Below are 57,671 nucleotides of genomic sequence, written 5' to 3' on the forward strand. Positions count from 1 at the left end.
TCTACCTGCACGACCCTAACGCTGTGCCAGAAGAGTGGCGCACTTACTTCCAGAAGTTGCCAGCCGACGGCAGCACCGCTACCGATGTATCGCACTCTACAATCCGCGACCATTTCGTACTGCTGGCAAAGAACCAGCGCCGCGCCCAACCGGTATCCGCCGGGAGCGTGAGCAGTGAACACGAGAAGAAGCAGGTTGAAGTTCTGCGACTGATCCAGGCCTATCGTATGCGCGGTCATCAGGCTGCCAAGCTCGACCCGTTGGGGTTGTGGCAGCGCCCTGCGCCCGTAGACCTGTCGATCAATCACTACGGCTTGACCAATGCCGATCTTGATACGACCTTCCGTGCCGGCGACCTGTTCATCGGCAAAGAGGAAGCGAGCCTACGCGAGATCTTCGAGGCGCTCCAGAAGACATATTGTCGCACCATTGGCGCCGAGTTCACCCATATCGTCGATTCCGAGCAGCGCAGCTGGTTCCAGCAGCGTCTCGAAAGCGTGCGCGGCCGTCCGGAGTTTTCCGCTGACGTGCAGGCCCACCTGCTCGAGCGCGTGACCGCCGGTGAAGGGCTTGAGAAGTACCTGGGCACCAAGTATCCGGGCACCAAGCGTTTCGGCCTGGAGGGTGGCGAAAGCCTGATCCCGATGCTGGACGAGATGATCCAGCGCTCCGGCTCCTACGGTACCAAGGAAGTCGTGATCGGCATGGCCCACCGTGGCCGTCTGAACGTGCTGGTCAACACCTTCGGCAAGAACCCGCGCGAGCTGTTCGACGAGTTCGAAGGCAAGAAGATGAACGAGCTGGGCTCCGGTGACGTCAAGTATCACCAGGGCTTCTCTTCGAACGTGATGACCACCGGTGGCGAAGTTCACCTGGCCATGGCGTTCAACCCGTCCCACCTGGAAATCGTCTCGCCAGTGGTCGAGGGTTCGGTGCGCGCCCGTCAGGACCGTCGCAACGACACCGTTGGCGACAAGGTACTGCCGATCTCGATTCACGGTGATGCGGCATTCGCCGGCCAGGGCGTGGTCCTGGAAACCTTCCAGATGTCGCAGACCCGCGGTTTCAAGACCGGCGGTACCGTGCACATCGTGATCAACAACCAGGTCGGCTTCACCATCAGCAACCCGCTGGATGCGCGCTCCACCGAGTACGCCACCGACGTTGCCAAGATGATTCAGGCGCCGATCCTGCACGTCAACGGGGATGACCCGGAAGCCGTGCTGTTCGTGACCCAGCTGGCCATCGATTACCGCATGCAGTTCAAGCGTGACGTGGTCGTCGACCTGGTCTGCTACCGCCGTCGCGGCCACAACGAGGCCGACGAGCCGAACGGTACCCAGCCGCTGATGTATCAGCAGATCAGCAAACAGCGCACCACCCGTGAGCTGTATGCCGAGGCACTGATCCAGGCCGGTCGCATCGACGCCGAGCGTGCTCAGGCCAAGATCGACGAGTACCGCAACGCCCTGGACAACGGCCTGCACGTGGTCAAGAGCCTGGTCAAGGAGCCGAACCGCGAGCTGTTCGTCGACTGGCGTCCGTACCTGGGCCACGCCTGGACCGCGCGTCACGACACCCGTTTCGACCTCAAGACCCTGCAGGACCTGTCGGCCAAGCTGCTCGAGCTGCCGGAAGGCTTCGTCGTCCAGCGTCAGGTGTCGAAGATCTACGAAGATCGCCAGAAGATGCAGGCCGGTGGCTTGCCGATCAACTGGGGTTACGCAGAGACCATGGCGTACGCCACCCTGCAATTCGAAGGTCACCCGATCCGCATGACCGGCCAGGACATCGGCCGTGGCACCTTCTCGCACCGCCACGCGGTGTTGCACAACCAGAAGGACGCCAGCACCTACGTACCGCTGCAGAACCTGTTCCCGGGCCAGCCGCGCTTCGACCTGTACGACTCCTTCCTTTCGGAAGAAGCGGTACTGGCCTTCGAATACGGCTACTCGACCACCACGCCGAACGCGCTGGTGATCTGGGAAGCCCAGTTCGGCGACTTCGCCAACGGTGCGCAAGTGGTGATCGACCAGTTCATCACCAGCGGTGAGCACAAGTGGGGCCGCCTGTGCGGTCTGACCATGCTGCTGCCACACGGCTACGAAGGGCAGGGGCCGGAGCACTCCTCCGCGCGTCTGGAGCGTTACCTGCAGCTGTGCGCCGAGCACAACATCCAGGTGTGCGTACCGACTACCCCGGCACAGATCTACCACCTGCTGCGTCGCCAGGTCATCCGTCCGCTGCGCAAGCCGCTGATCGTCCTGACGCCGAAGTCGCTGCTGCGCCACAAGCTGGCCATCTCGACCCTGGAAGACCTGGCAGAAGGTTCGTTCCAGACCGTGATCCCGGAAATCGACAACCTCGATCCGGCCAAGGTCGAACGCCTGGTCCTGTGCAGCGGCAAGGTCTACTACGACCTGCTGGAAAAACGCCGTGCCGAAGGCCGTGAAGACATCGCGATCGTGCGTATCGAGCAGCTGTATCCGTTCCCGGAAGACGACCTGGTCGAAATCCTGGCGCCATACACCAACCTCAAGCATGCCGTCTGGTGTCAGGAAGAACCGATGAACCAGGGCGCCTGGTACAGCAGCCAGCACCACATGCGCCGTATCCTGGGCCGCCACAACAAGGCACTGGTCCTGGAATACGCCGGCCGCGACGCTTCTGCCGCGCCAGCCTGTGGTTACGCTTCGAAGCACGCCGAACAGCAGGAAAAACTGCTGCAAGACGCCTTCACTGTCTAACGCCTTCGCGCACCTGAAACCGAATTTAAGGAAACACAGATAATGGCTATCGAGATCAAAGCCCCAACCTTCCCGGAATCGGTTGCCGATGGCACCGTTGCCACCTGGCACAAGAAGCCGGGCGAAGCCGTCAAACGTGACGAGCTGATCGTCGACATCGAGACCGACAAAGTCGTCCTGGAAGTCCTGGCCACCGCCGATGGCGTGATGGGTGACATCGTCAAGGGCGAGGGCGACACCGTCCTGTCCGACGAAGTGCTGGGTTCGATCGTTGAAGGTGGCGCTGCTGCCGCGCCTGCCGCTGCCCCAGCCGCTGCTGCCCCGGCTGCCGCTGCCGCCGATGCTGGCGAAGACGACCCGGTTGCCGCGCCTGCCGCGCGCAAGCTGGCCGAAGAAAACGGTATCGACCTGGCTACCGTTGCCGGCACCGGCAAAGGCGGTCGCGTTACCAAGGAAGACGTGGTTGCTGCAGTCGCCAACAAGAAGTCGGCCCCTGCCGCAGCACCGGCTGCCAAGCCTGCCGCTGCTGCCCCGGTTGTGACCGCCGCTGGTGATCGCACCGAGAAGCGCGTGCCGATGACCCGTCTGCGTGCCAAGATTGCCGAGCGTCTGGTCGAAGCCCAGTCCAACATGGCGATGCTGACCACCTTCAACGAAGTCGACATGACCGAAGTCATGGCCCTGCGTTCGAAGTACAAGGACCTGTTCGAGAAGACCCACAACGGCGTACGCCTGGGCTTCATGTCGTTCTTCGTCAAGGCCGCCACCGAAGCCCTGAAGCGCTTCCCGGCTGTCAACGCCTCGATCGACGGCAACGACATCGTCTACCACGGCTTCGCCGACGTCGGCGTTGCCGTCTCCAGCGACCGTGGCCTGGTGGTTCCAGTACTGCGTAACGCCGAGTCGATGAGCCTGGCTGAAATCGAGAACGGCATCGCCACCTTTGGCAAGAAGGCCCGTGACGGCAAGCTGTCGATCGAAGAGATGACCGGCGGCACCTTCACCATCACCAACGGTGGCACCTTCGGTTCGATGATGTCGACCCCGATCGTCAACCCGCCGCAGGCTGCTATTCTCGGCATGCACAACATCATCCAGCGCCCGATGGCCATCAACGGCCAAGTGGTCATCCGCCCAATGATGTACCTGGCGCTGTCGTACGATCACCGCCTGATCGACGGCAAGGAAGCGGTAACCTTCCTGGTCACCATCAAGAACCTGCTGGAAGATCCGTCTCGCCTGCTGCTGGACATCTAATCGCGCAGCTGTAAGCTGCAAGCCGCAAGCTTCAAGCCGAAGCCTGCTGGTCTTGCGGCTTGCAGCTTGCCGCTTGAAGCTAAAAAGGAATCTTTTATGACCCAGAAATTCGACGTAGTGGTGATTGGTGCAGGTCCTGGCGGCTATGTGGCTGCCATCAAGGCTGCCCAACTTGGTCTGAAGACTGCCTGTATCGAGAAATACACCGACGCCGAGGGCAAACTGGCCCTGGGCGGCACCTGCCTGAACGTAGGTTGCATTCCGTCCAAGGCGCTGCTGGACAGCTCCTGGAAGTACAAGGAAGCCAAAGAGAGCTTCAACGTCCACGGTATCTCCACTGGCGAAGTGAAGATGGACGTTGCCGCGATGGTCGGCCGCAAAGCGGGTATCGTCAAGAACCTGACCGGCGGCGTTGCCACCCTGTTCAAGGCCAATGGCGTTACTTCGATCCAGGGCCACGGCAAACTGCTGGCTGGCAAGAAAGTCGAAGTCACCAAGGCTGACGGCACCACCGAAATCATCGAAGCCGAGAACGTGATCCTGGCCTCCGGTTCGCGTCCGATCGACATTCCGCCGGCTCCGGTCGACCAGAACGTCATCGTCGACTCCACCGGCGCCCTGGAATTCCAGACCGTGCCACAGCGTCTGGGCGTGATCGGCGCCGGCGTCATCGGCCTGGAGCTGGGTTCGGTGTGGTCGCGCCTGGGTGCCCAGGTCACCGTCCTGGAAGCCCTGGACACCTTCCTGATGGCTGCCGACACCGCAGTGTCGAAAGAAGCCCAGAAGACCCTGACCAAGCAAGGCCTGGACATCAAGCTGGGCGCGCGCGTCACTGGCTCGAAAGTCAATGGCAACGAAGTCGAAGTCACCTACACCGATGCCAACGGCGAGCAGAAGATCACCTTCGACAAGCTGATCGTCGCGGTCGGCCGCCGTCCAGTGACCACTGATCTGCTGGCTTCGGACAGCGGCGTGACCATCGACGAGCGTGGCTACATCTTCGTTGACGATCACTGCGCTACCAGCGTTCCGGGCGTGTTCGCCATCGGTGACGTGGTTCGCGGCATGATGCTGGCGCACAAGGCCTCGGAAGAGGGCATCATGGTTGTCGAGCGCATCAAAGGCCACAAGGCCCAGATGAACTACGACCTGATCCCATCGGTTATCTACACCCATCCGGAAATCGCGTGGGTCGGCAAGACCGAACAGTCCTTGAAGGCCGAGGGTGTTGAGGTTAACGTAGGCACCTTCCCGTTCGCGGCCAGCGGCCGTGCGATGGCGGCCAACGACACCGGTGGTTTCGTCAAGGTCATCGCCGATGCCAAGACCGACCGCGTACTGGGTGTGCACGTGATTGGCCCATCCGCTGCCGAGCTGGTACAGCAGGGCGCAATCGCAATGGAATTCGGCACCAGTGCCGAGGATCTGGGCATGATGGTCTTCAGCCATCCAACCCTGTCCGAAGCGTTGCATGAAGCAGCGCTGGCAGTGAATGGCGGCGCCATTCACGTAGCCAACCGTAAGAAGCGTTAATTATAAGAAACCACGGCGGGCTGCCCGTCGTGAGTCTTGCGTGCATGACTCACCGCGGAAAGTTCGCCGGATCGGACTACACGGGATAACCCGGGGTCAACGGTCACAGGTGGTGCGGCGCCAGTAATGGCGCAGCGCCGAAGCGCAGTACCTAACGAAGACGGTAAAAAGCATGAATCTTCACGAGTATCAGGGTAAGCAGCTGTTCGCTGAATACGGCCTGCCAGTATCCAAGGGTTTCGCTGTCGATACCCCTGAAGCTGCAGCAGAAGCTTGCGACAAGATCGGCGGTTCCGAGTGGGTTGTAAAAGCCCAGGTTCACGCAGGTGGTCGCGGTAAAGCGGGCGGCGTCAAGCTGGTTCGCAGCAAGGAAGACGCCAAGGCGTTCGCTGCGCAATGGTTGGGCAAGCGCCTGGTAACCTACCAGACCGACGCCAACGGTCAGCCAGTGACCAAGATCCTGGTCGAGTCCTGCACTGACATCGCCAAAGAGCTGTACCTGGGCGCTGTAGTCGATCGCTCGAGCCGCCGCATCGTGTTCATGGCCTCCACCGAAGGTGGCGTGGACATCGAGAAAGTTGCTCACGAAACTCCTGAGAAGATCATCAAGGCTACTATCGATCCACTGGTCGGCGCACAGCCGTTCCAGGGTCGTGAACTGGCATTCCAGCTGGGTCTGGAAGGCAAGCAAGTTGCACAGTTCGCCAAGATTTTCGTAGGCCTGGCCAAGCTGTTCAAAGAACACGACCTGGCCCTGCTGGAAGTCAACCCGCTGGTCATCAAGGCCGACGGCGACCTGCACTGCCTGGATGCGAAGATCAACATCGACGCAAACGCCATGTACCGCCAGCCTAAGCTGAAAACCTTCCACGACCCGTCGCAGGACGATCCTCGTGAAGCCCACGCTGCCAGCTTCGAGCTGAACTACGTGGCCCTGGAAGGCAACATCGGCTGCATGGTCAACGGTGCTGGCCTGGCCATGGGTACCATGGACATCGTCAACCTGCATGGTGGCAAGCCAGCCAACTTCCTCGACGTTGGCGGCGGTGCTACCAAAGAGCGCGTTACCGAAGCGTTCAAGATCATTCTGTCCGACAGCAATGTCGCGGCCGTTCTGGTCAACATCTTCGGCGGCATCGTTCGCTGCGACATGATTGCCGAAGGCATCATCGGTGCAGTGAAAGAAGTCGGCGTTAAAGTTCCGGTTGTCGTTCGCCTCGAAGGCAACAACGCCGAACTGGGCGCTAAAGTACTGGCAGAAAGCGGTTTGAACATCATTGCGGCAACCAGCCTGACCGACGCTGCTCAACAAGTTGTCAAAGCTGCGGAGGGCAAGTAATGAGCGTCCTGATCAATAAAGACACCAAAGTCATCTGCCAGGGCTTCACCGGCTCGCAGGGTACTTTCCACTCCGAACAAGCCATCGCCTACGGCACCAAGATGGTCGGCGGCGTTACCCCAGGTAAGGGTGGCACCACCCACCTGGGCCTGCCGGTGTTCAACACCGTCAAGGAAGCCGTGGAAGCGACCGGCGCTGATGCTTCGGTCATCTACGTTCCGGCTCCGTTCTGCAAAGACTCGATCCTGGAAGCTGCCTTCGGCGGCATCAAGCTGATCGTCTGCATCACCGAAGGCATTCCTACCCTGGACATGCTGGATGCCAAGGTCAAGTGCGACGAGCTGGGCGTTACCCTGATCGGCCCTAACTGCCCAGGTGTCATCACCCCGGGCGAGTGCAAGATCGGCATCATGCCAGGCCACATCCACCTGCCAGGCAAAGTCGGTATCGTTTCGCGTTCCGGCACCCTGACCTATGAAGCGGTCAAGCAGACCACCGACGCCGGCTTCGGCCAGTCGACCTGCGTCGGCATCGGCGGTGACCCGATCCCAGGCTCCAACTTCATCGACATCCTGAAGCTGTTCCAGGAAGACCCGAAGACCGAAGCGATCGTCATGATCGGCGAGATCGGCGGTTCGGCTGAAGAAGAAGCCGCGGCCTACATCAAGGCCCACGTCACCAAGCCTGTCGTTTCCTACATCGCCGGTGTTACCGCACCTGCGGGCAAGCGCATGGGCCATGCTGGCGCCATCATCTCTGGCGGCAAAGGCACTGCGGACGAGAAGTTCGCTGCGCTGCAGGACGCAGGTGTTAAAACCGTGCGTTCGCTGGCCGACATCGGCAAGGCCCTGGCCGAGCTGACTGGCTGGGAAGCCAAGAAGTAATACGCTTTACCCCCCACGCGCACAAAGGCCACCTTCGGGTGGCCTTTGTCGTTATCAGCATTGTGTTTTTTGCCCCGCGAAGAGGCCTGAACAGACAACCAGGAATTTTCGATGGGTATGATAGGAATTTTCACAAAGACGTTTTTCCGATCCCTGAGATAATTGCACCGTCCCCGGTCGCACAGACGACAAACACATACGCACATCGGACAAGCAGCACTGTGCCAGTGCGTTTGACTGTCAAAACAGTTAATCTACGCGTTCACTCTGTGCCCGTCCCCCAAAAGGGAACGACACGCTAAACGGGTCTGGCTCATCAAGCCGGGCAGCATTTCCCTCATCCATGGGGAAATCCCTTCTCGAATCCCGATTTCAGCAGTGTGGTACTACCTCAAATGAAAGTTTTAAAAGGCCAGGATATCCTGGCGCTTGGCTTTATGACGTTTGCGCTTTTCGTAGGCGCCGGCAATATCATCTTCCCGCCTATCGTCGGTCTGCAGTCTGGCCCGCACGTATGGATGGCTGCCTTGGGCTTCCTGGTGACCGCCGTGGGCCTACCGGTCATCACCGTGGTCGCGCTGGCCAAGGTCGGTGGCGGCATGGATGCCCTGAGCAGCCCGATCGGCAAGTTCTTCGGTGGCCTGTTGGCGGCCGTGTGCTACTTGTCGGTCGGCCCGCTGTTCGCGACGCCGCGTACCGCGACCGTGTCGTTCGAGGTCGGTGTGGCACCGTTGACCGGCGAAAGCCCGTTGGCGCTGTTCCTCTACAGCCTGGTGTACTTCATCGTGGTGCTGGCGGTGTCCATGTATCCGGGCAAGCTGCTCGATACCGTGGGGCGCTTCCTCGCGCCGCTGAAGATCATCGCCTTGGCGGTGCTGGGTATCGCGGCGTTCGCGCTGCCGGCCGGCACCATCGGTGAAGCGCAACCTGCCTATGCGGCTGCGGCGTTCTCCAAGGGCTTCTCCGATGGCTACCTGACCATGGATACCCTGGGCGCGCTGGTGTTCGGTATTGTCATCGTCAATGCCATCCGCTCGCGCGGCGTCGAATCGCCGAAGCTGATTACCCGCTATGCCATCATCGCCGGCTTGATCGCCGGTGTCGGCCTGGCCCTGGTGTACATCAGCCTGTTCCGCCTGGGGGCGGGCAGCCACGATATCGCGGCTGACGCCACCAACGGTGCGGCCGTATTGCATGCCTATGTGCAGCATACCTTTGGCTCGCTCGGCAGTGGCTTCCTGGCCGTGCTGATCGCGTTGGCGTGCCTGGTGACCGCGGTCGGCCTGACCTGCGCCTGTGCCGAGTACTTCAGCCAGATGCTGCCGTTGTCGTATCGCGCACTGGTGGTGATCTTGGCGGGCTTCTCGTTGCTGATCTCCAACCTGGGCCTGACCAAGCTGATCATGTTCTCGATCCCGGTACTGACGGCGATCTACCCGCCGTGCATCGTGGTGGTGGGCCTGAGCTTCGTCAAAGACCTGTGGAACTCGCCAACGCGCATTCTCGCACCGGTCATGCTGGTGTCGCTGGTGTTCGGCGTCGTCGATGCGATCAAAGGCAGCAGCCTGGCGCATGTACTGCCGGACGCCGTCGCTCACCTGCCGCTGGGTGATCAGGGCCTGGCCTGGCTGGTGCCGTCGGTGGTGACCCTGGCCGCGGCCGTGATCTACGACCGCATGCTGGGCAAGCCGCGCGAGGCGCTGGCCTGATAGGTTGAAGCCTGAGGGCTGCACCGGCCACAAGCCACAGGGTGCCAGCCAGCGGTTTACACCTGAAACCCCGTCTCCGAATGGATGCGGGGTTTTTTGTTGTTTGCCTGGGGCGTTTTTGCAGACGGTTGCGCGAAGCGGCATTATTCGTTGCGGTGGTGTGCCTTTTGCTGCTTGCGGGCGTCGAAACCCGGTCTCTATTCTTTGTGCACCTGGCTTTCGGGAAACCTGCATGAACTTCATTCAAAGCAACTTCAACAACCTGCTGGCAATCTGCTGGTTCGCAGCCTGCTGGGGCGGCTACACCCGTTATGCCATCTGGAAGGGCCGCGACACCGCTTGCCTGGCCAGCGTGCTGCACCTGTACCGCGAAGACTGGATGCGGCGCATGTTGATGCGCGACAACCGCATCGCCGATGCCAGCGTGATCGGCAACCTGGAGCGCAACGCTTCGTTTTTCGCCTCAAGTACCTTGATCATTCTTGCGGGTATTCTCACTGTACTTGGTGCCTCGGACAGGGCGCTGTCGCTGCTGGCCGACCTGCCCTTGGTGCAGCAGACGTCCCAAGGTATGTCGGAAATCAAGTTGCTGTGCCTGGCGACGGTCTTCGTTTATGCCTTCTTCACCTTCAGCTGGTGCATGCGTCAGTACAACTTCGCGGCGGTGCTGGTAGGGTCGGCGCCGATGATTGGCGAGCGCCTGGTCAATGAGCTGGAGCGCAAGGCATTTGCCTCGCGCGCCGCGCGGGTGTTGTCGCTGGCGGCCAACCAGTTCAACTTGGGGTTGCGCGCGTATTACTTTGGCATGGCCCTGTTGAGCTGGTTTATCAGCCCCTGGTTGTTCATGGTGATGAGTGTCGGGGTTGTATTGATTCTCTATCGCCGTGAGTTCCATTCCGATGTGCTGGATGTGATGGTGTTCACACCCACGGAAAGTGCGCCGCTGGATGTCGCTAAGGAGGGCTCGGCTTCCGGCAACTGAAACGTTTAATCGTTAAACTTCAGGCATAAAAAAACCCGACAGTGTCGGGTTTTTTTGTACAAGCCGATTACTGCTTGGCAGGTTCGGCTGGAGTAGCAGGCGCGGTTTCTGGCGCTGGAGTGGCCGGGGCGGCTTCCGGAGCCGGAGTTGCCGGAGCGGCTTCTTCGGCGGCCTTCTGCTGCGCTTCGGCCTGATCTTTGGCAGCTTCAGCGTTTTCCTTGGCGGCTTCGTTCATCTTATCCTGAGCTTCGCCCATTTTTTCCTGGGCTTGCTCGGCGTGTTGCTGTGCGTCTTGGGCTTTGTCTTCGCTCGCTTTATCGCAAGCGGCCAGGCCCATGGCAGCAGCCAGCATCAGAGCAAAAGCAAAAGGTTTACGCATGGGGGTGTATCTCCTTGGTGGAATAAGTGACTTGTTCCTTCGAGTACAACTACGCGGAATAAGTTCCGCGCAGGTTACAGATATATAACGCCCCGTTCTACATAGATTTTTTAACGGTTTTATGCCGTTGCGTCCGCAGCCCTGGAACTTGCCGATGAGCGATTCAACCTTGATGGCCATGGCCGAGCGTTTTCTGTCGGCCTTGAAGCATTGTCAGTTGTTGCAGATGCGCGTGGCGCATGCCGATACGCAGGGCATGACGTTGATCTTGCCGTGGTCGCCGGCAATCGTTGGCAACCCGCAAACCGGCGCGGTGCATGGTGGGGCGCTGACCACGCTGATGGACACTACCTGCGGCATGGCCACCCTGTGTGCGCTGCCACAGTTCGAAGTGTGCCCGACCTTGGACCTGCGCATCGACTACATGCACACAGCCGAGGCTGGCAAGGACATCTATGGCCATGCCCAATGCTACCGGGTGACGCGCGATGTGATCTTCACCCGCGGCAGCGCCTACCAGGACGACCCCAGCCAGCCCATCTGCCAGGTGGTGGGAACGTTCATGCGCCTGGGGCCGCAGATCAAGGGCGGCATTCGCTTCGGCAACAGCCTCAAGGAGGGTGGCGCATGATCCCGCCAGACGTACGCCAGCAACTCAATGCCGCCCACGCGGTGGGCGACTACCGGCCGTTGCTGGCATTGATCCCCTATGCCGGTCTGATCGGCATCGAATGCGAGCGCCAGGGCGAGGACCTGCTTTTTCGCCTGCCAGCCAACCCGGACAACATTGGTAACCCTTTGCTGCCAGCGATTCATGGTGGCGTGATCGCAGGGTTCATGGAGTTGTCTGCGGCGTTGTACCTGCTGATCTACAGCGAGAGTGCGAGCATTCCCAAGGTCATCGACTTCTCCATCGACTACCTGCGCGCCGGGCACTTTCGCGACACCTACGCCCAGTGCCAGTTGTGGCGCCAAGGGCGACGGGTGACCAACGTCGCCATCACCGCCTGGCAAGGTGATCGGCAGTCGCCCATCGCCACCGCCCGGGCACATTTCAAGATCGAACCGGAAAAGCCCTTGAAATCGCCTGGGCAGCCCCCATCTGCATGACATCCGCCATTAACGCAGGCCGAATCGGCTGCAGGCGCCCACTGCCATCAGATCGGAGTTTTGAAGACCATGAGTGTGGAAACACAAAAGGAAACCCTGGGCTTCCAGACCGAGGTAAAGCAGCTGCTGCACCTCATGATTCATTCGCTGTACTCGAACAAGGAAATTTTCCTGCGTGAGCTGGTTTCCAACGCCTCTGACGCGGCTGACAAGCTGCGTTTCGAAGCCCTGGCCAAGCCAGAGCTGCTCGAAGGCGACGCGGATCTGCGCATTCGTCTGAGCTTCGACAAGGACGCCGGCACCATCACGCTCGACGACAACGGCATTGGCATGAGCCGCGAAGACGTCATAACCCACCTGGGTACCATCGCCAAGTCCGGTACTGCCGACTTCATGAAGAACCTCACCGGTGACCAGAAGAAGGACTCGCACCTGATCGGTCAGTTCGGCGTGGGCTTCTATTCGGCCTTCATCGTTGCCGACAAGGTCGACGTCTACAGTCGTCGCGCAGGCCAGCCGGCTGCCGAGGGCGTGCACTGGTCGTCCAAAGGCGAGGGCGAGTTCGAAGTTGCTACCGTAGACAAGCCAGAGCGCGGCACCCGCATCGTGCTGCACCTGAAGAAGGATGAGCAGGAGTTCGCCGATGGCTGGCGCCTGCGCAACCTGGTCAAGAAGTACTCCGATCACATTGCCCTGCCGATCCAACTGCCTAAAGAGCAGGAAGCTGCAGAAGGCGAGGAGCAGCCAGCCGTTGAGTGGGAAACCGTCAACCGTGCCAGTGCCCTGTGGACCCGTCCGCGTACCGAGATCAAGGACGAGGAATACCAGGAGTTCTACAAGCACATCGGCCATGACTTCGAGAACCCGCTGGCCTGGAGCCACAACAAGGTCGAAGGCAAGCTTGAATACAACTCGCTGCTGTACGTCCCGGCCCGCGCGCCGTTCGACCTGTACCAGCGTGAAGCACCGCGTGGCCTGAAGCTGTATGTGCAGCGCGTGTTCATCATGGACCAGGCCGAGTCGTTCCTGCCGCTGTACCTGCGCTTCATCAAGGGCGTGGTCGATTCCAACGACCTGTCGCTGAACGTTTCTCGCGAAATCCTGCAAAAAGACCCGATCATCGACTCGATGAAGACCGCGCTGACCAAGCGCGTGCTGGACATGCTGGAGAAGCTGGCGAAAAACGAGCCAGAGCAGTACAAGGGCTTCTGGAAAAACTTCGGCCAAGTGCTGAAGGAAGGCCCGGCCGAGGACTTCGCCAACAAAGAGAAGATCGCAGGCCTGCTGCGCTTCGCTTCCACCCATGACGACAGCGGTGAGCAGAGTGTCGCCCTGGCCGATTACCTGGCCCGCGCCAAGGAAGGCCAGGACAAGATCTACTACCTCACCGGCGAAACCTATGCGCAGGTCAAGAACAGCCCGCACCTGGAAGTCTTCCGCAAGAAGGGCATCGAGGTCCTGCTGCTGACCGACCGTATCGATGAGTGGCTGATGAGCTACCTCAACGAGTTCGACGGCAAGAGCTTCGTCGACGTCGCCCGTGGCGACCTGGACCTGGGCAAGCTGGATTCCGAGGAAGACAAGAAGGCCCAGGAAGAAGTCGCCAAAGACAAAGAAGGCCTGGTCGAGCGCCTGAAAGGCGCGCTGGGTGACAGCGTTGCCGAGGTGCGTGTTTCCCACCGCCTGACCGACTCGCCGGCAATTCTCGCCATTGGCGAACAGGACCTGGGCCTGCAGATGCGCCAGATCCTCGAAGCCAGCGGGCAGAAGGTGCCGGATTCCAAGCCGATCTTCGAATTCAACCCGAGCCACCCGTTGATCGAGAAGCTGGACCACGAGCAGAGCGAAGACCGCTTCGCCGAGCTCTCGCACATCCTCTTCGATCAGGCGGCCCTGGCGGCCGGCGACAGCCTCAAGGACCCGGCGGCCTACGTTCGTCGCCTGAACAAGCTGTTGGTCGAGCTGTCTGCTTGAGTTGATGCATCGATAAGCCCGCTTCGGCGGGCTTTTTCATGGTGAATGCTAAGGAGTGCTTGATGAGCAAGGTAATCGTCGAATCATTGGTCTATCACCTGTCTGGCAAGGCCTATGAAAGCCGCCTGGTCTACGAGCCTGGTGCGTTGGGGCGGCCGGGGCTGGTGATGGCGCCGAACTGGATGGGTATTGGCGAAGGTGCCGAGCGCATTGCCAGGGAAGTGGCCGAGAAGGGCTATGTGGTGCTGATTGCCGACCTCTATGGGCAGTCGGTGCGGCCGTCCAATGCCGATGAGGCCGGGGCGGCGATGATGCCATTGAAGAACGACCGCGCAGAGCTGCGCAAGCGCATGCAGGAAGCACTCTCGCAACTGCTGGCGCAGTCCAAGGCGTTGTTGGAGCCTGGCAAGGTGGCCACCTTCGGCTTCTGTTTCGGCGGCTGCTGTGCGCTGGAACTGGCGCGTGCGGGTGCCGACCTGAGGGCTGCGGTCTCCTTCCACGGTACCCTGGATACGCCGAAACCGGCAGATGCCAAGCACATCAAGGGCTCGGTGCTGGTGCTGCACGGTGCGTCCGACCCGCTGGTGCCAAAGGAGCAATTGCCAGCCTTCGAAGACGAGATGAATGCGGCCAAGGTCGATTGGCAGTTGCTCAGCTATGGCGGCGCGGTGCATTCGTTTACCGACCCGAATGCGAACGTGCCGGGCAAGATGCAGTACGACCGTCGTACCGCGGAGCGCGCGTTCCGCTCGATGCACAACCTGCTGAGCGAAGTGTTTCAGCGCTGAGGGTGCACTGGGGCCGCACAGCGGCCCCCCATCACCGTGGCAACTCGATCCGCGAAGTCTCCCCCGGCACCGTCGGCCAATCCCCCGCAGCCCATCTCACCCTGGCCCGCTCAATCAAGGCCGGGTCACTTGCCACGAAGTTCCAGTTCATTCGTCGCGGCCCATCCAGCGGTTCGCCGCCGATCAATACCAGCTGGCATTCACCCTCTGCGTACAAGGTGACCGCTTCGCCCTCCGGCAGCACCACCAGGCTGCACGGCTCGACCGCCTCGTCGTTCAGTACCAGCTCGCCGTCAAGCAGATACAGCGCCCGCTGCGCATGTTCATCCGCTACCTGCAGCGTGGTCGCCGGCTGCATGTGTACATGGGCGTAGAGGGTAGGGGAGAGCACCGGTACCGGCGACTCAAGGCAGAACCCGTGGCCGGCAATCATGCAGATGCGTACCCCCAGGTTATCACTGACCGGCAGGCTTGCCGCCGGGTGATGGCTATAGCTTGGCGCGCCCTCCTCGAGTGCGCGCGGCGACGCCAGCCAGACCTGCAGGCCGTGCAGGCGCGAGCCACGGGCAAGCGCATCGGCCGGTGTGCGCTCGACATGCGCCACACCGCTGCCAGCGGTCATCCAGCTGACATCGCCTGGTCGCACATGCTGCGCGGACCCTAGGCTGTCCTTGTGCAGGATCTCGCCTTCGAACAGGTAAGTCAGCGTTGACAGGCCGATATGCGGGTGCTGACGGATGTCCATGCCACGGCCTGGGGCGTAGTCCGTTTCGAGCATATGGTCGAAGAACACGAACGGACCGACGCTGCGGCACTGCGCAGATGGCAGCGGGCGTAGGATCGGCTGGCCCTCGACCGACTCGGCACGTGGGCGGATGACCAGGGGGCTGCTCATGGTGGGCTCCGGGCAGGTTGCAAGTGCTCCAAGCATAGCGGTTTGCCGGGGTTTGCTGAACTGCGGCGCGGGCCAGTCGGTCTACCCTGTTCGTACTTGGAGAAGGAAGCTGCCCATGATCGCCAGAGCGCTGGCTTGTGCGTTGTTGTCCGGCTGCTTGTGCCTGCCGGCACAGGCGCGCGACTACCGCTACAGTGACGCCCACCTGCACTACGTCGACTTTTTCCAGGAGACAGAGGGCATGCCGGCCTTGATCAAGGCCATGGATGAGGCGGGCATCGAGCAGTCGATGATCTCCGGCATCCCGGTGGCCAAGAAATGGCACGAGGACGAACCCAAGCGCCCGCGCTATTACGCAGGTGATGACGCCGATGCCTATTGGTACAGCGCGACCGATACCTACGTCGCCGCAGCCCTTGAGAAGCTGCCAGAGGCGCAGCGGCGGCGCTTTCATCCGTTTCTGACGGGCTTCAACCCGGTGGACAAGAACGCTGTCAGCCACATCGAGCGCATGCTCGAGCTGTACCCCGGGCTCTGGCAAGGCATCGGCGAGGTGTTCACCCGTCATGATGACCTCACGGCCCTGACCAGCGGCGATACGCCGCGTGCCAACAACGAAGCCATGACGCGTATCTATCACCTGGCGGCAGAGCGCGACCTGCCGGTGCTGCTGCACTCCAATATCACCTCCAAGCGTGAGCGCAACCCCCTGTACCTGGCCGAAATCGAAGAGCCGCTGCGTAATCATCCGCATACTCGGTTTATCTGGGCGCATGCGGGCACGAGCATGGAGATTCATCGGCATCAGACGCAGATGGACTTTCTGTTGCCGGTGCTGACGCGTTTGCTGAAGGACTACCCGAACCTGTATGTGGATTTGTCGTGGAGTGTGCTAAAGCCCTATTTGCTGGACGACAAGGGCGTGCCGCGCAAGGCCTGGGTCGAACTGGTCAAGCGCTACCCGGAGCGCTTCATGCTGGGGTCGGATGTGGTGGGGCGGTTTGCCAGCCTGGGGGAGGAGATGCACGGCTTCAAGCCGTTTCTGGATGCCTTGCCTGAAGCGGTGGCCAAGCAGGTGGCGCGGGATAACTTCCTCGCGGTGTTGCCCAGGGCACGCTAGCAGCCGGTACCGGCAACACAAAAGAAAACGCCCCGAACCAGTCGGGGCGTTTTCATTATTGCGTCACGGCCTTACTTGCCAGCCCAGCGCTTGAGCACCAGGGTGGCGTTGGTGCCGCCGAAGCCGAAGCTGTTGCTCATGACCGTATCGATCTTGGCGTTTTCTTCGGTCTTGCGCAGGATCGGCAGGTCAGCGACTTCCGGGTCCAGCTCGTCGATGTTGGCGGAGCCGGCGATGAAGTTGTTTTCCATCATCAGCAGGCAGTAGATCGCCTCGTGCACACCTGCGGCGCCCAGCGAGTGGCCCGACAGGCTCTTGGTCGAGCTGATCTTCGGTGCCTTGTCGCCGAACACTGCGCGAACACCCTTCATCTCGGCAACGTCACCGACCGGGGTCGAGGTGCCGTGGGTGTTCAGGTAGTCGATCGGGGTGTCGACGGTGGCCAGCGCCTGCTGCATGCAGCGGATGGCGCCTTCGCCGCTTGGGGCGACCATGTCGTAGCCATCGGAGGTCGCGCCGTAGCCGACGATTTCGGCGTAGATCTTGGCGCCACGGGCCAGTGCGTGCTCCAGTTCCTCGACCACCACCATGCCGCCACCGCCGGCGATGACGAAGCCATCACGGTCGTTGTCGTAGGCGCGCGAGGCCAGTTCAGGGGTTTCGTTGCGCTTGGTCGACAGGGCGCCCATGGCATCGAACAGGAACGATTGGCTCCAGTGCTCTTCTTCACCGCCACCGGCGAAGACGATGTCTTGCTTGCCCCACTGGATCTGCTCCAGCGCGGTGCCGATGCAGTGTGCCGAGGTGGCGCAGGCCGACGAGATCGAGTAGTTCAGGCCCTTGATCTTGAACGGGGTGGCCAGGCACGCCGAAACGGTGCTGCCCATGGTGCGGGTGACGCGGTACGGGCCGACGCGCTTGACGCCTTTCTCGCGCAGGGTATCCAGCGCTTCCATCTGGTTCAAGGTCGAGGCGCCGCCGGAACCGGCAACCAGGCCGGTGCGCGGGTTGGAAACCTGCTCTTCGGTCAGGCCGGCGTCCTTGATTGCGTCCTGCATCGCCAGGTAGGCGTAGGCCGCGGCGTGGCCGACAAAGCGATAGACCTTGCGGTCGATCAGTTCTTCGAGGTTGAGGTCGATGGACCCGGAAACCTGGCTGCGCAGCCCCATTTCCTTGTATTCCGGGTTGAAACGGATACCCGGACGGCTGTTACGCAGGTTTTCGGTGACGGTCTCTTTGTCATTGCCCAGGCACGATACGATGCCCAGACCAGTGATAACGACGCGGCGCATGCGAATAACCCTTAGAAATTGTCAGTGGAGGTGAACACGCCGACCCGCAGGCCTTCGGCGGTGTAGATCTCGCGGCCGTCGACGCTGACCGAGCCATCGGCGATGGCCATGTTCAGCTTGCCCTTCAGGACGCGCTTGATTTGAATGTTGTAGGTGACTTTCTTGGCGGTAGGCAATACCTGGCCGAAGAATTTCACTTCGCCCGAACCCAGCGCGCGGCCGCGGCCCGGCAGGCCTTGCCAGCCGAGGAAGAAGCCGACCAGCTGCCACATGGCGTCCAGGCCCAGGCAGCCCGGCATGACCGGATCGCCTTCGAAGTGGCAAGCGAAGAACCACAGGTCCGGATTGATATCCAGCTCGGCGACCAATTCACCTTTGCCGTACTTGCCGCCTTCTTCGCTGATATGGGTGATGCGATCGACCATCAGCATGTTCGGCGCGGGCAGTTGCGCATTACCTGGGCCGAACAGCTCACCGCGACTGCAGCGCAGCAGGTCTTCCCGAGTAAAGGCGTGTTGTTTGGTCATGCGAGCTCCTCAATAACCCCCTGCGGCAGGGGATGAATCTTCCCGGCCGGCCCGAAAAGCGATGACTCCGGGGCGGCAGCCTACAGGTAGACTATTGCGTTGTGGTGAAAGTCACAGTGCACCAGACGAAAGAAGTACAGGTGTGCACTGAAACGTCTATTTTCAGGCCCGAAGAAGGTCCTGTCCAGTCCTTAAGACTGCCGCACTTTAGCATTTATCGCCAGTCGCGGTTGTCTGACCGGGTAACCAGCGTTGCAGCACGCGTTGCAGTTCGGTGCGGCGCAAGGGTTTGCTCAGGTAATCGTCCATGCCGGCGGCCATGCAGCGCTCACGATCACCCTCCAGGGCGTTGGCGGTCAAGGCGATGATCGGCAGGTGCATGCCGTTGGGCAGCAGGCGGATGCGCTGGGTGGCTTCATAGCCATCCAGGTTTGGCAGGCGGCAGTCCATCAAAATGGCGTCGAAGCGTTGCTGGCTGACCTGCTCGACTGCCTGGAGGCCGTCTGCCGCCACGCTGACTTCAAGCCCCAGGCTGCGCAACATGGCTTCTATGACATTCTGATTGACCAGGTTGTCCTCCACCAGCAGCACCCGCTCGCTACCGGCCAGCGGCCGCTGCTCGCGCACCGCTGCGGGCAGTTGCACCGGGGCAGGTGCGGCCAGGGCCAAGGGCATTTCCAGGGTGAAGGTCGAGCCCAGGCCCTCGCGGCTTTCACCGCGCAGCTTGCCACCCATGCGTTCGGCCAGGGTACGTGCGATCGACAGGCCCAGGCCGGTGCCGCCATAGCGCCGGGAAATCGAACTGTCGGCCTGCTGGAAGGCGACGAACATCATTTCCAGGCGGTCGCTGTCGATGCCGATGCCGGTGTCGCGCACGCTGCAGGTGAACCAGAGCAGTTGTCGGTCCAGTACCTGGCAACGCGCCTCGACCTGCACCTGGCCTCGCTCGGTGAACTTCAGGGCATTGCCGACCAGGTTCAGCAAAATCTGCCGGATCCGCGTCGGGTCGCCGTTCACCCTCAAGTGTTCGATGCCTTCGGGCATGTGCAGATGCAGGCCGAGGCCGCGTTGCTGGGCGCTGTGCTGGAACGATTGGACGCTGCTGGCGATCAGGTCGCCGAGGTTGAAGTCGATGCGCTCCAGCTCCAGCGCCGTGCGCTCGATGCGCGAGAAGTCGAGAACGTCGTTGATGACCTTGAGCAAATGCCCGGTGGACTCGGTGGCAACGGCGGTGTAGTCGGCCTGTTCGCTGGTCAGTGGGGTGGTTTCGAGCAGCTGCAGCATGCCCAGCACGCCATTCATGGGGGTGCGCAGCTCATGGCTCATCATCGCCAGGAAGTCCGACTTGGCGCGGTTGGCCTGTTCGGCCTCTTCACGTGCCTGGGTCAACTGGGCGATGGCTTGCTTTTGCTCGTCACTGGCTTGCTCAAGGGCGCTGGCCAGGTTGTTGATGTGGCGCGCCAGATGGCCCAGCTCGCTGTCATCGACCACCGGCAGCGGGGTGTTGTATTCGCCTTGCTGAATAGCCTTGACCGCATGGCCCATGTCGCTGATGGGTTTGGCCAGGCTGACGGCCAGCCGCCGTGCCAGCAGGAAGGTGAACAGCAGGGCGAACAGGGCCAGGATGCCCGCCTTGATGACGATTTCCTGCTGGCGCTGGCTGAAGGCATCGTCGGACATGCCCACGATCACCCGCCCCAGGTAGTCGTCACCGATGGCCGGGGAAGAAACCTTGCCCGGCTGCAGGAAGTCGGTGTCCAGGCGGATCTGCTGGAGGCGGATCGGGGCCTGGAACACTTCCACCCGCTGCGCCCGGTTGGCGCTTTCGTCAGACTGCTCGACGTAGACCAGGATGTGGTTACGGCTGTCCTGCACCTCCAGAAAACGTACGTGCGGAATGCTCAAGGTGGCGCGCATGAGCCCTTCGAGCACTTCGTTGTTGCCCGAGATCACCCCGTATTCGGAGGCCGGCGCCAACTGGTTGGCGATCAGCTGGCCGGTGTGGTTGAGCTCCTGGCGCAAGTCCTGGATTCGCACGAAGGTGAAGAAGCTGATCAGCAGCAAGGTCAGCAGCAAGGCGGGGCCGAGGCTGATGATCTGGGTGCGGGTGTGGATGTCCCAGCTCAGGCGTCTGCTCATGGGGTGGATTCTCCTTCGGCCAGGGCCTTGGCGGCGGCGTTCGGATCGATGGGTTCAAGGCCCAGGGCGCGTGCCACTTGCTGGTTGCCACTGACGCCGTAGCGCGCGGGGTAAAGGCTGCGCGGCCAGCGTGCCGGCGGCTGGTCGAGCAAGTGGTCGAGCACCGCCAACCAGTCGTCCTGGTCGCTGTAGGTGCTGGCCAGGGCGCCTGCGCGGACGAAGCCTGCGTTCGGGCCGATCAACGCCATTTGCCGCCCATAGCTGCTGAGCAGCAGGTTTTTTGCGGTCTTGGGGTTGTACAGGGCGGGGTCGTCCAGGCCTAGCAGCACGTCGCTGTTGCCCAGCAGGTATTGCAGGGGCCGGCTGTCACGCGGGTCGGGCCAGTCCTGGGCAATGATCTCCAGGCCCAGGGGGCGGGCGGCATGGCGAAGCTCATCGAGCAGAAAGGCACTGTGCTTACCGTAAAGCACGCCGATGCGTTGTGCTTGTGGCAGCAGGTAGCGCGCCAGGCGCAGTTGGCGGGCCAGCGGCGGGTCGCTCCACAGCAGGGTAAGGAAGGCGGGGCGTGACTTTCCCAGGCGCTGTTCAGCCTGTACCCGGCTTACCCGCATGGCCAGTGCCGGCGGCCCGGCGCTTTCACTCAGGCGCCACTCCAGTGCGGCACTGTCGAGCAGCACCAGACGCTGGTCGGCCTTTAGTCGTCCTGGACGCGGCAAATCGGCCGTGGTCTGGAAGCGCACTCGATCCTGCGGGCGATGGCTTTCGACTGCCGCGACGAAGCTGCGAATGCCGGGCTGGTCTTCGCCACCGACCAGCAGAATATCACTGGCCCACAGCGGCCCCAGGGGCCATAGGCAAAGCAGCAGCAGGCGCAGCAGGCGGGCCATCAGAATTCCAGCTCCGCACTGACGCTCAGGCGATGGCGGCTGTCGTAACGGTTTTGCAGTGCGGTAGTCGGCTCATCGTCCAGGCGTTGCTGCCACAGCGCTGCCAGTTCCAGGTTGCTGCCCTGTACCCGGAAACGCTTGGCCACGCGCAGGTCCAAACGCTCGTAGCGGTACTGGTTGAGGGCATCGTCACCGTAGTAGAAAAGCGCGCTCGACCAACCATCGCCCCATTCGCGCATCCAGCCAGCCGAGCCGCTGTTGCGGGCGCTGAGGCGTCGGTCGTCGGGGTTGCTGGCCCAGGCATCGACGTAGGCGTAGGTCACGCGCAGGCGGTCGCGCAGGGTAGGGCGCCAGTCCAGTTGCGCCTCGCTGCCGGTGAAGCGGGCCTTGTTGGCGTTGCTGGCGATGTACTGGTTGTTCTTCAGCGGCTCGCTGATCATGCCGGTGATTTCGTCGTAGAACACCTTCACATCCATGCTCAGGTCGAGGTCGCTGAAGTAGCCGTTGTAGCCCAGCTCGCGCGAGCGCATGCGCTCCTGGTCGAGGTCGCCCGGGCCGCGCGTCTTGACGAAATACTCACCGTGTTGCTGGCCAAACGCATTGGGGCTGAGGTTTTTGACCGTGTAGCTCCAGTTGACGTTGTTCTCGAACATGTCGGGTGAACGCACTGCCTCGGAATACACCGCACGCAGGCCATGGCGTGGGGTGATCAGGTAGTTGACCGCCACGCGTGGGGTCAGCGAGCTGCCAGACAGGCGCGAGTCCTCGAACATCGCGCCGCCCTGGATGATCCAGTGCTCATCGGCGCGCCATTCCAACTGCCCGAACAGGCGCCAGGTCTGGTCGTCCAGGCTGCCATTGAAATAGGTCTGCGAGTCGGCGCGGTCATAGCGCAAGTTCATGCCGCTGAGCAGGCGCAGGCTGTCGGTCAGGCTCAGGGTGTCCTGGATTTCCAGGTCGTAGCGGGTTTCGCGGGTGCTCTGGTCGACATCGCCGCAGACCACATTGCGCCCGCCCTCGCTGTTCCACTGGGCCTGGATGGCTTCGACCAAGGCCTGTTCTTCGGGGTTGCTGCTGCGCGGGGGGTTGTTGGCGCCGCGCGCCACCAGCTCGGCAAAGTTCGGGTTGAGCTGCCACAGCCGGGTCAGCTCCGGGCTGAACGACAGGGTCGCGTCGCAGGCACGCCAGACCTGCTGGCGGTCGAAGTGCTGGGCCGAGCCCTGCACGTACAGGCTGTGATCGGGGTTGAAGTCGATGTTCCAGCGTACCGAGCCTGCGTAGTCCTTGGCATTGACGTCGGCGTTGTCGCCCCGCTCGGTCACATAGGGGAACACCGGCTGGTAGGTATAGGGCCGCTGGTTGCTGCCTTCCTTGGCCGCCAGTTGCCATTCCAGGGTCTGGTCGGGGGCCAGGCTGTGGCTGGCACTGAGGTTGAAGCGGGTGAGGCGGCGGCTGTCGCGGTAGTCCTGGCCGTACTGGTCCTTGTCGAAACCATCGTCCTGCTGGCCCGACACCGACAGGCGCATGTCGCCGCCGTCCCAGCCGAAGCCGTGGCTGGCGTAGAAATCGTTGATGCCGTCCTGGCCACGGGTGACCTTGAGGCGCGTGCCATGGCTGTCGGCGGGGTTGCGGGTGAGGATATTGACCACGGCCATCAGCGCGTTGGCGCCATAGCTGACCGTGTTGGGGCCACGGAATACCTCGATGCGCTCGATGTCCTCCATGGCCAGCGGGATGTCGCTCCAGTCCACCGTCGCCAGGCCTGCGCGGTACACCGAGCGACCGTCGATCAACACCTGCATGCGCCGGGCGTCATTGACGTTGCTGCCATGGTAGTTGACGGTCGGCTGGTTGCCGGCGCCGTAGCCGATCATCATGCCGGGCACCAGGCGCAGCAGTTCGGGGATGTCGCGGGCACCGCTGGCGCGGATCAGCTCGCTGTCGAGCACGGTCATGCTGCCGGGCACCGCCGCCGGGGATTGTTTGAGCCGGGTGGCGGTCAGAACCTGCGGCAGGTCGGCGTTGTCGATGAACAGATCGTCGGCCATGGCCGGGCCGCCGAGCAAGGCGGTCAATAGTAGAAGACGCGGGTAGGGGGGCGTGCCAGGCAACACGGTACGACCTTGTTTCAGAGATGAAACAGGCATGTTAACCGACCGTGGGGCTTTTGCCAGTGATCTGGCTGGGATCTGGTTGCCCTGTCTGTGCAATCTGCGTTGCTAGCCTTGGCGCATGGCAGGCGAGCCGTATAATGCCCTGGTCGCCACTTAACTTTTGGCTTTAACGGATTGGATATGACTGAACAGCAACCTGTTGCAGTTCTGGGCGGCGGCAGCTTCGGCACCGCCGTGGCGAACCTGCTGGCGGAAAACGGTGTGCCGGTGCGCCAGTGGATGCGCGACCCGGAGCAGGCCGAGGCCATGCGCGTGAACCGCGAGAATCCACGCTACCTCAAAGGCATCCGCGTGCACGATGGGGTCGAGCCGGTCAATGACCTGCTGGCAACCTTGCAGGCCTGCGACCTGGTCTTCGTCGCCTTGCCGTCCAGCGCTTTACGCAGCGTGCTGGCGCCGCATGCTGCGTTGTTGCGTGGCAAGTGCCTGGTCAGCCTGACCAAGGGCATCGAGGCGCAAAGCTTCAAGCTGATGAGCCAGATCCTCGAAGAAATCGCCCCCGAGGCCCGCATCGGCGTGCTGTCGGGGCCAAACCTGGCCCGCGAGATCGCCGAGCACGCACTCACCGCCACGGTGGTCGCGAGCGAAGACGAAGCGCTCTGCCAGCGGGTGCAGGCCGTGCTGCATGGGCGCACCTTCCGCGTCTACGCAAGTGCCGACCGCTTCGGCGTCGAACTGGGTGGCGCGCTGAAGAACGTCTACGCCATTATTGCCGGCATGGCCGTGGCGCTGGGCATGGGCGAGAACACCAAGAGCATGCTGATCACCCGTGCCCTGGCCGAAATGACCCGCTTTGCCGTGAGCCAGGGGGCCAACCCGATGACCTTCCTTGGCCTGGCCGGGGTCGGTGACCTGATCGTCACCTGTTCATCGCCCAAGAGCCGCAACTACCAGGTAGGTCACGCGCTGGGGCAAGGCTTGAGCCTGGAGCAGGCCGTCAATCGGCTGGGCGAGGTCGCCGAAGGGGTGAACACCCTCAAGGTGCTCAAGGCCAAGGCCCAGGAAGTGCAGGTGTACATGCCGCTGGTGGCAGGCCTGCATGCCATCCTGTTCGAGGGCCGTACCTTGAACCAGGTGATCGAGCACCTGATGCGCGCCGAGCCGAAGACCGACGTCGATTTCATTTCCATCAGCGGTTTCAATTGAGCCGTCCGCGGCCCTCATAAAGCAAGGAGCGAGTCATGAACGATACGCCCGAACGCGCCCAGCGCGAGTCGATCATCCTGCGGGTACTGTGGATGCTGGTGTTCCTGGTGGTCTGGCAATTGGCCGAACTGCTGCTGGGCGGCCTGGTGCTGGTGCAGTTGATCTACCGCCTGGTGTACGGCGCGCCCAGCGCCAGCCTGATGAACTTCGGCGACAGCCTTAGCCAGTACCTGGCGCAGATCGGCCGCTTCGGCAGCTTCCACAGCGACCAGAAGCCTTGGCCATTCGCCGACTGGCCAGCGCCCCGTGCGCCAGAAGGCGAAGCACCGCATGCCGTGGCACCGGCGCCGCACCCGGTGCGTGACGAAGAGCCCAAGCTGTGAAGCTTTGGGTGCTGCGCCACGGTGAGGCGGAGCCGCGGGCCAACACCGACGCCGAGCGGCGCCTGACCAGCCATGGCCGCGAGCAGGTCCTGCACAGTGCCGCGCGCCTGCTCGGGCAGCCGTTGCAGGCGATCATCGCCAGCCCATACGTGCGTGCTCAGCAGACGGCTGCCCTGGTGCACGACACCTTGGGTTTTGCCGAACCTGTGCGCACCGTGCCCTGGCTGACGCCGGAAAGCGACGTGCAGCAGGTGATCGGTGAAATCGAACGGCTGGGCCTGGAACACGTGCTGCTGGTCAGCCACCAACCGCTGGTGGGGACGCTGGTCGGTGCCCTTGAACATGGTCATCTACAGCAACCGGCGGCCATGAGTACCGCCAGCCTGGCGGAGCTGGAGGGGGACTGGCCGCTGGCCGGCCTGATGAGCTTGCGCGCGCTTAACGCGCCGTCCTGATGCCTGGCAACTGGCATTATTGTCAGTTGCCGCTGCACTTGGCAGCTTGCTAGCGTTGCCCCTATCCGACGAGTGGATGGCAGGGAGCGATTGATGAAAGGGCAGATGCAGGCGTTGTTACGCTCCGTGGACTTGCAGCCCACCGTGGACAAGGTGCAGGAAGGCGAGTTGCTCGACTTTGCCCAGTACAGCCTGCTGCGCGATTCGGCCGACGCCAAGCTCTATCATCTGATGGGCAAGGTGCGTGGCCATCACGGGCTGGAAGCCAGCGCCAGGCAACAGGGCGAGGAAGACCTGCGTGCCCTGCAAGAGGCCTGCCTGCGGGTTTCCCACTTGCTGCAGACCAGTTGCCTGGCATTGCGCAGGCTGCAGCTCGACTACCATGACCAGCGTCTGGCCCGCGAAGTGCTCGAGAGCCAGTTGGCCTACATGCAGGCCTGCCTGCAGCGTTCACTGGTCAGTCTGGATCGCAGCAGATGACCTGATAGCCCTCGCCGATGACCTTTCCAAACATTGCCGAGCAGCCTCGCGATGCACACAATGGGCCATCATCCCCCGTCCGGACCAGGCGCCATGTCGCAGCACATCTTCTTCGCCCACGCCAATGGTTTCCCGTCTGCCACCTACGGCAAGCTGTTCGCCGCCCTGGCGCCGGACTATCAGGTCCGCCATCTGGCCCAGCATGCCCACGACCCGCGCTTCCCGGTGAATGAAAACTGGCAAAACCTGGTCGATGAGCTGCTGCACCATCTGGCGCAACAAGACGCGCCGGTTTGGGGGGTGGGCCATTCGCTGGGCGGGGTGCTGCACCTGCATGCCGCCTTGCGTTGCCCCGAGTACTACCGCGGGCTGGTCATGCTCGACTCGCCGGTGCTGACCCGCGCCGATCAATGGGTGCTGCGCACCGCCAAGCGTTTTGGCTTCATCGACCGCATCACCCCGGCAGGCCGCACCCTGGGGCGTCGCGAGGCGTTCGCCGATCGCGACAGCGCACGGGACTACTTCGCCAGCAAGCGCTTGTTTCGGCATTTTGACCCCGATTGCCTCGAAGCCTATCTGGAGCACGGCCTGGAGCCTGCCCAGGAGGGCTTGCGCCTGCGTTTCGACCCGGCTACCGAGATCAGTATCTACCGCAGCATCCCCCACGCAAGCCCTGCGCCTGCCCGGCAATTGCAGGTGCCACTGGCGATGGTCTGCGGTGAGCGCAGCAACGTGATCCGCCGTCATCACGCGCTGGCGGTGCGCGGCATGGCACAGGGTGAGTACCACAGCGTGCCGGGCGGGCACATGTTCCCGCTGGAGCGCCCGACCGACACCGCCAGCTTGATCAAGGGGCTGTTCGACCGCTGGAGCCAGGCATGAGCGCGCACATGCAGGAAATCCGCCTGAGCCTGGGCCATATCGAGCTGGCTGCTCACCTTTTCGGCCCCGAGGACGGCCTGCCGGTGATCGCCCTGCACGGCTGGCTGGACAACGCCAACAGCTTCGCCCGCCTGGCGCCGCGGCTGCAGGGCCTGCGCATCGTCGCCCTGGACCTGGCCGGGCATGGTTACTCGGAGCATCGCCCGCCTGGGGCGAGTTATGCCTTGGCCGACTATGCCCACGATGTGCTGCGGGTTGCCGAGCAGTTGGGGTGGCAGCGGTTTGCCCTGCTGGGCCATTCGCTGGGGGCAATCATTTCGGTGCAACTGGCGGGCGCCTTGCCGGAGCGCATCAGCCACCTGGCGCTGATCGACGGGGTCATCCCTCCCACGGGCGCCGAGCAGGACGCAGGTGAGCTCCTGGGCATGGCATTGCAGGCGCAGTTGCGCCTGGACGGCAAGCGTAAGTCTGTCTACCCGGCGCTGGAGGAGGGCGTGCAGGCGCGCATGAAGGGCATGGTCGCGGTCAGTCGCGAAGCGGCCGAGCTGTTGGCCCAGCGTGGGCTGATGCCCGTGCCGGGTGGTTACAGCTGGCGCAGTGACAGCCGCCTGACCTTGCCATCCCCTACACGCCTGAGCCACGCCCAGGCCATGGCCTATGTCAGGCGGGTGAGTTGCCCTGCCTGCCTGGTGGTGGCTGCCGATGGCATGCTGGCGCGCCACACCGAGTTGCTGGAACAGCTACCCTTTGAGCAGGTGACGCTGCCTGGTGGCCATCATCTGCACCTGAACGATGAACAGGGCGCGGCCCTTGTCGCAGACTGTATCAATCGCTTCTTTGGCTTTGCTTGACTTGCACCGGACAAGTGCCGAGGCTTGGCGGGTTGAACAGGGAGACAACCATGCAAATGCCAGACACGCTGGACCATAACTTCGGTGCCAAGCACCGACTGGGCTGCCGATGAGCGCGCCCGTAACCCTCCGCACCACCTTCGCCGCCTGCCTGATGCTCGCCAGCCCGTTGCTGTGGGCCGACAACCTGCCCGTCCCCGTGGACGCCAAGGTGGTCGATCAACGCCCTGCAGTGGAGCAGGAGCGCGTCTACCCCATGGGGCCCTTGCGCAAGATCAGCGGCCGCCTGCGGGTCGATGACAAGGTCGAAAGCCGTGGTCAGGTCAGTTCGGTCACCTATGAACTGCCGGTCGAGCGTAGCGCCCGCGAAGCGTTCACCAGTGCTCGTGAAGCGTTGCAGCACGACGGCGGCTACCCGCTGTTCTGGTGCCAGGGCCGAGATTGCGGCGAGGCCAGCCTGTGGGCCAACGATGTATTCGCCAATGCCCGTTTGAACGGCGGTGACGAGCAGCAAGCGTTCATTCTGTTGCGTCGCTCGGCCGCACAGGCCGACACCCTGGTCGCACTGTACAGCGTCACCCGTGGCAACCGCCGCGCCTACCTGCATGTCGAGGAGTTCGTCGCCGCCAGTCCGCTTGGCGAGTTGCTGCCGACCGCCGGCACGGTGCTGCGCGAAATGCGCGACACCGGCCAACTCGACTACCCTGACCTGAGTACGCCGCAACCGGCCTGGGTGGCCCTGCTTGGGCGCAGCTTGAACCTGGACAGCACCCTGCGGGCCAGCCTCAGTGGCGCCAACGCCGAGGCCTGGCGCGAGGCCTTGGTCAATGCAGGCGTGCGCAGCAGCCGCCTTGAAGTCGGTACCGCAGCCACCGAAGGCCTGCACCTGGAACTGATCCGTTGAATGAGCGTCACCATGGCCAATAATGATCGCCTGCTGGTCCAGATCGTGCTGCTGGCGCTACTGGGTGCTGCCCTGTGGGTCATGGCACCGTTTATCTCGGCACTGCTGTGGGGCGCCATTCTGGCCTTTGCCAGCTGGCCGCTGATGCGCTTGCTGACGCGCGTGCTAGGTGGGCGCGAAACCCTGGCGGCGAGCCTTCTGACCACGGCCTGGATCCTCATCGTGGCCTTGCCGCTGGTGTGGCTGGGGTTCAACCTGGCCGACCATATCCGTGATGCCACGGCGTTTGTCCGTGATGTGCAAGTCGATGGCCTGCCCGATGCACCGGCCTGGCTCGGCAGCGTCCCCTTGGTGGGGGAGCGCATGGTCAACTGGTGGCAGTCGCTCGACCAGCAAGGCGCGGCGCTGATCGCGTCGATCAAGCCCTACCTGGGCCAGGTGGGCAACTGGTTGCTGGCACGTAGCGCGCAGATCGGCAGCGGCGTGCTGGAGCTCACCCTGAGCCTGGTCTTCGTGTTCTTCTTCTACCGTGACGGCCCGCGTTTGTCGGCGTTCGTGCTGCGCCTGCTGCAGCGCTTGACGGGTGACCGCGCTGATTATTACCTGGAGCTGGTCGCCGGCACCGTGCAGCGGGTGGTCAACGGTGTGATCGGCACCGCAGCGGCCCAAGCCGTGCTGGCGCTGATCGGCTTCCTGATCGCCGGTGTGCCGGGGGCGATCGTGCTTGGCCTGGTGACTTTCATGCTCAGCCTGATCCCGATGGGGCCGCCGCTTGCGTGGATCCCGGCGACGGCCTGGCTGGTGTGGAAGGGGGATTACGGCATGGCGATCTTCCTGGGCATCTGGGGCACCTTCGTCATCAGCGGCGTGGACAACGTGCTCAAGCCCTACCTGATCAGCCGGGGGGGCAACCTGCCGCTGGTGATCGTGCTGCTCGGGGTGTTCGGCGGGTTGATCGCCTTTGGCTTCATTGGCCTGTTCATCGGGCCGACCTTGCTGGCGGTAGGATACAGCCTGCTGCTGGACTGGAGCCGCAACGCCGAGCAGCAGACGCCGTAGGCGCGGCCTTGCGAGGGGCCGCGCCTGCAGCAGTTGCTAGTACTTCCACGTCACCGAAGCCGTCAGGTTGCGTGGTGCGCCAAAGTTGGTGGACCCCGCCGACTGGTACAGCGACAACAGGTACTTCCTGTCGAAGACGTTGTTCAGGTTCAGCGCAGCGCTCCAGTTTTCGTCAAACGTGTAGCTGCCCATCAGATCGACCAAGGCGTACGCGCTTTGCCGAACGCGGCTGTTACCATCGGCCTCGGTCGCGCTTTGCCACTGTACCCGGCTACCTACGCGCGCTTGCGGCATGCCGGGCAGGCGGTAGGTGACACTGCCGCGCAGCGTGTGGCTTGGCACGTATCGACGGGTTTTCTCGCCGTCGTCATCCTCGATGTGCACGTAGGTGTAGCCTGCGGCCAGTTCCACACCTGGCATCGCCTCACCGGAAGCTTCCAGCTCCACACCCCGGCTGTTGTTGTCTTCGCCACGGTAAGCGTACTGGCCGTTGATGATCTCTCCAGTGGTCACCGCCACGTTTTGCTGCTCGGTCTTGAACACTGCTGCAGTGACGGTGAGCCGATGATCGAGCAGGCTGCCCTTCACGCCCACTTCAGTGCTTTTGCCTTCCAGCGGTTCGATCACGCCCCCGGCCGAGCTGCGCAGGTACTGGGGTTTGAAGATCTCGGCCCAGCTTGCATACAGGCTCCACTGATCATTCAAGTCGTAGACCAGCCCGGTATAGGGCGTCACTTTGCCGTGCACCCGGGTGTCGTGCGCCGCACCATAGCCCATACCCTCACCGTCGGCGCTGAGCATGCGGGCACCGGCGATCCAGTGCAGGTCGTCGGTCAGGCTGAAGCGCGCGCCGGCATAGAGGCTTTTCTGGCGGTCGGTGAAATGCTGGGTATTGAGCTCGTCGGTGTACGTCAAAGGCGGTTTTACGACTGCCCCGGCAAGTGCGTCGGCAAGGCTGACGATCTCATTGCCGGAGGCGTTGCGGTAGTAGCCACGCTCATCATGGCGGCTGCGGCCATAGTTGGCGCCCAAGGTCAGTTCATGCTGGCGACCCAGCAGCGCGAAAGGCCCAGACAACTGTGCTTCGCCGGTGAGCTGATGCTCGGTGCTGGTGGTTCGGTTGATGTAGGCAAACACATCGTCGGCGGTGGCGGGGATGGCATAGAGCATCTGGGTGTCCTGATGCTGATTGGTCCCGGTCACGGTGACCTTGCCTTTCCACCCCGCGCCAAAATCGTGTGCCAGCTCGGCAAACGCCCGTTGTGTGTGGATGTTCCAGTAGGTCCAGGGTTGGCCGATGCTGGCGCTGCGGCTGCTGTAGTGGATGGGATTGCCCGCGTAGTCGGCCATCGGCAGGGCACCCCAGGTGCTGCCGTTGGAATCGCTCTTCTGTTCGGAAAAACCGACGGTCAGGGTATCGGCGTCTGACAGGTCGAAGGCCAGCAGGCCTGCTGTTACATTGATTTCGTGGCTGTAGCGATCAAGGTACGAATTGCCCTTGTCATGGGCGTAGATGAAGCGCCCGCGCACCTTGCCGCTGTCACTCAGCGGGCCGCTGACATCGACGTCCACCCGGCGGTTGTCCCATGACCCGACACTGGTGTTGAGCCTGGCCTGGAAGCTGTCGGTCGGGCGCTTGCGCACGAAGTTGACCGTGGCAGACGGGTTGCCTGCGCCGCTCATCAGGCCGTTGGCGCCATGCAGTACATCGATTTGCTCGAATTCGGCCAAGTCCTGGTCACCCAGCAGCACACCGGATGAGAAGGGCATGCCCATGCCGTCGTACTCGAAGTTGTCGATGGTGAAACCGCGCGAGGTGAAGGCGGTGCGGTCGGTCTCGAACTGTTCGACGGTGACCGTGGGGGCGTTGCGCAGTGCATCTTTCACACTGTTGAGCTTGAAATCGTCGATCTGCTCGCGGGTAACGGTCGACACCGCCTGTGGGGTTTCCCGGTTGCTCAAGCCCAGGCGCGTGGTGCTGGAGGCGGGTGTGCCCTGATAGCCACGGCGCTGCTCATCAGCCTGGGCCAGTTGATACTGGACCTGGGTGGGCGCCAACAGCACTTCGTTGCCCTGGCTCTGCGTCTCGCTGGGCACCAGGTAGAGCGTCGCTGCGTCGGTGCGGGCGAAGTTGTAGCCACTGCCTTGCAGCAACCTGGCCAGGCCCTCTTCGGCCGAGAAACGGCCTACCACGGCGGGGCTGCGCAGCGTTGCATCGACGTTGCCGTCGAGCAGCACGTTCTGCCCGGATTGTTGGCTGAACACCAGCAACGCCTGGCGTAACGGCTGTGCCGGGATGTTCAGTGACAGTTGCTGCATCGACCTCGCAGGGGCCTGCCCAGGTGCGGCCTGCGCCGGGAGGTTACCGACCAGCAGCGTGCAGGCCAGTGCTGCGCCCAGCGCTTTGCGCTGCCAGTGAGGATGAAGTGTGGTGTGCAGTTTGTGTCGGTTGGCCATTCAGGCGTGCCCCATGCAGTGCAGATATGCGAATAAATCTCAGTGCCGTTAAGACGCATGGGGCATCGGAATGTCTGATGGCGCTTTGAAATTTTTCAGGCGGGGTAGATCAGCGTGACCAGGTCGGTGTAGCGCGTGGTGCGTACGGCGAGGGCCCGGGACAGCACATCGAGCATCTGGTCGGGGTGGTCGAGGTTGAGAATCAGGCTCACGCGTCGGGCGGCCAGTTGCTTGTCCATGATGAAAATCCGGCCCTTGCGCCAACGCTGCAGTGCATCGACCACGGTCAGCAGCGGCTCATTGAAGAACACCAGCCGGCCCTTGCGCCAGGCCAGCATCTGCGCCAGCTCCGCACGTTGTATGTCACCCGTCGCACGGGCGCTGAAACTGAGCGAAAGGCCTTCTTCCAGCTCTGTCTGCTGCCCGGCCGTCAGCACTTGCACACGCCCTTGGCTAACCGCCACCAGCCCCGCGTCGTTTTCGCACGACACGCAAAACTCGCCTTCGCCGGTGTGCAGTCGCCCAGCTTGGGTATTGATACTGAACTCACCCGCAGCGCTCGGCCGAACCCTGAAAAACGCTTGGCCGTGAAGCAGTTCGACTGCCCGGCGGGTTGCTGAAAAGTCCAGGTTCATCGCCGTGTGGCCGGCCATCTCGACCGTCGAGCCGTCGGGCAGGTACGCGATGCGGCGCTCGCCCACGGCGGTGCGCAGGTCGGCGAACGGTGAGTCCACGCCGTTCAGCCACAACGTGCCGGCGCCTGCAGTCACCGCAGCAGCACTGGCGGCCAGCCCCAGGCCGACGAAGCGGCGCCGGGAAAGCCGCGCCGGGGCCACAGGGGCGGCGGCGGGCGAGGGCTGCAGCAGCAGCGCCGAAGCGGCCCACAGGTTTTCGAGTTCGGCATAGGCCTGGGCATGGCGCACATCGGCGGCCATCCACGCCGACCATGCCGCCCGTTGCTCAGGTGTGGGCGCACCGCCGTGGAACAGCGCAAACCAGGCGTTTGCCTGGTGGCTGATGTCATCGGCAGCGGTGTGATCCATCGGCTCTGGCTTCACTGGGACATGCCCTGTTTCAACAATTCCAGTGCCTTCACCATACGGCTGTACGCCGTCTTGGGGGAGATGCCAAGCCGTGTACCGATGTCGGCATAGGTCATGCCTTCGACCCGTACCATCAGGAAAACCTCGCGGCAGGGCGCAGGCATGTTCTGGATCACGGTATTCAGCGCGGCCAGTTGCTGATTGGCAATGGCGGCCTGTTCCAGCGTTGCGCTCGGCTGGGCCGTCGCGTGCACTTCCTGCGAGTCGAGCGGCTCGCTCTTGCGGTGTTGCTGACGGCGGGTGTGGTCGATGAACAGGTTGCGTGCGCTGGAAAACAGGTAAGCGCGAAAGTTCTCGATGCGGCTGCGGCCCATCTGCTCGGAAAGCCGGATGAATGCGTCCTGGGTCAGGTCGGCGGCGGTTTCCTTGCAACGCAGGCGGCGGTCCAGGTACTCCTGAATCTCCTCGCGATGGGCAAGGTAGAGGGCCTTGAGATCTGAACCGGACATGGGGCCACCTTAGCGGGCGTGTGAACGAGGGCGGCAAAATAGCACAAATGAGAATTGTTTTGATTGGTGTTTTTCGCGCGTCACCTCGCGTTTTTACGCATTCTTTATGCCTTACCTCACCCCTTGATCTCGCCCCTTTACGCCCCTCCCTCGGACAATTCCCTCAAAGCGGCCCAAGCCGCACCACGGGGAGCTTCACACATGAACATGCTCGACGGGCTGTCACTGCTGCTGGCAGTGGCATTGGCTATTTACCTGCTGGTGGCGCTGCTGCGCGCCGATCGCAGCTAGGGAGTGGCCATGCACAGTTACGACTTTGCCTTGTTATTGGCGTTTTTCCTCATCGTGCTACTACCGGCACCTTGGCTCGGGCGGTTCTACTACAAAGTGATGGAAGGCCAGCGCACCTGGCTGTCACCGGTATTGGGACCGGTGGAGCAGGGCTGCTATCGGTTGGCGGGCGTTCGCGCCGACCAGGAGCAGAGCTGGAAGCAATACACCCTGGCCTTGCTGGCCTTCAACCTGGTCGGGTTCCTGCTGCTGTTTGCCGTGCTGTTGCTGCAGGGGTATCTGCCGCTCAACCCACAGCACCTTCCCGGCCAGGAATGGTCGCTGGCGTTCAACACCGCCGTGAGCTTCGTTACCAACACCAACTGGCAGGGCTACAGCGGCGAGGCGTCGGTCAGCTACCTGAGCCAGATGCTCGGCCTGACCGTGCAGAACTTCGTCAGCGCCGCCACTGGCCTGGCGGTACTCGTGGCGCTGTGCCGCGGTATTGCCCGTCGTTCGACCGCCACCCTGGGCAATTTCTGGGTCGACATGACCCGCGCCACCCTCTACGGCCTGCTACCGCTGTGCCTGGTGCTGGCGCTGCTGCTGGTCTGGCAGGGCGTGCCGCAGACTTTTGCCGACTACGCCCACGCGCTGACCTTGCAAGGCAGCGAGCAGACCATCCCGCTTGGCCCGGCGGCCAGTCAGATTGCGATCAAGCAACTGGGCACCAACGGTGGTGGCTTCTTTGGCGTCAACTCGGCGCACCCGTTCGAAAACCCCAGCGCCTGGAGCAACCTGTTCGAGGTGGCCTCGATCATCCTCATCCCGGTGGCGCTGGTGTTCACCTTCGGCCACTACGTGAAGGACCTGCGCCAGAGCCGGGCGATTCTGGCCTGCATGCTGAGCCTGTTCCTCATCGGTGGGGCTACCGCGTTGTGGTCCGAACACCAGCCCAACCCGGCACTTGAAAGCCCACAGGTTCAACAGAGCGCGCCGATGGAGGGCAAGGAAAGCCGCTTCGGTACCACCGGCTCGGTGTTGTGGACAGTGACCACCACCGCCGCCTCCAATGGCTCGGTCAATGCCATGCACGACAGCCTCAACCCGCTGACCGGCATGGTCGCGATGGTCAACATGATGGTGGGAGAGGTGATCTTCGGCGGTGTGGGCGCGGGGCTCTACGGCATGTTGTTGTTCGTGCTGATCGCCGTGTTCCTGGCCGGCCTGATGATAGGCCGCACGCCGGAGTACCTGGGCAAGAAGCTGCAGGCGCGGGAAGTGCAGTTGCTGGTGGCGACCTTGCTGGTGATGCCGGTTGGCGTGCTGGTGCTGGGCGCCATCGCTGCCAGCCTGCCGGGCCCGGCGGCTGCGGTGAGCAACCCGGGTGCCCATGGCTTCAGCCAACTGCTGTACGCCTACACCTCGGGCACCGCCAATAACGGCTCGGCGTTTGCCGGTTTCGGTGCCAACACGGTGTACCACAACCTGATGATCGGCCTGGCCATGCTTATCGGCCGCTTCGGTTACATCCTGCCGATACTGGCCCTGGCTGGCAGCCTGGCGGCGAAAAAGAGCGCGCCCCAGGGGCTGAACAGCTTCCCCACCCACGGCCCGCTGTTCACCGGCCTGTTGCTGGTGACCATCTTGCTGGTGGGGGGCCTGACCTTCCTGCCGACCTTGGCCCTTGGGCCAATCGCCGAATACCTGAGCCTGGGCTTCTGAGGAGCCGACCATGAACATGCCCATTGCTGATGTAAAAGCCCCTCGCAACGCCAAGGACCAGACCCGCTTCGCCGCGCTCTGGCGCCCGGCCCTGGTCCAGGCCTTCGTCAAGTTGGACCCGCGCCAGCTCAAGCGCTCACCGGTCATGCTGGTGGTTGCCCTGACCGCTGTGCTCACCACCGTGTTGTGCGTTGCCCCTGGTAGTGGCGTGAGCACGGCTGTTGCGGTGCAGATCGCCCTGTGGCTGTGGTTCACCGTACTGTTCGCCAACTTCGCCGAAGCCCTGGCCGAAGGCCGAGGCAAGGCCCGCGCCGACAGCCTCAAGGCGGGGAGCCAGGGGCTCACCGCCCAGCGTCGCGACAGCGCGGGTGTATTCCAGACGGTCGCCGCCAACGCGTTGCGCAAGGACGATGTGGTCAAGGTGGTCGCCGGTGAGCTGATCCCCGGCGACGGCGAAGTGCTCGAAGGCATCGCCGCCGTCAACGAGGCGGCCATCACCGGCGAGTCTGCCCCGGTAATTCGCGAGTCCGGCGGCGACCGCTCGGCGGTGACCGGCAACACGCGGCTGGTGTCCGACTGGCTGCTGATCCGCATCACCAGCAACCCGGGCGAGTCGACCCTGGACCGCATGATCGCCTTGGTCGAGGGGGCCAAGCGGCAGAAGACGCCTAACGAGATTGCCCTGGATATCCTGCTGATCGGCCTGACCCTGATCTTCCTGGTCGTGGTGGTGACCTTGCAGCCGTTCGCCCACTTCGCCGGCGGTAGCCTGCCGTTGATCTTCCTCGCCGCGCTGCTGGTGACGTTGATCCCCACCACCATTGGCGGCTTGCTGTCGGCCATTGGCATTGCCGGCATGGACCGCCTGGTCCGGCTCAATGTCATCGCCCGCTCCGGCCGCGCGGTGGAAGCCGCTGGCGACGTGCATACACTGATGCTCGACAAGACCGGCACCATCACCTTCGGCAACCGCCGTTGCAGTGCCCTGCATGCCGCCACCGGGGTAACCGCCAAAGAGCTGGGCGAGGGCGCCTTGCTCGCTTCGCTGGCCGATGACACCGCCGAAGGCAAGTCGATCGTCGAATACCTGCGTCAGTTGCACGACTTTGTCGAACCGGTCACCGGGCAGTTCGAGGCCATTGCCTTCAGCGCCGAGACGCGCCTGTCAGGCATCGATTTCCAGCAGCATCGCTACCGCAAGGGTGCGGTCGATGCGGTGCTGGCCTTTGTCGGCATGCAGCGCCTGGAAATGCCCGCCGCGCTGGCCCGCGAGGTCGAGCGGATTGCCCAGAGTGGCGGCACACCGCTGCTGGTGTGTGTCGACAAACGCCTGCTTGGGGTAATCCATCTCAAGGACGTGGTCAAACCGGGTATTCGCGAGCGCTTTGCCGAGCTGCGCAAGCTGGGCATCCGCACCGTGATGGTGACCGGTGACAACCCGCTGACCGCCGCTGCCATTGCCGCCGAGGCGGGGGTCGACGACGTCCTGGCCGAGGCCACCCCAGAGAAGAAACTGGCGCGGATCCGCCAGGAGCAGAACGACGGCCGCTTGGTCGCCATGTGCGGCGACGGCGCCAACGACGCCCCGGCGCTGGCCCAGGCCGACGTCGGCATGGCCATGAACGATGGCACCCAGGCGGCCCGCGAGGCAGCCAACATGGTCGACCTGGACAGCGACCCGACCAAGTTGCTGGATGTGGTTCAGGTCGGCAAGGAATTGCTGGTGACCCGCGGCGCCTTGACCACCTTCTCGATTGCCAACGACGTGGCCAAGTACTTCGCCATCCTGCCGGCCTTGTTCGCCGCCATCTACCCGCAGCTGGGCGTGCTCAACCTGATGCACCTGGCCAGCCCGCAGAGCGCGATCTTGTCGGCGATCGTGTTCAACGCGCTGATCATCATCGCGCTGATTCCGTTGGCCTTGCGCGGTGTGCGGGTGCAGGCGGCGAGCGCGGCCCACCTGTTGCGGCGCAACCTGCTCATCTACGGCTTGGGCGGCATCATCGTGCCGTTTGCCGGGATCAAGCTGATCGACATGCTGCTCAATGCCCTGCACCTGGTCTGAGGAGGCCGCCATGAACACTTATGTACGCCCGGCCCTGAGCCTGGCCTTGCTGATGACGTTGCTTACTGGCGCACTGTATCCGTTGGCGGTGACCGGTATCGCCCAGGTCGCCTTCCCTGAACAGGCCAGCGGCAGCCTGGTGCGCGACGCCCAGGGCCAGGTGCGCGGTTCGGCCCTGATCGCCCAGGATTTCCAAGGCGATGGCTGGTTCCATTCGCGGCCTTCGGCAGGGGCCTATGCCACGGTTGCCAGCAGTGCCAGCAACCTGTCGCCGAGCAATCCGGCCTTGGCCGAGCGGGTGGCCAGTGATGCCGGCGCGCTGTATCGAACGCAACAAGGCCCGGTGCCTCAAGCCTTGCTGACGACCTCGGGCAGCGGCCTGGACCCGCATTTGCCGCCGCAGGCCGTGGCCTACCAGATTCCGCGTGTGGCTGCGGCCCGCAAGGTGCCGGAGGAGCGCTTGCAAGCCTTGCTTGAAGAGGCCACCCTCCACCCATTGATCGGGCCGCCTGTGGTCAACGTCCTGGCACTGAACCAGGCCTTGGAGACGTTGGGGCATTGAGACGGGGGCCTGCAACGCAGGCCCAACGATCGCCGCATTATTGAAGGATGACACATGAGTGATTCCGCCCGCGCAGACGCGCTGTTGGCCAACCTGCCGCGCGCTGGGCGCGGCAGGCTGAAAGTGTTTCTCGGCGCCGCACCCGGGGTGGGCAAGACCTACGCCATGCTGCAAGCCGCCCACACCCAGCAACGCCAGGGCGTGCAGGTGCTGGCCGGGGTGGTCGAGACCCACGGCCGCGCCGAAACCGAAGCGCTGCTCGGCGGCATGCCCCAGCAGCCACTGCTGCGCAGCGATTACCGCGGCGTCACGCTTGAAGAAATGGACCTGGACGGCCTGCTCAGCGCGGCGCCAGCCCTGGCCCTGGTCGACGAGCTGGCGCACACCAACGCACCCGGCAGCCGCCATGCCAAGCGCTGGCAGGACGTGCAGGAACTGCTCGCCGCCGGCATCGACGTCTACACCACCGTCAACGTGCAACACCTGGAGAGCCTCAACGACAAGGTCCGCGACATCACCGGCGTGCAGGTGCGTGAAACCCTGCCGGACTGGGTGCTGCAGGAAGCTTTCGAACTGGTACTGATCGACCTGCCGCCCCGCGAGCTGCTCGAACGCCTGCGCGAAGGCAAGGTGTACGTGCCGGAGCAGGCGCGGGCGGCCATCGATGCGTACTTCTCGCAGACCAACCTGACCGCCCTGCGTGAACTGGCCATGCAGACGGCCGCCGCCCAGGTCGATGCCGACCTGGCCCACGGCTATCGCCAGCGCGGCCAGGAAGCCCCTGCCTTGCGCGGGCGGCTGTTGGTTGGCGTCGATGGCGACGACCAGGCCGAACGCCTGGTGCGCCATGCCAGCCGGGTGGCTCAGCGCCGTCACTTACCCTGGAGCCTGGTGCACGTGGACAACGGTCGCCTGCGTGACGAGGCGGCGCGTCAGCGCTTGCAGGCTGCGCAGCAACTGGCCGAGCGCCTGGGGGGCGAAGTGGTGCTGTTGCGGGCCGGCGAAGTGGCGCGCACGTTGATTCAGCATGCGCTCGAACGCCGGGCCAGCCTGGTGCTGGTGGGGCAGTCGCGCGATCGCCTGCGTCGACGCCTGTTGGGGGCGGGGGTTGCGGCGCGGCTATTGCGCGAAAGCCATGGGCTGGAAATCAACGTGCTCGACCGCGATGCCCAGCCGCAACCGGCCCGCTCGGCGGTCAAGCGTGTGTGGGTGTGGCGGCATTATCTGCTGGCCCTGCTGGCCACCGTCATGGCGGCCGGCCTGGCCTGGGCGGTGTCGAGCGTGCTGGCGCTGCCTAATATCTCCTTGGTGTTTCTTGCTGCAGTGTTGCTGGTGGCGGTGCGCAGCAGCCTGGGGCCGGCGCTGGCGTGTGCGGCGTTGTCGTTCCTGACGTACGACTTCTTGTTCATCCCGCCGAATTTCTCCTTCAGCATCCAGCGCGAAGAAGACGTGCTAACCCTGGTGTTCTTTCTGCTCATGGCCGCCCTCACGGGTAACCTGGCGGCCCGTCAGCGCCGCCAGCTGCAGGCACTGCGCGAAACCCAGGCGCAAACCAGCCAACTGCTCGACCTGTCGCGTCGGCTGACCGTCGCCACCGACCGCCAGGCAGTGTTCAACGCCGCCGGCCAGCACCTGGACGGTTGGCAGGACCTGCACGTATGCCTGCTCGAACGTGATGCCGAGGGCCTGTTGCGCGTCGCCAGTGGCGAAGCCCACGCACTGAGCGACAACGAACGGGCCGCTGCCGACTGGGCCTGGCAACACGGTCAGGCAGCGGGCCAGGGCAGCGATACCTTGCCCAATGGCCGCTGGTGGTGGTGGCCCTTGGCGGTGGAGGATCAGCCGCTGGCGCTGCTCGGCGTGCGCTCGCGCACTGGCGACCCGCTCAGCGACCCGCGCCGGCGCCTGCTCACGGCCCTGGGCCAGCCGCTGGCCCAGGCGCTGGCCCGCGCGCGGCTGGCCGAACAACTGGAGGCCGCGCGCCTGCACGGCGAAACCGAACAGCTGCGCAGCGCCTTGCTCGCGTCGGTGTCCCATGACCTGCGCACGCCGCTGACCGCCATGCGCGGCAGTATCGACAGCTTGCTGGCGCTGGGCGAGGCGATCCCCGAACAAGACCGGCGCGAACTGCTGGAAGGCACGCGTGACGAGGCCGAGCGCCTGGACCGCTACATCCAGAACTTGCTCGACATGACCCGCCTGGGCCACGGCGGCCTCAAGCTTGCCCGTGACTGGGTAGCCCCCGTAGACATCGTCGGCAGCGCGCTCAACCGCCTGCGTGTGGTGCTGGCGCCATTGCGCGTGCACACCTTGGTGCCGACCGAGTTGCCGTTGCTGTTTGTCCATGCGGCATTGATCGAGCAGGCGCTGGTCAATGTGCTGGAGAACGCCGCACGCTTCTCCCCGGCCAACGGTCGGCTGGAGCTGCAGGTGTCGGTGGTGGACGCGAAATTGCACATGGCCGTGCGCGACCAGGGCCCCGGCATCCCCTTGGCGGAGCGGGAGAAGATTTTCGACATGTTCTACACCGCCGCCCGTGGAGATCGAGGCGGGCAGGGCACCGGCCTGGGCCTGGCCATCTGCCAGGGCATGATTGGCGCCCATGGCGGGCAGATCCTGGTGGGTGACGGCATCGATGGCCAGGGCACCGGCATCACTCTATGCTTGCCGCTGCCCCCTCAACCCGAAGCTGAAAGCGAAACCCCATGAGCCAACCCGCCACCCTTTTGGTTATCGACGACGAGCCGCAGATCCGCAAGTTCTTGCGTATCAGCCTGATGTCCCAAGGCTACAAGGTGCTCGAAGCTGCCACCGGCAGCGAGGGCCTGGCGCAAGCCGCATTGGGTAAACCCGACTTGGTGGTGCTCGATCTCGGCCTGCCGGACATGGACGGCCAGCAGGTACTGCGTGAGTTGCGCGAATGGAGCGCGGTGCCGGTGCTGGTGCTGTCGGTGCGTGCCAGCGAGGTGCAGAAGGTCGATGCACTGGACGGCGGGGCCAATGACTATGTGACCAAACCGTTTGGCATTCAGGAGTTTCTGGCGCGGGTGCGTGCCCTGTTGCGCCAGGTGCCGCAGGCCGGTGGCGGTGAGGTGGCCGCCAGTTTCGGGCCGTTGACCGTGGACTTCGCCTTCCGCCGGGTAACCCTGGAGGGCGTGGAGGTCGCGTTGACGCGCAAGGAGTATGCGCTGCTGGCCCAGTTGGCCGGGCACCCGGGCCGGGTGATTACCCAGCAGCAGTTGCTCAAGGACATCTGGGGGCCGACCCATGTCGACGATACCCACTACCTGCGCATCGTGGTCGGGCATCTGCGCCAGAAGCTCGGGGATGACCCAATGGCGCCGCGGTTCATCATCACCGAGGCGGGGGTGGGCTACAGGCTGGTAGCGCCAGGCCCGTGAGCGGACGGCGTGGCATCAGGCCCTGGGCGGCTCTTTTTCGAACAGCTGGCGCATGACCTCCAGATAGCGCCGCGCGCCCAGGCCCAAGGGCCGCGGTTTGACCCAGATGATGTCGACCCACAAGCGTAACCGGCTGGCCATGTTGTCGAAGCGCACCTCGGCCAATGCGCCCGAGGCAATCAACGGCTCAACCAGCGGCTGCGGCAGGTAGGCCCAACCCAGGCCGGATTGCACCAGGTCCAGCGTCGCCAGGTAGCTGTCGGTCAGCCAGATCCGCCGCGACAGCACCATGCGCGGGTCGGAGCCGGTGGCTTTGCCGGAGGCCACGATGATTTGCCGTTGCTCGGCGAATGCCTCTTCCGGCAGCGGCGTGCCGTTGTTGCGCCCGGCGGGGTGGCGCGGTGAAGCAACGGCCACCAGCAGTTGGCTGCCGGCTTCAAGAAACGACTCGCGCTCATCGATCCCGGGCCGTTCGAATACCAGGGCCAACTGCACGCTGCCGTCGTGCAGCAAGCGTATGGCTTCGGCTTGGGTGGCCGAACGTACTTCGATCTCAAGGCTGGGGAATTCCTGCGCGAGGGTTTCCAGGGGCTGGCTCCAGCGGCCGGTCTGCAGCTCGGGCGCCATGGCGATGGTCAGGCGTTTTTCCAGCCCCTTGTGCAGTTGCAGGGCCTGGGCGTCCAACAAGTTGAGCTGGCAGATCACCTGCCTGGCCTGCGGTTCGAGCGCCAGTGCTGCGCTGGTCGGCAAGGCTTTGCGTGTGGCACGGTCGAACAGGGCCAGGTCCAGTTCTGCTTCCAGCTGGGCGATGGCCATGCTCACGGCCGAAGGCACGCGCCCCAGCTTGCGTGCGGCTGCAGAAAACGACCCTGCCTCCAGTACCGCCAGAAAGACTGCAAGAGAGTCGCTGGTAAAGGCCATCGTCAGAACCCTCCTTGGCGGGCTACAAGTCTTCCGACAGGATACGGTCCACGCTGTCGACAAAGTAGTCCACGCTCGCCTGGGTGGTACACATCGGCGGTTTGATCTTGAGGATGTTCAGGTAGTCGCCGGTCGGTTGCATGAAGATGCCCAGCTCGCGCAGGCGATCGCACAGCAGCAGGGTCTCCTCGGTCGCCGGCTCCAGCGTCTGCCGGTCGCGCACCAGCTCCAGGCCCAGGTAGAAGCCCGAGCCATGCGCTGCGCCGGCGAGCGGGTGCTTGTCGACCAATGCCTGCAAGCGTGCCTTGAAATAGCGCCCGGTGTCGCGGGCGTTGTCCCACAGCCCTTCCTCCTGCATCACGTCCAGCACCGCCATGCCGATGCGGCAACTGACCGGGCTACCCCCCGCCGACGAGAAGAAGTAGCCCTGCGCCTCCAGCGCCTCGGCTATCTCACGCCGGGTGATCACCACGCCCAGCGGCTGGCCGTTGCCCATGCCCTTGGCCATGGTGATGATGTCGGGCACCACGCCTTGTTCCTCAAAGCCCCAGAAGTACTCGCCCAGCCGGCCATAACCGACCTGCACTTCGTCGGCGATGCACACGCCGCCCCGGGCGCGCACCTTGGCATAGGCGTCGGCCAGATAGCCCGCGGGCAGCGAGATGCCGCCGGCATTGCCGTACACCGGCTCGCAAATGATGCCAGCCAGCTGACGGCCTCGGCCATCGAGCTCGGCCAGCTTGGCATCGACGTCACGCAGGTAGTCGGCGGCGCTGTCGGCACCGCGAAAACGCCCACGGAAGGTGTTCGGCGCCTCGACCGGGTGCACCCAGTCTGGCCGGGTCTCCAGTGCCTGCGGGTTATCGGCGATGGACGTTGATATGGCGTCGGTGGCCACCGACCAGCCGTGGTAGGCCTCCAGCACGCTGAGCAGGTCGCGCCCGCCGCTGTAGGCCCAGGCCAGGCGGATGGCCAGGTCGTTGGCCTCGGTGCCGCTGTTGACCAGAAACACCCGGTCGAAGCCTTCCGGCGCCAGTTTGAGCAGGCGTTCGGAGAACTCGGCGATGGCGGCGTAATGGAAGCGCGAGTTGGTGTTGAGCAGCGACCACTGCCGCGCCGACTCGGCCACCATGCGTGGGTGGCCATGGCCAAGCACGGCAACGTTGTTGAGCATGTCCAGGTACGAACGGCCCTGCATGTCGACCAGGTAGTTGCGCCAGCCGCGTTCGATATGCGGCGGTTGCGCGTAGTAGTGCTTCTGCGAGCGGGCGAAGCTTGCGTCGCGGCGTGCCAGCAGCGCCTGCGGGTCGGGCAGCGCTTCGGCGTCGCAGTCAACGCCTAGCAGCGCGGCAGGCGACGGGCATAGCGCCAGCCAGGCTGCGGCCTGGGAGGGCGTGGCGAAGAAGGGAGGGCGGGTAGCGTTATCCAGGCACAGCTGAACGCTGAGCACGCCATGGCTGCTACCCAGTGGTTGACCTTTTGCTACGGCTTGGCCATCCACCGGGGCATCTTCCAGACCCGTGAGCCACAAGGCCCAATGCGGCGTGTGCAGGCAGCCGCGGCCATCGCCATGACGCTGCCAAGTGCCGGCCTCGGGTGCCTGCAGCAGGGTGCCGTTCGGCACCTGCAACTCCACACCCAGCGCGCAGGTGGCAGGTTCTTCGGGGCGGTCGATATGGGTTTGTGACAGGCGATACTGGCCATGCAGCGTGCTCGCCGGGGTCGGTTGTGCGGCCAGCAGGTGCTGATCGAAACCTGGCTGCTCCCAGTTGCCCGCTTCGCAGTGCGGGCTGAGCACGCCCAGGTCGAGGCGTGCGACCGGCTGGCCGACCAGTTCGGGCAACAGGGGTGCACAACCGGCCAGCTCGGGCTTGCCGGGTTGAAGATTGGCCGCTTGCAGGATAGCCGCCTCCATCAACGCGAAAGGCACGGCGGTAGCGGTGTCGAAGATTTCCCATTCATGCGCGATGTTGTTGCGGATGTACTGATTGCCCGGCGCTATGGCGAGCTGTTGCTCGCTGCTCAGCACCAGCACCGCGGCGCGGTTGAGTACCAACGGCCACAGGGCCCGCAGTTCGGCCTCGCTCAGCGGGTTGAGCGCCTGGTAGGCACGCACCGCCGGCAGAACGCGCAGCGGGTCGCCTTCGGCATGGTGCAGCAGCGCAGCGCAGGTCACCGACAGGTCGGCGATGCGCCAGGTGCGCAGCAGGTCGCCGAAGTCGATCACGCCCTGCAACTGCCACTGGCGCTCGCCATCGCGGGCCCACACGGCGTTGTCGTCGGTCACGTCCAGATGCACGGCCTGGCAGGGCAGTTGGTCGGCCAGCGGTGCCAGGTGCGCAGCGGCCAGTTGGGTGGCTTGCTCGACCCGGACGCGTTGGCCTGCGTCCTGTAGCACGGGCAGCAGGTGCTGGATGAGTGCCTGGGCGTGCTGCGGATCCCACTGCAGGGTGCGGCTCAGGCCTGGGTGGTCAAAGTCGGCCAGGGCGTTGTCCAGCCGTGCGCAGAGCCCGCCCAGTTCGGCCATCAGGCGTGGTGGCATGTGTTTGAGGCGGGTCAGCGGCTGGCCGTCGATGTAGTCGAGCAGGCGTACGCGCAGTGGTTGGCCGGCGATGTCCAGTGCCAGCAGCGCTTGGCCGGTTTGTGCGGGGCGTACTGCGGGTACGGGCAAGCCCTGTTCACGCAGGTAGGCCAAGGCGGCGTGCTGGGCTTCCAGTTCGACCTGGGCGTAGCTGCCGTGGCAGGCCTTGAGTACGAAACGGCCTTGGGGGGAATCCAGGCGGAAGTTCAGGTCCTGCTGGCTGCCCAGCGACGTCAGGTTGCCAGCCAGGTTGTAATGGGTCTGCAGCAAGGCGTGCGCCTGGGCTTCGCTTAGCGAGGGGCTGGGCATGGCGGAGCGCTGGATCAGGGTGGCCAGGGCAGGGGCGGCTGGGTTTTGGCTGGGCATTGGGGGCTACCGTTGGTGCTGGGAGGCGGTAGGGAATTTATGCCCGTTTTGGTTGATGATGGAAGACGATTGTTGTCAGAATTTTTGATGATGAGGTGCATGTCAAAAAATTAGCAGCGCCTATGAGATCGAGCGCCGCCCGCGCGGCGCTCGATCTCATAGGCGCTGCTAATCTAACGACATGCCCTTGTAGCCTTCACCTCACCTCAAAAGCTGGCCTTCACCGACACCATGAAATTACGCGGTTCCCCATAGTAGTTGCCAAAGGTCTCTGTCCCGATGCTGGCGTAATAGCGCTTGTCGAACAGGTTGTTGCCGTTAAGCGCCACCGACCAGGTCTCATCGATCCGGTACCCGATCCGCCCATTCCACACCGCATAGCCCGCCTGGCTGATCTTCTCGCCACTGGCCGGCGAAAGCCGGAAGTTGTCACTTTGCGCATTCACCCCGGCGCCAATGCTGACCCGCTCCAATGCCCCCCCCAAGGTGTACTCACCCCACAAGCGCAACACATGGCGAGGCACATAGCTGTTGAACGCTGCGCCATTCAAACTGCTGTCGATATCATCCAGCGTCTTGGTCTGGGTATAGGTGTACCCCGCCAGCAACTGCAGCCGCTCGATCACTTCACCGCTGAGCTCGGCTTCGAACCCTTGGGCACGCACCCGGCCGGCGTTCACGTAGCAATAACCATCGGATGACGGGCAAGACGAGTTGAAGTCGGTTTGCGCCTGGTCTTTCTGAATGGTGCGGAAAAGGTTGAAGGCGCCGTTCAAACGGCCGTCGTACCAGGCACCCTTGATCCCCAGCTCATAGCTCTGGCCCACCAGTGGTTTGAGGGTGGAGCCGTCTTCTGCCCGGTAGTTGCCTTGCGGGGTGAAGATGTCCGAGTAGCTGGCGTAGGCCGTCAGGTTCTCGTTCAGGTCCAGCAGCACGCCGGCAAATGGTGTGACCTGCCCGGTCTCACGGGTGTTGGAGGGCTGCGATTCACCGCTTCTGATGAAGACGGAATCCGTCTTGGAGTCGTACCAGCTCACCCGGCCACCGACCACCACGGTCAACGGGTCGGCCAGTTTCAAGCGCAGGGTCGAGTAGAGGCCCTTTTGCGTGGTCTTGCTCTTGACCGGCCCGCCGCGCGACGAGTTTTCGATGAAGTAACTGTCATCGGGCTCGGGGATGAACTTGTCGGGGTTGAACACATTCTGGCGCTGCGGCAGAAACGCCACCGAGTAAAAGTCGTCCTTGTTCGAGCGGCTGGCGTTCATGCCCAGCACCAGTTCATGTTGCTGGCCGAACGCGTCGAACTTGCCATCCAGGTAGGCGTCCAGGCCGTAGTCGACCTGGTCGTAGTCATACATGCTGCCCAGCATGCCGGTGGTGTCGATGCCGGGCGTTACCGCGCCCGAAGCGAACGCGTACTTGATGTCCTGGGTGTTCTTTGTATAAACACTGGCAACTTTGAGCTTCCAGTCTTCATTGACCTGGTGGGTGAGGTCGCTGAACACGGTCGTGCGCTTGCTGCGCCAGGTGTTCCACGAGGGGTCGAGGCAGGTCGAGCGGCTGAGGTTGAGGTCGCTGCGGTCCTTGTAGCGCGGCAGGCCACCCCAGCACGGGTTGGCGTCGACATCTTCATAGGCAATGCCCAGCCCCAGGGTCGTGTCGGGGCTCAGGTCGAAGTCGAGCGCGCCGTAATACACCTGGTCCTTGCGGTTGGCGTCGTCTACAAAATAGTGCCGGCTCTGCTCGGCCACCACCGCCCGGCCACGCAGGGTGCCGGCCGCGTTCAGCGGGCCGCCGGTGTCGATCTGCCCGCGGTAGTTGTCCCAGCTGCCACCGGACAAGGTGATGTCGGTATGCGCGTCGGCAAGGCCACGCTTGCGCACGAAGTTCACCCCGCCTGCGGTGCCGCCCGAGCCCTTCATCATGCCTGCAGCGCCGCGCAGCACTTCGACCCGGTCGTAATACGCCATGTCACTGCTGAAGCTGTCGGCCTGGACATACAGGTTGCCCATGTCCAACGGCACGCCGTCGTACTGGTACTGGCCCGACATGCGGAACCCGCGCGAGTAGAAGTATTTGCCGCCCATGGTCGAGTCGTACACGGTAATGCCCGGCGTCTTCTCCATGACCTGGTCGATGGTGTACAGGTTCTGGTCGTCCATCATCTTGCGCGTCATCACCGTGACCGATTGCGGCGTCTCTTTCAGCGAGTGCTCGCCCTTGCCGATGGTCACCCCGCCGGTGGTGTACGAGCCGCTGTTTTCAGTGGTCGCGCCCAGCACCTGGCTGGTGATGTTGGTGGCCCCCAGCTCCATCGCCGAACCCGAAGACGGCACGGCCCGCAGCACATAGGTACCGTTTGACTGCGGCTCGGCCTGCAGGCCGCTGCCTGCCAGAATCTGGGTGAAGCCTTCGCTGACACCGAATGCCCCTTTGAGCCCTGCGCTGTGCAAGCCGTCGGTCTGCTTGGCATCGAACGACAGCGCAGCCCCCGCTGCACTGGCATAGCGGCTGAGCACTTCGGTCAGGCTGCCCCCGGCAATGTCGAACGTCCTGACGCCGTTCTGCTGCACCGGCACCTGTGCCGCGAACGTCATCATGGGCCAGGCACCCGCAGTGGTTGCCGCCAACAGCCCGATTTTTACCGCCGTCGCCAGACGACCACGCTTGAACACTCCAGACATGCCAATCCTCCCCCAGAAAACGATCAATGAATCCCATTGGGGGATGAGCCGAACGATGCGAACAAAAAGTGCAAAAGCGCCGGAAGTTTTTTCAACTCACAGCGCCAGTGGGCTGTCAGGGGGTGACACGTTGACCCAAAAACGGCTGAAGCGCGTGACGCGCAGCGCAAAGCCGCTTTCCAGCGCCGCCAGCGCTCGGTCGGTGTCATCGATGGGGAATGCGCCCGAGACCTTCAATTGCGCAATGCGCGGGTCGCAGCGCAGCACCCCGGTGCGATAGCGCGACAGGTCGGCAAGCAGTTCGGCCAAGGGGCGATCGAGGGCAATGATGCTGCCTTGCTGCCAAGCCCCCACAGACGCGTCGTTGCGCCGTAGTGCCCCCACCGAGCGGTCAGAAAAGGCAATGGATTGCCCAGCCTCCACACGCACGGCCAGAGCACCGCTGGCCGCCCTGACTTCCACCGCTTTTTCGAGGACCGCCACTTCACCGCCCAGCGCTTGGGCGCGCACGATAAAGCGCGTGCCCAGCGCGCGTACCTGGCCATGCCGGGTGCGCACCGTGAACGGCCGTTGCGCGGGGTCCACAGCAGTGGTGACCAGAATCTCACCGCGCAGCAGTTCCAGCACCCGTTGCTGGCCGTCGTATTTGAGGTTCACCGATGTGTCGGTGTTGAGCAGCAGCGAGCTGCCATCGGCCAGGCGAAATGTACGGCGTTCACCGACGGCGGTGCGGTAGTCGGCAAACTGTTGCTGGGCAGTGTCGCTGCGCCAACCCAGCCAGCCCAGCGACGTCGCCGGCACTAGCACGACCACACTGCGCAGCAACTGGCGCCGAGAGCGCTCGGCACCGCGCAGGGCAGGTGCCGCCAGGGCGCCGGGCACGCTTGTCATCTGCTCGGCCACGGCGGCCATGCGTTGCCAGGATTGGCGGTGAACCGGGTCGGCAACCAGCCAGTCGTTCCAGGCGCGGCGGTCGGCATCGGTTGCGATGCCCGAATGAAGCCTTGCGTACCAGCGGGCGGCGACGCTGATGGCTTGCAACTCGGCAGGCGAAAGGCTCATGCCTGTTGCAACTGCATCAAGCAGCAATGCTCCATGGCCTTGGCCATGTAGTTGTTGACGCTGCGTACGCTGATGTTCAGTTGCTCGGCAATCTGCGGGTAGGTCAGGCCATCGAACTGCGACAGCATGAACACTTGCTTGACCTTGGTGCCAAGCCCTTGCAGCAGGCGGTCGATTTCCACCAGTGCCTGCAACAAAATCGCCTGTTCCTCCAGCGAAGGCTGCAGCGCTTCGGGCAGGGTAGCCAAGGCCTCCAGGTAGGCTTGCTCCAGTGAACGCCGGCGGATCAGATCGATCAACAGGCCTTTCGCGATTCTCGACAGGTAGGGGCGCGGCTCGCGAATGTCCAGCGCGCTGCGTGCCTTGATCACCCGCACGAAGGTGTCTTGCGTCAGGTCGGCGGCATCGAACGCATTGCCCAGGCGCTTGCGCAGCCAGCCATTGAGCCAGCCGTGGTGCTCGCAGTACAGGTCGTTGACGGCGCTATGCAGGGATAGATCGTTGGCGGACATGGTGATGGAATAGTTCGCGAGTGGTAATGAATCTTATTGTCGTGCGGCCTGTGGTTGCTTTGCAAGCGCCGCGCCGCTGACGAATGTGTCTTTGCCCTCCACGAACGGGTCGCTGCCCTACAGCGATTGAAGAAACGCACGAATCGCCTGGCGCGCCTGGGCACCGAGCGCTACGTAGCGTTGCCGGGCTATTTCGGCCTCACCGCCATGCCAGACAATGGCCTCCTCCAAAGGCTTGAACAGCGCCGCCTCGAAACCTCAGCCTGATGTATCAACTTCCAAAAACGCCGCTTCCAGCAATTGCCGCGTATACGCATGCTGCGGCGCATGGAAGATGGCCTGCGCATCCCCTTGCTCCACCACCTGCCCCTGCTTGATCACCATCAGCTGATGGCTCAACGCCTTGACCACTGCCAGGTCGTGGCTGATGAACAGGTAGGTCAGGTTGTACTTCTGCTGCAGGCTGCGCAGCAACTCCACCACCTGCCGCTGCACCGTCCGGTCCAGCGCCGACGTCGGTTCATCCAGCAGAATCAACGCCGGCTTCAGCACCAGCGCCCGTGCAATCGCAATGCGCTGGCGCTGGCCGCCGGAGAACTCGTGGGGGTAACGGTGCCGGGTGCGCGGGTCCAGCCCCACTTCCTCCAGCGCCGCAATGATCGCCGCCTCTTGCTCTTCAGCCGTACCGATACGGTGAATCCGTAGCCCTTCGCCCACGATGTCCGCCACGCACATACGTGGGCTCAGGCTGCCGAACGGGTCCTGGAACACCACCTGCATCTGCCGCCGCAGCGGGCGCACGTCCTTCTGGTTCAACCCTTCGAGGTGCTGGCCATGAAAGCGAATGCCGCCCTGGCTTGAAATCAACCGCAAGATGGCCAGCCCGAGTGTCGACTTGCCCGAGCCACTCTCACCGACAATCCCCAGCGTCTGCCCCTGGGGCAAGCTGAAGTTGATGCCGTCCACCGCCTTCACATGGTCGACCGTGCGCCGCAAGAAGCCTTTCTTGATCGGGAACCAGACCTTGAGGTCATCCACTTCAAGCAACGGCGCACCGACCGGGTTGTGGGCAGGCTGGCCGCTTGGTTCGGCATTGATCAGCATCTGCGTGTAGTGATGCTGCGGCGCACTGAACAGCGTCGCGCAATCGGCCTGCTCGACAATCTGCCCACGTTGCATCACGCACACGCGGTGGGCGATCCGCCGCACCAGGTTGAGGTCATGGCTGATCAACAGCAGCGCCATCCCCAGCCGCGCCTGCAGTTCCTTGAGCAGGTCGAGAATCTTCAACTGCACGGTCACATCCAGTGCCGTGGTCGGTTCATCGGCAATCAGCAGCTCCGGCTCGTTGGCCAGCGCCATGGCGATCATCACCCGCTGGCGCTGGCCGCCCGACAGTTCATGGGGCAGTGCCTTGAGGCGTTTGTGGGGGTCGGGAATACCCACCAGCTCGAGCAGTTCCAGGGTCCGTGCGGTGGCTTGCTTGCCGGTCAGGCCCTTGTGCAGCAAGAGGATCTCGTTGATCTGCTTCTCGATGCAGTGCAAGGGGTTCAGCGAGGTCATCGGCTCCTGGAAGATCATCGCAATGCGGTTGCCACGAATATGCCGCAGGGCCTTCTCGCTCTGCTGCAGCAGGTCCTTGCCCTCGTAGTGGATGCTGCCGCTGGGGTGGCGGGCGAGGGGGTAGGGCAGCAGGCGCAGGATCGAGTGGGCGGTCACCGACTTGCCCGAGCCGCTCTCGCCGACCAGGGCCAGGGTCTCGCCCTTGCGGATGTCGAAGCTGATGCCGTCGACCACGCGGTTGACCTGCTCGCCGGTGACGAACTCCACCGCAAGATCACGCACTTCGATCAGGTTGTGTTCGCTCATGTCATTTCCTTGGGTCGAAGGCATCGCGGGCGGATTCACCGATGAACACCAGCAAGCTCAGCATCACCGCCAGCACGGCGAAAGCACTGATGCCAAGCCACGGCGCCTGCAGGTTGGATTTGCCCTGGGCGACCAGCTCGCCCAGCGACGGCGAGCCGGCGGGCAGGCCGAAGCCGAGGAAGTCCAGGGCGGTCAGCGTGCCGATGGCGCCCGTGAGGATGAACGGCATGAAGGTCATGGTCGAGATCATCGCGTTGGGCAGGATGTGCCGGTACATGATCGCGCCGTTGCGCATGCCCAGGGCGCGGGCGGCGCGCACGTATTCGAGGTTGCGGCCACGCAGGAACTCGGCGCGCACCACGTCCACCAGGCTCATCCACGAGAACAGCAGCATGATCCCCAGCAGCCACCAGAAGTTGGGCTGCACGAAACTGGCGAGGATGATCAGCAGGTACAGCACCGGCAACCCCGACCAGATTTCCAGGAAGCGCTGGCCGGCAAGGTCCACCCAACCCCCGTAGAACCCCTGCAGGGCGCCGGCGATGACGCCGATGATGGAGCTGAGGATGGTCAGCGTCAGGGCGAACAGCACTGAAACGCGGAAGCCGTAGATCACTCGCGCCATCACGTCGCGGCCCTGGTCGTCGGTGCCCAGCCAGTTGTCCGCCGAAGGTGGGGCCGGCGCCGGCACCTTGAGGTCGTAGTTGATGCTCTGGTAGCTGAACGGGATCGGCGCCCACAGCACGAAGCTGTCCTTGTTGGCCAGCAGCTCGCGGATGTACGGGCTTTTGTAGTTGGCTTCCAGCGGGAATTCGCCGCCGAAGGTCGTCTCTGGGTAGCGCTTGAAGGCGGGGAAGTACCACTCGCCGTCGTAGCGCACGGCAATCGGTTTGTCGTTGGCGATCAGCTCGGCACCCAGGCTCAGGCCGAACAGGATGAGGAACAGCCACAACGACCACCAACCTCGGCGGTTGGCCTTGAAGCGCTCGAAGCGCCGGCGGTTGAGAGGGGACAAGGCCATGTCAGTGCTCCCGGCTGGCGAAGTCGATACGTGGATCGACCAGGGTGTAGGTCAGGTCGCCGATCAGTTTCACCACCAGCCCGAGCAGGGTGAAGATGAACAGGGTGCCGAAGACCACCGGGTAGTCGCGGTTGATCGCCGCCTCGAAGCTCATCAGGCCCAGGCCGTCGAGCGAGAAGATCACCTCGATCAGCAGCGAGCCTGTGAAGAAGATACCGATGAAGGCCGAAGGGAAGCCGGCGATCACCAGCAGCATGGCGTTACGGAACACATGCCCGTACAGCACCCGGGAGCGGCTCAGGCCCTTGGCCTTGGCGGTGACCACGTACTGCTTGTTGATCTCGTCGAGGAAGCTGTTTTTGGTCAGCAGGGTCATGGTGGCGAAGTTGCCGATGACCAGCGCGGTGATGGGCAGTACCAGGTGCCAGAAGTAGTCCAGCACCTTGCCGGTGGTGGACAGCTCGTCGAAGTTGTTCGAGGTCAGTCCGCGCAGCGGGAACCAGTCGAAGTAACTGCCGCCGGCGAACAGCACGATCAGCAGGATGGCGAACAGGAACGCCGGGATGGCATAGCCGACGATGATCGCCGAGCTGGTCCAGACGTCGAAGTGGCTGCCGTGGCGCACGGCTTTGGCGATGCCTAGGGGGATAGACACCAGGTACATGATCAGCGTGCTCCACAACCCCAGCGAGATCGACACCGGCATCTTCTCGATGATCAGGTCGATGACCTTGGCATCGCGGAAGAAGCTGTCGCCGAAGTCCAGCTGGGCGTAGTTCTTGACCATGATCCACAGGCGTTCGGGCGGCGATTTGTCGAAGCCGTACATGCGCTCGATCTCGGCCACCAATGCCGGGTCCAGGCCCTGGGCGCCGCGGTAGCTGGAGCCGGCCACGGAGACCTCGGCACCGCCACCGGCGATGCGGCTGGTGGCGCCTTCGAAGCCTTCGAGCTTGGCGATCATCTGCTCGACCGGGCCGCCAGGCGCGGCCTGGACGATGATGAAGTTGATGACCAGGATGCCGAACAGGGTCGGGATGATCAGCAGCAGGCGGCGCAGGATATAGGCCAGCATCTCAGTTGGCCTCGGCCGGGGTGGCGTCGCTGACAGCCGGGGTCACGCCGGGCTTGATCCACCAGGTGTCGATGCCGATGTCGTACTTGGGCGACACCTTGGGGTGGCCGATGTGGTTCCAGTAGGCCACGCGCCAGGTCTTGATGTGCCAGTTGGGGATCACGTAGTAGCCCCACAGCAGTACCCGGTCGAGCGCGCGCGCATGGTTGATCAGGCTCTGGCGTGATTCGGCATTGATCAGCCGCTCTACCAACTGGTCGATGGCCGGGTCGCGCAGGCCGATGAAGTTGCGGCTGCCAGGGTTGTCGGCAGCGGCACTGGACCAGAACTCGCGCTGTTCGTTGCCCGGCGAATTGGACTGCGGGTAACCCCCGACGATCATGTCGAAGTCGCGTGAGCGCAGGCGGGTGATGTACTGCGAAACGTCGACCCGGCGGATGTTCAGGTCAATGCCCAGGTCGGCGAGGTTACGCTTGAACGGCAGCAGGATGCGCTCGAACTCGGTCTGTGCCAGCAGGAACTCGATGGACACCGGCTTGCCGTCCGTGTCGACCATCTTGTCGTCGACGATCTTCCAGCCGGCGTCCTGCAGCAGCTTGTAGGCCTGGCGCTGCTGTTCGCGGATCATGCCGCTGGCGTCGGTGACCGGGTTGCGGAAAGCCTCGCTGAAGACCTGCTCGGGCACTTTGCCGCGCAGCGGTTCGAGAATTTTCAGCTCGTCAGGCGTGGGCACGCCCCGGGCGGCCATGTCGGAGTTTTCAAAGTAGCTGCCGGTACGGGTGTAGGCACCGTTGAACAGCTGCTTGTTGGTCCACTCGAAGTCCAGCAGCAGGCTTAGCGCCTGGCGCACGCGGATGTCCTGGAACACCGGTTTGCGCAGGTTGAAAATGAAGCCCTGCATGCCGGTGGGGTTGCCGTTGGGCAGCTCCTCCTTGATCAGGCGGCCATCGCGGACCGCCGGGACGTTGTAGGCGGTGGCCCAGTTTTTTGCGCTGACCTCCAGCGCATAGTCGAACGCCCCGGCCTTCAATGCCTCCAGTGCGACGGCCGTGTCGCGGTAGGAGTCGAAGGTCATGGCATCGAAGTTGAACTGGCCGCGGTTGATCGGCAGGTCCTTGGCCCAGTAGTCCTTGACCCGCTCGTAGCGGATGGTGCGCCCGGCCTTGACCTCGGCGACCTTGTACGGGCCGCTGCCCAGGGGGATTTCCAGGTTGCCGCGGTTGAACTCGCGGCTTTCGTACCAGTGCTTGGGCAGTACCGGCAGTTGGCCCAGAATCAGCGGCAGTTCGCGGTTGTTCTGGTGCTTGAACTTGAACAGCACCCGTAGCGGGTCTTCGGCGACCACTTCGGCGACGTCGCCGTAGTATTGGCGGTACAGCGGTGCGCCGTCCTTGATCAGGGTGTTGAAGGTGAACACCACATCCTCAGCGCGCATCGGGTGGCCGTCATGGAAGCGCGCTTCGGGGCGCAGGTAGAAGCGTACCCAGCTGTTGTCCGGGGCCTTTTCGATCTTGCCGGCGACCAGGCCGTATTCGGTGAACGGCTCGTCCAGGCTCTGGCGCATCAACGTGTCGTAGATGACGCTGATGTTCTCGGCCGACACGCCCTTGTTGATGAACGGGTTGAGGCTGTCGAAGCCACCGAAGCTGGACTGGCGGAAGGTGCCGCCCTTGGGGGCATCCGGGTTGACGTAGTCGAAGTGCTGGAAGTTGGCCGGGTACTTGGGCGCCTCGTCGTAGAGCGTAAGCGCGTGTTGCGGCGCGGCCAGGGCCGGAAGGCTCAGGCAGGCCAGCAGCAGGCTGCCGGCCAGCCGGCGCAGGCGGTGCGTTGGCATCATTGGGCTTTCTCCGAAGTCTTGATCCACCAGCTGTTCAGCCCGAGGGTATAGGGCGGCGTGGTGACAAAGGCGAACCGGTTGCGGTAGGCCAGGCGGTGATTGTCGAGGTACCAGTTGGGGATCATGTAGTACTGCCATGAAAGCACGCGGTCCAGGGCACGGGCGGCGGCCACCTGGTCATCGCGGGTGCGCGCGGCGAGCAAGGTGTCGAGCAGATGGTCGACCACCGGGTCCTTGACCCCAGCATAGTTCTTGCTGCCTTTGGTCGCGGCCTGGCTTGAGTGAAAGTACAGCCACTGTTCGAGGCCGGGGCTCAAGGTCTGGTTCAGGGTCATCAGAATCATGTCGAAATCGAACTGGTCCAGGCGTTGTTTGTACTGGGCGCGGTCCACGGTACGCAAGCGTGCGTCGATACCGATGCTGGACAGATTTTCGACATAAGGTTGCAGGATGCGTTCGAGGTTGGGGTTAACCAGCAGCAACTCCAGGCGCAGTTGCTGGCCTTTGCTGTCCACCAGGCGCTGGCCGTTCAGCTTCCAGCCGGCTTCGCCGAGCAGGCTCAGGGCCTGGCGCAGGGTCTGGCGATTGATGCCGCGGCCGTCGGTCTGGCTGACTTTGTAGGGTTCGCTGAACAGTTTTTCCGGCAACTGGTCACGGAACGGTGCCAGCAACAGCCACTCCTTGCCGGTGGGCAGGCCGGTGGCGGCGAATTCGCTGTTGGGGTAGTAGCTGGTCGAGCGGCGGTAGGCGCTGCTGAACAGGGCGCGGTTGGTCCACTCGAAGTCGAGCATCAGCCCCAGCGCCTGGCGCACTCGGGGGTCGCTGAAGGCTACCCTGCGGCTGTTCATGAACAGGCCTTGGGTCTGGGTTGGGATGCGGTGCGGGATTTGCGCCTTGATCACATCGCCACGGCGTACCGCCGGGAAGTTGTAGCCATTGGCCCAGTTCTTTGCCTGGTGCTCGATGTAGATGTCGAACTCACCGGCCTTGAACGCCTCGAACGCCACGGTGGCGTCGCGGTAGAACTCGTACTCGACCCGGTTGAAGTTGTACTTGCCGCGGTTGACCGCAAGGTCCTTGCCCCAGTAGTTCTTTACCCGCTCGAACACCAGGCGGCGCCCAGGCAACACCTGGGTGATGCGATAGGGCCCACTGCCCAGTGGCGGCTCGAAGGTGGTGGCCTTAAAGTCGCGGCCTTGCCAGTAGTGCTTGGGCAACACCGGCATTTCACCCAGGCGCAGGATCAGCAGCGGGTTGCCGGCACGCTTGAAGACAAAGCGAATACGCAGGGGCCCGAGGATGTCCACCCGCTGCACTTCTTGCAGGTTGGTGCGGTAGATGGGGTGGCCATCCTTGAGCAGCGTGCGATAGGAGAACGCCACGTCCGCCGCGGTGATCGGGCGGCCGTCATGGAAGCGTGCCTGCGGGCGCAGGTTGAACACCACCCAGCTGCGGTCTTCGCTGTACTCCACCGAGCGCGCGATCAGGCCGTAGCTGGAGGTGGGTTCGTCGCCCGAGGGGTCGTACTGCCCGGTGCCGATCATCAGCGGTTCGTTCAGTTCGCTGATGCCGTACTGCTGGAAGTTCGGTGTGGTAATCGGGCTCGAACCCTTGAAGGTGTAAGGGTTGAGCGTGTCGAAGGTACCGAATGCCATGGCCCGCAAGGTGCCGCCTTTGGGCGCTTGCGGGTTGACCCAGTCGAAGTGGGTGAATGTGGCTGGGTACTTGAGCATGCCGAACTGCGCGTATCCGTGGCTTTCGCTCACCATCGCGACGGCGGGAAAGCTCAAGGCCAGGCTGAGTGACAGCAGGAGG

47 protein-coding genes (2 of these 47 cut by a window edge) are annotated in these 57,671 nt (G+C 63.5%); 26 read left to right on the plus strand and 21 right to left on the minus strand.

Annotation, left to right across the window (positions count from 1 at the left end; all coding sequences use genetic code 11):
• The 7 genes from HU766_RS12940 to HU766_RS12970 all read left to right on the plus strand — a co-directional run.
• On the plus strand, window positions 1–2,747 hold the 3' portion of the coding sequence (locus HU766_RS12940; protein WP_033699274.1) for a 2-oxoglutarate dehydrogenase E1 component. Its footprint begins 85 nt before the window's first position; the window shows 2,747 of its 2,832 coding nt (coding positions 86–2,832); its start codon lies off the left edge, out of view; it ends in the stop codon at window positions 2,745–2,747.
• Between the two features lie 42 nt (window positions 2,748–2,789).
• Window positions 2,790–4,004, plus strand: coding sequence for a 2-oxoglutarate dehydrogenase complex dihydrolipoyllysine-residue succinyltransferase (gene odhB, locus HU766_RS12945; protein ID WP_033699273.1), 1,215 nt, complete (start codon window positions 2,790–2,792; stop codon window positions 4,002–4,004).
• Between the two features lie 96 nt (window positions 4,005–4,100).
• Window positions 4,101–5,537: a dihydrolipoyl dehydrogenase gene (gene lpdA / locus HU766_RS12950; RefSeq protein ID WP_033699271.1), complete on the plus strand. Its 1,437-nt coding sequence runs from the start codon at window positions 4,101–4,103 to the stop codon at window positions 5,535–5,537.
• A gap of 172 nt (window positions 5,538–5,709) precedes the next feature.
• Window positions 5,710–6,876: an ADP-forming succinate--CoA ligase subunit beta gene (gene sucC / locus HU766_RS12955; protein ID WP_008091914.1), complete on the plus strand. Its 1,167-nt coding sequence runs from the start codon at window positions 5,710–5,712 to the stop codon at window positions 6,874–6,876.
• Window positions 6,876–7,760 carry a succinate--CoA ligase subunit alpha gene (gene sucD / locus HU766_RS12960; RefSeq protein WP_003254203.1) on the plus strand — a complete coding sequence of 295 codons (885 nt, stop codon included), beginning with the start codon at window positions 6,876–6,878 and terminating at the stop codon, window positions 7,758–7,760. The genes sucC and sucD overlap by 1 nt, the downstream gene beginning before the upstream one ends.
• Window positions 7,761–8,155: 395 nt before the next feature.
• A complete protein-coding gene (gene brnQ / locus HU766_RS12965) occupies window positions 8,156–9,469 on the plus strand; it encodes a branched-chain amino acid transport system II carrier protein (protein WP_186657255.1) in 1,314 nt (437 codons plus the stop codon).
• A 232-nt stretch (window positions 9,470–9,701) separates the two neighbouring features.
• On the plus strand, window positions 9,702–10,451 hold the full coding sequence (locus HU766_RS12970; protein ID WP_186657258.1) for a DUF599 family protein: 750 nt from the start codon (window positions 9,702–9,704) through the stop codon (window positions 10,449–10,451).
• Window positions 10,452–10,518: 67 nt separating this feature from the next.
• On the opposite strand, the gene HU766_RS12975 is transcribed toward HU766_RS12970, so the two are convergent.
• A complete protein-coding gene (locus tag HU766_RS12975) occupies window positions 10,519–10,830 on the minus strand; it encodes a hypothetical protein (protein ID WP_047581273.1) in 312 nt (103 codons plus the stop codon).
• 154 nt (window positions 10,831–10,984) lie between these two features.
• On the opposite strand from HU766_RS12975, the gene HU766_RS12980 reads away from it, so the two are divergent.
• The 4 genes from HU766_RS12980 (at window position 10,985) to HU766_RS12995 (ending at window position 14,702) form a co-directional block, all read left to right on the plus strand.
• Window positions 10,985–11,461: a PaaI family thioesterase gene (locus HU766_RS12980; RefSeq protein WP_033699266.1), complete on the plus strand. Its 477-nt coding sequence runs from the start codon at window positions 10,985–10,987 to the stop codon at window positions 11,459–11,461.
• Window positions 11,458–11,940: a PaaI family thioesterase gene (locus tag HU766_RS12985; RefSeq protein ID WP_033699265.1), complete on the plus strand. Its 483-nt coding sequence runs from the start codon at window positions 11,458–11,460 to the stop codon at window positions 11,938–11,940. Before HU766_RS12980 ends, HU766_RS12985 begins: the two co-directional genes overlap by 4 nt.
• A gap of 69 nt (window positions 11,941–12,009) precedes the next feature.
• The gene (gene htpG / locus HU766_RS12990) at window positions 12,010–13,914 is read left to right on the plus strand and encodes a molecular chaperone HtpG (RefSeq protein WP_033699263.1); all 1,905 of its coding nucleotides are present in this window, start codon (window positions 12,010–12,012) and stop codon (window positions 13,912–13,914) included.
• A 62-nt stretch (window positions 13,915–13,976) separates the two neighbouring features.
• A complete protein-coding gene (locus HU766_RS12995; protein ID WP_186657261.1) occupies window positions 13,977–14,702 on the plus strand; it encodes a dienelactone hydrolase family protein in 726 nt (241 codons plus the stop codon).
• A 31-nt stretch (window positions 14,703–14,733) separates the two neighbouring features.
• Here HU766_RS12995 and HU766_RS13000 read toward each other — a convergent pair whose 3' ends face one another.
• Entirely contained in the window at window positions 14,734–15,597 is an 864-nt protein-coding gene (locus tag HU766_RS13000) for a pirin family protein (RefSeq protein WP_186657264.1), read from the minus strand.
• A 115-nt stretch (window positions 15,598–15,712) separates the two neighbouring features.
• On the opposite strand from HU766_RS13000, the gene HU766_RS13005 reads away from it, so the two are divergent.
• Window positions 15,713–16,717, plus strand: a complete 1,005-nt coding sequence (locus HU766_RS13005) for an amidohydrolase family protein (protein ID WP_186657266.1) — start codon at window positions 15,713–15,715, stop codon at window positions 16,715–16,717.
• Window positions 16,718–16,788: 71 nt separating this feature from the next.
• Here HU766_RS13005 and fabB read toward each other — a convergent pair whose 3' ends face one another.
• From fabB to HU766_RS13030, 5 genes are all read right to left on the minus strand, one after another.
• Window positions 16,789–18,009, minus strand: coding sequence for a beta-ketoacyl-ACP synthase I (gene fabB / locus HU766_RS13010; RefSeq protein WP_033699258.1), 1,221 nt, complete (start codon window positions 18,007–18,009; stop codon window positions 16,789–16,791).
• 11 nt (window positions 18,010–18,020) lie between these two features.
• Window positions 18,021–18,536 (minus strand): 3-hydroxyacyl-[acyl-carrier-protein] dehydratase FabA, encoded by a 516-nt coding sequence (gene fabA, locus HU766_RS13015; protein WP_033699257.1) that lies wholly within the window; start codon window positions 18,534–18,536, stop codon window positions 18,021–18,023.
• 207 nt (window positions 18,537–18,743) lie between these two features.
• A complete protein-coding gene (locus tag HU766_RS13020) occupies window positions 18,744–20,675 on the minus strand; it encodes an ATP-binding protein (RefSeq protein WP_186657268.1) in 1,932 nt (643 codons plus the stop codon).
• On the minus strand, window positions 20,672–21,562 hold the full coding sequence (locus HU766_RS13025; RefSeq protein ID WP_095063688.1) for an ABC transporter substrate-binding protein: 891 nt from the start codon (window positions 21,560–21,562) through the stop codon (window positions 20,672–20,674). Before HU766_RS13025 ends, HU766_RS13020 begins: the two co-directional genes overlap by 4 nt.
• Window positions 21,562–23,709, minus strand: coding sequence for a TonB-dependent receptor (locus HU766_RS13030; RefSeq protein ID WP_186657270.1), 2,148 nt, complete (start codon window positions 23,707–23,709; stop codon window positions 21,562–21,564). Before HU766_RS13030 ends, HU766_RS13025 begins: the two co-directional genes overlap by 1 nt.
• Before the next feature lie 147 nt (window positions 23,710–23,856).
• Here HU766_RS13030 and HU766_RS13035 point away from each other — a divergent pair, with 147 nt between their 5' ends.
• From HU766_RS13035 to HU766_RS13070, 8 genes are all read left to right on the plus strand, one after another.
• Window positions 23,857–24,882 (plus strand): NAD(P)H-dependent glycerol-3-phosphate dehydrogenase, encoded by a 1,026-nt coding sequence (locus HU766_RS13035; RefSeq protein WP_033699253.1) that lies wholly within the window; start codon window positions 23,857–23,859, stop codon window positions 24,880–24,882.
• Window positions 24,883–24,917: 35 nt separating this feature from the next.
• Window positions 24,918–25,265, plus strand: a complete 348-nt coding sequence (locus HU766_RS13040) for a DUF4389 domain-containing protein (RefSeq protein WP_027592856.1) — start codon at window positions 24,918–24,920, stop codon at window positions 25,263–25,265.
• Window positions 25,262–25,720 carry a phosphohistidine phosphatase SixA gene (sixA, locus tag HU766_RS13045; protein WP_033699251.1) on the plus strand — a complete coding sequence of 153 codons (459 nt, stop codon included), beginning with the start codon at window positions 25,262–25,264 and terminating at the stop codon, window positions 25,718–25,720. The genes HU766_RS13040 and sixA overlap by 4 nt, the downstream gene beginning before the upstream one ends.
• Before the next feature lie 105 nt (window positions 25,721–25,825).
• Window positions 25,826–26,200 carry a hypothetical protein gene (locus HU766_RS13050; protein WP_186657494.1) on the plus strand — a complete coding sequence of 125 codons (375 nt, stop codon included), beginning with the start codon at window positions 25,826–25,828 and terminating at the stop codon, window positions 26,198–26,200.
• Window positions 26,201–26,293: 93 nt separating this feature from the next.
• On the plus strand, window positions 26,294–27,082 hold the full coding sequence (locus tag HU766_RS13055) for an alpha/beta hydrolase (protein WP_186657273.1): 789 nt from the start codon (window positions 26,294–26,296) through the stop codon (window positions 27,080–27,082).
• The gene (locus HU766_RS13060; RefSeq protein WP_186657278.1) at window positions 27,079–27,933 is read left to right on the plus strand and encodes an alpha/beta hydrolase; all 855 of its coding nucleotides are present in this window, start codon (window positions 27,079–27,081) and stop codon (window positions 27,931–27,933) included. Before HU766_RS13055 ends, HU766_RS13060 begins: the two co-directional genes overlap by 4 nt.
• A 109-nt stretch (window positions 27,934–28,042) precedes the next feature.
• A complete protein-coding gene (locus HU766_RS13065) occupies window positions 28,043–28,837 on the plus strand; it encodes a DUF4892 domain-containing protein (RefSeq protein WP_186657281.1) in 795 nt (264 codons plus the stop codon).
• A 12-nt stretch (window positions 28,838–28,849) separates the two neighbouring features.
• Entirely contained in the window at window positions 28,850–29,896 is a 1,047-nt protein-coding gene (locus HU766_RS13070) for an AI-2E family transporter (protein ID WP_186657300.1), read from the plus strand.
• Between the two features lie 36 nt (window positions 29,897–29,932).
• On the opposite strand, the gene HU766_RS13075 is transcribed toward HU766_RS13070, so the two are convergent.
• From HU766_RS13075 to HU766_RS13085, 3 genes are all read right to left on the minus strand, one after another.
• A complete protein-coding gene (locus tag HU766_RS13075) occupies window positions 29,933–32,353 on the minus strand; it encodes a TonB-dependent receptor (protein WP_186657303.1) in 2,421 nt (806 codons plus the stop codon).
• A 95-nt stretch (window positions 32,354–32,448) separates the two neighbouring features.
• A complete protein-coding gene (locus HU766_RS13080) occupies window positions 32,449–33,396 on the minus strand; it encodes a FecR domain-containing protein (protein WP_186657306.1) in 948 nt (315 codons plus the stop codon).
• A gap of 11 nt (window positions 33,397–33,407) precedes the next feature.
• Window positions 33,408–33,905, minus strand: coding sequence for an RNA polymerase sigma factor (locus tag HU766_RS13085; RefSeq protein WP_186657309.1), 498 nt, complete (start codon window positions 33,903–33,905; stop codon window positions 33,408–33,410).
• 201 nt (window positions 33,906–34,106) lie between these two features.
• On the opposite strand from HU766_RS13085, the gene kdpF reads away from it, so the two are divergent.
• The 6 genes from kdpF to HU766_RS13115 are packed head-to-tail and all read left to right on the plus strand — an operon-like array spanning window position 34,107 to window position 41,928.
• On the plus strand, window positions 34,107–34,196 hold the full coding sequence (gene kdpF / locus HU766_RS13090; RefSeq protein ID WP_033699240.1) for a K(+)-transporting ATPase subunit F: 90 nt from the start codon (window positions 34,107–34,109) through the stop codon (window positions 34,194–34,196).
• Between the two features lie 9 nt (window positions 34,197–34,205).
• Complete coding sequence (gene kdpA / locus HU766_RS13095) at window positions 34,206–35,900, plus strand: potassium-transporting ATPase subunit KdpA (protein WP_186657321.1); 1,695 nt, start codon at window positions 34,206–34,208, stop codon at window positions 35,898–35,900.
• A gap of 10 nt (window positions 35,901–35,910) precedes the next feature.
• Window positions 35,911–37,965 carry a potassium-transporting ATPase subunit KdpB gene (kdpB, locus tag HU766_RS13100; RefSeq protein WP_033699236.1) on the plus strand — a complete coding sequence of 685 codons (2,055 nt, stop codon included), beginning with the start codon at window positions 35,911–35,913 and terminating at the stop codon, window positions 37,963–37,965.
• Window positions 37,966–37,975: 10 nt separating this feature from the next.
• On the plus strand, window positions 37,976–38,527 hold the full coding sequence (gene kdpC / locus HU766_RS13105; protein ID WP_186657323.1) for a potassium-transporting ATPase subunit KdpC: 552 nt from the start codon (window positions 37,976–37,978) through the stop codon (window positions 38,525–38,527).
• 54 nt (window positions 38,528–38,581) lie between these two features.
• The gene (locus tag HU766_RS13110; RefSeq protein ID WP_186657326.1) at window positions 38,582–41,236 is read left to right on the plus strand and encodes a sensor histidine kinase KdpD; all 2,655 of its coding nucleotides are present in this window, start codon (window positions 38,582–38,584) and stop codon (window positions 41,234–41,236) included.
• Entirely contained in the window at window positions 41,233–41,928 is a 696-nt protein-coding gene (locus tag HU766_RS13115) for a response regulator (protein ID WP_186657329.1), read from the plus strand. The genes HU766_RS13110 and HU766_RS13115 overlap by 4 nt, the downstream gene beginning before the upstream one ends.
• 15 nt (window positions 41,929–41,943) lie before the next feature.
• Here the strand turns inward: HU766_RS13115 and HU766_RS13120 are convergent, their stop codons facing one another.
• The 11 genes from HU766_RS13120 to HU766_RS13170 form a co-directional block, all read right to left on the minus strand.
• Window positions 41,944–42,849 (minus strand): LysR family transcriptional regulator, encoded by a 906-nt coding sequence (locus HU766_RS13120; protein ID WP_033699229.1) that lies wholly within the window; start codon window positions 42,847–42,849, stop codon window positions 41,944–41,946.
• A gap of 22 nt (window positions 42,850–42,871) precedes the next feature.
• Complete coding sequence (locus HU766_RS13125; protein ID WP_186657332.1) at window positions 42,872–45,796, minus strand: aminotransferase; 2,925 nt, start codon at window positions 45,794–45,796, stop codon at window positions 42,872–42,874.
• Window positions 45,797–46,002: 206 nt separating this feature from the next.
• Window positions 46,003–48,480, minus strand: coding sequence for a TonB-dependent siderophore receptor (locus tag HU766_RS13130; protein ID WP_186657336.1), 2,478 nt, complete (start codon window positions 48,478–48,480; stop codon window positions 46,003–46,005).
• A gap of 96 nt (window positions 48,481–48,576) precedes the next feature.
• A complete protein-coding gene (locus tag HU766_RS13135; protein WP_186657351.1) occupies window positions 48,577–49,542 on the minus strand; it encodes a FecR domain-containing protein in 966 nt (321 codons plus the stop codon).
• The gene (locus tag HU766_RS13140; RefSeq protein ID WP_156310922.1) at window positions 49,539–50,054 is read right to left on the minus strand and encodes a sigma-70 family RNA polymerase sigma factor; all 516 of its coding nucleotides are present in this window, start codon (window positions 50,052–50,054) and stop codon (window positions 49,539–49,541) included. Before HU766_RS13140 ends, HU766_RS13135 begins: the two co-directional genes overlap by 4 nt.
• A 117-nt stretch (window positions 50,055–50,171) precedes the next feature.
• On the minus strand, window positions 50,172–50,285 hold the full coding sequence (locus HU766_RS13145) for a di-heme oxidoredictase family protein (protein WP_238338610.1): 114 nt from the start codon (window positions 50,283–50,285) through the stop codon (window positions 50,172–50,174).
• Between the two features lie 27 nt (window positions 50,286–50,312).
• A complete protein-coding gene (locus tag HU766_RS13150) occupies window positions 50,313–51,923 on the minus strand; it encodes an ABC transporter ATP-binding protein (protein WP_047581242.1) in 1,611 nt (536 codons plus the stop codon).
• A 1-nt stretch (window position 51,924) separates the two neighbouring features.
• Window positions 51,925–52,944 carry an ABC transporter permease gene (locus HU766_RS13155; protein ID WP_033699218.1) on the minus strand — a complete coding sequence of 340 codons (1,020 nt, stop codon included), beginning with the start codon at window positions 52,942–52,944 and terminating at the stop codon, window positions 51,925–51,927.
• Between the two features lies 1 nt (window position 52,945).
• The gene (locus HU766_RS13160) at window positions 52,946–54,019 is read right to left on the minus strand and encodes a microcin C ABC transporter permease YejB (protein WP_033699217.1); all 1,074 of its coding nucleotides are present in this window, start codon (window positions 54,017–54,019) and stop codon (window positions 52,946–52,948) included.
• A 1-nt stretch (window position 54,020) separates the two neighbouring features.
• Entirely contained in the window at window positions 54,021–55,856 is a 1,836-nt protein-coding gene (locus HU766_RS13165) for an extracellular solute-binding protein (protein WP_186657354.1), read from the minus strand.
• Window positions 55,853–57,671, minus strand: the 3' portion of a protein-coding gene (locus tag HU766_RS13170) for an extracellular solute-binding protein (protein WP_202883658.1). 11 nt of this gene lie beyond the right edge of the window; 1,819 of the gene's 1,830 nt are visible here — the last part of the coding sequence; the start codon falls outside the window, past its right edge; the stop codon is at window positions 55,853–55,855. Before HU766_RS13170 ends, HU766_RS13165 begins: the two co-directional genes overlap by 4 nt.

Source organism: Pseudomonas sp. SWRI77 (assembly GCF_014269105.1).
Taxonomy (GTDB): domain Bacteria; phylum Pseudomonadota; class Gammaproteobacteria; order Pseudomonadales; family Pseudomonadaceae; genus Aquipseudomonas; species Aquipseudomonas capeferrum.

Excerpts from the sequence above, each read along its gene's own strand:
- HU766_RS13120 (WP_033699229.1), bottom strand. The coding sequence starts at position 42,849 with ATGGCCTTTACCAGCGACTCTCTTGCAGTCTTTCTGGCGGTACTGGAG.
- HU766_RS12980 (WP_033699266.1), top strand. The coding sequence starts at position 10,985 with ATGAGCGATTCAACCTTGATGGCCATGGCCGAGCGTTTTCTGTCGGCC.
- HU766_RS13155 (WP_033699218.1), bottom strand. The coding sequence starts at position 52,944 with ATGGCCTTGTCCCCTCTCAACCGCCGGCGCTTCGAGCGCTTCAAGGCC.
- HU766_RS13080 (WP_186657306.1), bottom strand. The coding sequence starts at position 33,396 with ATGGATCACACCGCTGCCGATGACATCAGCCACCAGGCAAACGCCTGG.
- HU766_RS13075 (WP_186657303.1), bottom strand. The coding sequence starts at position 32,353 with ATGGCCAACCGACACAAACTGCACACCACACTTCATCCTCACTGGCAG.
- HU766_RS12985 (WP_033699265.1), top strand. The coding sequence starts at position 11,458 with ATGATCCCGCCAGACGTACGCCAGCAACTCAATGCCGCCCACGCGGTG.
- HU766_RS13025 (WP_095063688.1), bottom strand. The coding sequence starts at position 21,562 with ATGGCCCGCCTGCTGCGCCTGCTGCTGCTTTGCCTATGGCCCCTGGGG.
- HU766_RS13085 (WP_186657309.1), bottom strand. The coding sequence starts at position 33,905 with ATGTCCGGTTCAGATCTCAAGGCCCTCTACCTTGCCCATCGCGAGGAG.
- sucD (WP_003254203.1), top strand. The coding sequence starts at position 6,876 with ATGAGCGTCCTGATCAATAAAGACACCAAAGTCATCTGCCAGGGCTTC.
- fabA (WP_033699257.1), bottom strand. The coding sequence starts at position 18,536 with ATGACCAAACAACACGCCTTTACTCGGGAAGACCTGCTGCGCTGCAGT.
- HU766_RS13060 (WP_186657278.1), top strand. The coding sequence starts at position 27,079 with ATGAGCGCGCACATGCAGGAAATCCGCCTGAGCCTGGGCCATATCGAG.
- HU766_RS13070 (WP_186657300.1), top strand. The coding sequence starts at position 28,850 with ATGGCCAATAATGATCGCCTGCTGGTCCAGATCGTGCTGCTGGCGCTA.
- kdpC (WP_186657323.1), top strand. The coding sequence starts at position 37,976 with ATGAACACTTATGTACGCCCGGCCCTGAGCCTGGCCTTGCTGATGACG.
- HU766_RS13125 (WP_186657332.1), bottom strand. The coding sequence starts at position 45,796 with ATGCCCAGCCAAAACCCAGCCGCCCCTGCCCTGGCCACCCTGATCCAG.
- kdpB (WP_033699236.1), top strand. The coding sequence starts at position 35,911 with ATGAACATGCCCATTGCTGATGTAAAAGCCCCTCGCAACGCCAAGGAC.
- HU766_RS13165 (WP_186657354.1), bottom strand. The coding sequence starts at position 55,856 with ATGATGCCAACGCACCGCCTGCGCCGGCTGGCCGGCAGCCTGCTGCTG.
- HU766_RS13035 (WP_033699253.1), top strand. The coding sequence starts at position 23,857 with ATGACTGAACAGCAACCTGTTGCAGTTCTGGGCGGCGGCAGCTTCGGC.
- HU766_RS12975 (WP_047581273.1), bottom strand. The coding sequence starts at position 10,830 with ATGCGTAAACCTTTTGCTTTTGCTCTGATGCTGGCTGCTGCCATGGGC.
- kdpF (WP_033699240.1), top strand. The coding sequence starts at position 34,107 with ATGAACATGCTCGACGGGCTGTCACTGCTGCTGGCAGTGGCATTGGCT.
- HU766_RS13050 (WP_186657494.1), top strand. The coding sequence starts at position 25,826 with ATGCAGGCGTTGTTACGCTCCGTGGACTTGCAGCCCACCGTGGACAAG.
- HU766_RS13030 (WP_186657270.1), bottom strand. The coding sequence starts at position 23,709 with ATGCCTGTTTCATCTCTGAAACAAGGTCGTACCGTGTTGCCTGGCACG.
- lpdA (WP_033699271.1), top strand. The coding sequence starts at position 4,101 with ATGACCCAGAAATTCGACGTAGTGGTGATTGGTGCAGGTCCTGGCGGC.
- HU766_RS13110 (WP_186657326.1), top strand. The coding sequence starts at position 38,582 with ATGAGTGATTCCGCCCGCGCAGACGCGCTGTTGGCCAACCTGCCGCGC.
- HU766_RS13160 (WP_033699217.1), bottom strand. The coding sequence starts at position 54,019 with ATGCTGGCCTATATCCTGCGCCGCCTGCTGCTGATCATCCCGACCCTG.
- kdpA (WP_186657321.1), top strand. The coding sequence starts at position 34,206 with ATGCACAGTTACGACTTTGCCTTGTTATTGGCGTTTTTCCTCATCGTG.
- HU766_RS13000 (WP_186657264.1), bottom strand. The coding sequence starts at position 15,597 with ATGAGCAGCCCCCTGGTCATCCGCCCACGTGCCGAGTCGGTCGAGGGC.
- fabB (WP_033699258.1), bottom strand. The coding sequence starts at position 18,009 with ATGCGCCGCGTCGTTATCACTGGTCTGGGCATCGTATCGTGCCTGGGC.
- HU766_RS13040 (WP_027592856.1), top strand. The coding sequence starts at position 24,918 with ATGAACGATACGCCCGAACGCGCCCAGCGCGAGTCGATCATCCTGCGG.
- odhB (WP_033699273.1), top strand. The coding sequence starts at position 2,790 with ATGGCTATCGAGATCAAAGCCCCAACCTTCCCGGAATCGGTTGCCGAT.
- HU766_RS13150 (WP_047581242.1), bottom strand. The coding sequence starts at position 51,923 with ATGAGCGAACACAACCTGATCGAAGTGCGTGATCTTGCGGTGGAGTTC.
- HU766_RS13020 (WP_186657268.1), bottom strand. The coding sequence starts at position 20,675 with ATGAGCAGACGCCTGAGCTGGGACATCCACACCCGCACCCAGATCATC.
- HU766_RS13065 (WP_186657281.1), top strand. The coding sequence starts at position 28,043 with ATGAGCGCGCCCGTAACCCTCCGCACCACCTTCGCCGCCTGCCTGATG.
- HU766_RS13140 (WP_156310922.1), bottom strand. The coding sequence starts at position 50,054 with ATGTCCGCCAACGATCTATCCCTGCATAGCGCCGTCAACGACCTGTAC.
- HU766_RS12995 (WP_186657261.1), top strand. The coding sequence starts at position 13,977 with ATGAGCAAGGTAATCGTCGAATCATTGGTCTATCACCTGTCTGGCAAG.
- HU766_RS13135 (WP_186657351.1), bottom strand. The coding sequence starts at position 49,542 with ATGAGCCTTTCGCCTGCCGAGTTGCAAGCCATCAGCGTCGCCGCCCGC.
- HU766_RS13115 (WP_186657329.1), top strand. The coding sequence starts at position 41,233 with ATGAGCCAACCCGCCACCCTTTTGGTTATCGACGACGAGCCGCAGATC.
- htpG (WP_033699263.1), top strand. The coding sequence starts at position 12,010 with ATGAGTGTGGAAACACAAAAGGAAACCCTGGGCTTCCAGACCGAGGTA.
- HU766_RS13005 (WP_186657266.1), top strand. The coding sequence starts at position 15,713 with ATGATCGCCAGAGCGCTGGCTTGTGCGTTGTTGTCCGGCTGCTTGTGC.
- brnQ (WP_186657255.1), top strand. The coding sequence starts at position 8,156 with ATGAAAGTTTTAAAAGGCCAGGATATCCTGGCGCTTGGCTTTATGACG.
- HU766_RS13055 (WP_186657273.1), top strand. The coding sequence starts at position 26,294 with ATGTCGCAGCACATCTTCTTCGCCCACGCCAATGGTTTCCCGTCTGCC.
- sucC (WP_008091914.1), top strand. The coding sequence starts at position 5,710 with ATGAATCTTCACGAGTATCAGGGTAAGCAGCTGTTCGCTGAATACGGC.
- HU766_RS12970 (WP_186657258.1), top strand. The coding sequence starts at position 9,702 with ATGAACTTCATTCAAAGCAACTTCAACAACCTGCTGGCAATCTGCTGG.
- HU766_RS13130 (WP_186657336.1), bottom strand. The coding sequence starts at position 48,480 with ATGTCTGGAGTGTTCAAGCGTGGTCGTCTGGCGACGGCGGTAAAAATC.